A 54,102-nucleotide genomic window follows, 5' to 3' on the forward strand; every position below is an offset into this window, starting at 1 on the left:
TGGGTTCGTCGGCATCGGAGAGCCGGTCATTTCGGCGCCATCCGGATCGCGCCGTCGAGGCGGATCGTCTCACCATTGAGGTAGCCGTTCTCGACGATGTGCAGCGCGAGTGCGGCGTACTCGTCGGGACGGCCGAGGCGGGCCGGGTACGGCACCTGGTGCCCGAGCGACTCCTGCGCCGCCTCGGGCAGTCCGGCGAGCATGGGCGTCTCCATGATGCCGGGTGCGATCGTCACGACCCGGATCCCGAAGCGCGCCAGCTCGCGGGCGATCGGCAACGTCATCGAATGCACCGCCCCCTTGGACGCGGCGTAGGCGGGCTGGCCGATCTGTCCGTCGAAGGCTGCGACGGACGCGGTGTTGATGATGACGCCGCGGTCTCCGGCGCCGTCGACGGGATCGCCGTCCGGGTCGTTGTGCTGCATCGCGTCGGCGGTGAGCCGGATGACGTTGAAGGTGCCGAGGACGTTGACGCGCAGGACGCGTTCGAAGGTCCCGAGGTCCGCCGGGCCGTCGCGGCCGAGCACCTTCGCCGGTGGCGCGATGCCGGCACAGTTCACGACGACCCGCAGCGGTCCACGCGACACCGCCGCTTCGACCGCCGCCTGCACCTGCTCACCGTCGGTGACGTCGGCGGGCACGAAGGTCGCGAACCCGCCGAGCTCCTCGGCCCGCTCCGCCCCTGGTGAACCGGGGAGGTCGACGAGCACGACGCGCGCGCCGGCGCCGGCCAGCCGCGTCGCGGTCGCGAATCCGAGTCCCGAGGCGCCGCCGGTGACGATCGCCGAGCTGCCGGTCACATCCATGTCGTGGTTCCCTTCACCTGGTGGGCGCGCCCATCAGAGGCGCTCGATGATCGTCGCGTTGGCCATACCGCCGCCCTCGCACATCGTCTGCAGACCGTAGCGGCCGCCGGTCGCCTCGAGCTGGCCGAGGAGGGTGGCGAGGAGCTTCGTCCCGGAGGCGCCGAGCGGGTGCCCGAGGGCGATCGCCCCGCCACGCGGGTTGAGCCGGTCGTCGTCCACCCCGAACTCGCGTTGCCACGCGAGCGGGACGGAGGCGAACGCCTCGTTGACCTCGAACGCGTCGATGTCGTCGATGTCGAGCCCGCTGCGCTCCAGGATGCGGCGGGTCGCGGGGAGAATGCCGGTGAGCATCTCGATCGGGTCGCTCCCGACCGCGGCGAAGGAGACGAAACGCGCACGCGGCGTCAGCCCCAGCTCGAGCGCCCGTACCTCGCTCATGATGAGCGCGGCGGAGGCGCCGTCGGTGAGCGGTGAGGCGTTCCCCGGCGTGATCCGCCAGGCGATCTCGGGGAAGCGCGCCGCGAGCCGCTCGTCGCGGAAGACGGCAGGGAGTCCGGCGAGCGCCTCGGGGGTCGTCCCGGCACGGACCGTCTCGTCGGTCGTGACGACGGAACCGTCGGGGAGGGTGACGGCGACGACCTCGCCGGCGAACCCGCCGGACGCCCAGGTCGCGGCGGCGCGCTCATGGGAGCGGGCGGCGAAGGCGTCGAGCTCGTCGCGGCTGAGGTTCCAGCGGGCGGCGATGAGTTCGGCGGAGACGCCCTGGCCGACGAGGCCCTCGGGGAAGCGGGCTCGGAGGGCGGAGCCGAAGGGGTCTGCACCCTGCACGTTGGAGCCCATCGGCGCTCGACTCATCGATTCGACCCCGCAGGCGATGACGACGTCGTTGCCCGCCGACATGACGCTCTGTGCGGCGAAGGTGGTGGCCTGCTGGCTGGAGCCGCACTGCCGGTCGATGGTGGTGCCGGGCGTCTCCTGCGGGAGGCCTGCGGCGAGCGCCGCGTTCCGCGCGATGTTCTGCCCCTGCTCGCCGGACTGGGTGACGCAGCCGGCGTAGACGTCCTCGACGACCGCGGGATCGATGCCGGTCCGCTCCACGAGCGCGCGGATCGTGCCGGCGAGGAGGTCCGTCGGGTGCACGGCGTTCAGCGCACCGCCCGGTTTGCCCCGGCCGGACGGCGTCCGGATCGCGTCGACGATCACTGCAGTGCGCATAGCCATCTCCTTCGAGGTCTGCGTCCACCCTAGGCCTGGCACCTGCGCGGAAGGCGGCGGTTGTCGCCCTTCGACAAGCGAGGGGCCGGAACGTCCGTGTCCGCTGGACCGGCCCGACGATCCGCGGTCGGCGCCACGTACGATTGAGCGGTGGCCGACCCGAAGATCCTCCTCTACTACGCGTTCGCTCCCCTGGCGGACCCGGAGGCGATCCGGCTGTGGCAGCGCGACCTCTGCGAGTCGCTCGGTCTCCGTGGTCGCATCCTCATCTCGAAAGACGGCATCAACGGCACCGTCGGCGGCGAGCTCGACGCCTGCAAGCTCTACGTCCGGAAGACGAAGGAGCACCCCGCGTTCCGCGACCTCGATGTGAAGTGGAGCGACGGCTCCGGCTTCGACGAGGACGACCCCGTGCGCACGGCCAGGCACCGGCCCGCACCCTGGCGTCGGAGTAGCGACTTCCCGAAGCTCAGCGTGAAGGTGCGCGAGGAGATCGTGTCCTTCGGCGCACCCGGTGAGCTCGTGGTCGACGAGCACGGCGTCACCGGCGGCGGGGTGCATCTGCAGCCCACGGAACTGCATGAGCTCGTCGCGGAGCGCGGCGACGACGTCGTGTTCTTCGACGGCCGGAACGCGTTCGAGGCCGAGATCGGTCGGTTCGCCGGCGCGGTCGTCCCCGACGTCGCGACCACCCGGGACTTCGTCGCCGAGCTCGACAGCGGCAAGTACGACCACCTCAAGGACAAGCCGGTCGTCACCTACTGCACGGGCGGCATCCGCTGCGAGGTGCTCTCCGGACTCATGCGATCGCGAGGGTTCGGCGAGGTGTACCAGCTCGACGGCGGCATCGTCCGGTACGGCGAGCAGTTCGGCGACGACGGCCTGTGGGAGGGATCCCTGTACGTGTTCGACAAGCGTGGCTCGCTCGAGTTCAGCGATCACGCGGCCGTCATCGGGCACTGTGTCGTCTGCGACGCGTCGACCAAGCACCTGCAGAACTGCGCGGACCCCTCCTGCAAGACGCAGTTGGTCGTGTGCGAGGCGCACGCGGACGGGCCCGACGGCGGCCCGCGATGCGCCGTGCACGCAGGGTCCGACGCCTCCACCGATGCTCGCACCGGCCAGCCCGCCTGATCCGCCACCGTCATGACCGCCCACTTCCGCCTCCGCACCGAGCTCGACGGGACGATGCAGCAGGCCTTCGACCTCTCGCGGTCGATCGACGCCCACCTCGGCTCGATGGCGGACACCGGTGAACGGGCGGTCGGCGGCGTGACCTCCGGGCTGATCGGCCTCGGTGAGACCGTCACCTGGCGGGCGAGGCACTTCGGTGTGCCGTGGACGATGACGAGTCGGATCACCGCGTTCGAGGAACCCCACCGGTTCACCGACGACCAGGTGTCCGGTCCCTTCCGGACGTTCCGCCACGTCCACCTCTTCGAACCGCTGGAGCGACCGATGGGGACGGCGCGGACCATCATGCTCGACGACGTCACGTTCGCAGCGCCCTTCGGTCCGCTCGGGGTCGTGACCGAACACGTCGCGCTCACCCGGCACCTGCGACGACTCATCGAGTCGCGGAACCGGTGGTTGGCGGAGGCACTTCGACAGGCTCAGTGACCGAAAGGTGCGGCTCAGTGACCGGAGGGTGTGGCGGTCCGGTCCCTGAGCCTGTCGAAGGGCGGATACCTCGACATCGAGACAACCCGACACCCGTCGTGCCGCGCCCTGACCGCGCACATCCACCCCTGCCAAGATGGAGCCATGGGTGCTCGCACGAAGTCGAAACTGGCCATCATCGGGGCGGGGAGCGTCGGTTCGTCCCTCGCCTACGCCTCGCTCATCCGCGGCAGCGCCCGGCGGGTGGCGCTCTACGACATCGACGGCAAGCGCGCCTCGGCCGAGGTCCTCGACCTCGCCCACGGGACGCAGTTCACCGGGTCGAGCAGCATCACCGGCGGTGACGACATCTCGGTCGTGGCCGATGCGGACGTCGTCGTGATCACGGCCGGCGCGAAGCAGGAGCCCGGCCAGACCCGACTCGACCTCGCTGGAACGAACATCCGCATCCTCGAGCAGCTACTCCCGAAACTCGTCGAGCAGGCTCCGGACGCCGTCTACATGCTCGTCACGAACCCGTGCGACGTCCTCACCGTCGCCGCCCAGCAGATCACGGGGCTGCCGCGCGAACGCGTCTTCTCCTCCGGCACCGTCCTCGACACCTCCCGGCTGCGCTGGTTGCTCGCTGAGCACGCGGGTGTCGCGACCTCGGCGGTGCACGCACTCATCGTCGGCGAGCACGGCGACAGCGAACTGCCGCTGTGGTCGCAGGCGACCATCGGCCCCGTCCCGATCCTCGACTGGGAGCTGCCCGACGGATCGCGCTTCACGGAGCAGCAGCTCGACGAGATCGCGGTCGACGTCCGGACGGCCGCCTATCGCGTCATCGAGGGCAAGGGCGCGACGAACTACGCGATCGGGCTCTCCGGTGCACGCATCGTCGAGGCCATCCTCGGCGACGAGCACGCGATCCTGCCGGTGAGCACCGTGCTCGACGGGTACCACGGTGTCAGCGGGGTCGCCCTGTCGGTGCCGAGCATCGTCGACCGCTCGGGCGTGCGGTCGGTGGTCGAGGTCGCGATGTCGCCGCGCGAGGAACAGCAGTTCGCCGACTCGGCCGCCGCCGTCCGCGCGTCGCTCGACTCGCTCGGGCTGTAGCAGCCGACCTCGTCCTCGGCTCCGCCGTCCCTGTCTCAGGAAAGGTGCGGCGCGTCGCCCCGATGCGAGCCCGCCACGCCGGGCATCTCCTGAGACGGGCCACAGGCGCCTGCACCGGGATCTCCCCCGAGCGGCCGATGCGCAACCGGTCTCGGCCCCGATAGCGTTGCAGGACGAGGCGCGGATCCGGCCGCGCCCCTGGGGAGGTACCGGATGACCGCTGGCGTGACGATCGAGTTCGACGGACTCTCGAAATCCTTCGGGGCGGTGCAGGCGGTCGACGACCTGACGTTCCACGTGGAACCGGGCAAGGTCACCGGTTTCCTCGGCCCGAACGGCGCCGGGAAGACCACGACCTTGCGCATGCTGCTCGGCCTCGTGCAACCGACGTCCGGGAGCGCGACGTTCGGCGGCGTCCCCTACGCCAAGCTGCCGGTGCCTGCCGCGACCGTCGGCGCGGCTCTCGAGGCGGCGAGCTTCGTCCCCGGCCGCACCGCCCGCAACCACCTGCGCGTGCACGCCTCGGCAGCGCGTCTGCCGGCGAACCGGGTGGACGTCGTGCTCGCGCAGGTCGGGCTGCTCGACGTCGCGGACCGACGCGTCGCCGGGTACTCACTCGGCATGCGCCAACGGCTCGGCCTCGCGACCGCGCTCCTCGGCGACCCCGGTGTGCTCGTCCTCGACGAGCCGATCAACGGGCTCGACCCCGAGGGGATCAAGTGGATCCGCGGCTTCCTCACCGCGCTCGCGGCCGAGGGTCGGACCGTCCTCATCAGCTCGCACCTGCTCAGCGAGGTGCAGCAGTCCGTCGACGAGGTCGTGATCATCGCGAAGGGGCGGCTCGCGCACGTGGGCACGCTCGCGAGCCTCGACGCCGCCGACACCCTCCGCGTCGTCGTGAACTCCCCGGAGCACGAGCGGCTCGCCACGGCGCTGACCGCCGCGGGGTACACCTTCGACCAGGCCCGCTCGGGGCTCGTCGTGCACGATGTGGAGGCGATCGACATCGGCCGGGTCGCGCTCGCCGCCGGCATTCCGCTCAGTGCGTTGTCGCGGCATCGATCAGGGCTCGAGGATTCGTTCCTCGCGCTCGTCAGCGGTGGGGAGGACCACGCATGACCTCACTTCTGGCAGCCATCCGCTCCGAGTTCCTCAAGGTGTTCACCACCCGCGTGTGGTGGGGCCTCGCGCTCATCCTGTTCGTGTACGTCGGTTTCGCCGCGGCCGGGGCCGCTCTCCTCTTCGCCAACATCCCGGGTGCAGCCGAGTCCAGTGGCGCAGGGGCCCAGGCCACGAGCGAGATGCTCACCCAACCCGGTCTCATCTACGGCTTCGCGACGAGCATCGGGTACGTCTTCCCCGTCCTGCTCGGAGCGCTCGCCACGACCGGCGAGTTCCGGCATCAGAGCCTGACGCCGACGTTCCTCGCCAACCCGAACCGCGGTCACGTCCTCGTCGGCAAGGTCCTGGCGCTGACCGGGGTCGGCGCGCTGTACGGCGTGATCGCGCTTGTTGCGTCCGTCGGTCTCGGCGGCGGCGCCCTGGCGATCAGCGGCATCGACCCGATGCTGACCGACGCCGACACCTGGGCGCTCATCGGCCGTGCGGTGCTCGCGATGGCCCTGTGGGGTGCGATCGGTGTCGGTCTCGGGGCGGTGCTGCCGAGCCAGGTGGGCGCGATCATCGTCGTGCTGGCCTTCACCCAGTTCGTCGAGCCGCTGCTGCGCCTCGCCTCCTCGTTCTCGGAGGTCACCGCCTCCATCGGCCGGTTCCTGCCGGGCGCTGCGACGGACGCCCTCGTCGGACCGAGCTTCTACTCGATGATGTCGGCGCAGCAGGACGCGCTGGCCTGGTGGCAGGGCGGACTCGTCCTCCTCGGCATCGGAGTGATCGTCGCGCTCATCGGCTACGCCACGACCTGGCGCCGCGACGTCACCTAGGCACGGCGCGCGATGGCTCGCGCCAGGCGGCCCCTCGGCGGGGAGGCGTAGGCTCGACGGACAGCCACCGACCGGTCACCGCACCGGAGACAGGAGCACCATGGGCCGCGCATACCTCGTCGAGCAGGTCGAGCACGAGGGTGGCAAACCCACCCGGACGGTCGACCTCCGCGACCTCCCCGACGCCTCACTGCCCGACGCCGCCGTCACCGTCGACGTCGAGTACTCGAGCATCAACTACAAGGACGCCCTCGTCCTCACGGGGAAGCCGGGCGTCGTGCGGTCGTTCCCCATGGTCGCGGGCATCGACCTCGTCGGCGTCGTCGCGGCGTCGAGTGATCCCGCGTGGACGGCCGGCGACCGCGTGGCCCTGTTCGGCGACGGCCTGAGCGAGGCCCGGTACGGCGGGCTATCCGAGCGTGCGAAGGTGCGGTCCGACGCGCTCGTCCGCGTCCCCGACCACGTCTCGAGCGCACAGGCCGCCGCGATCGGCACAGCCGGGTACACCGCGGCCCTCGCCGTGCTCGCGCTCGAGCACGGCAGCGCGACCTCCGGCGCCGTCCGCGTCGGCGGGCTCCCCGTGCTCGTCACGGGAGCGGGTGGCGGCGTCGGAGGCATCGCGATCGCACTGCTGGCCGCCGCCGGCTTCGAGGTCACGGCCTCGACGGGGCGGGTCGACGAGCTGGGTGACGCCCTGCGGCGGCTCGGTGCGACGTCGATCGTCGACCGCGCCGAGTTCGCCGAGGCCGGTCGCCCGCTCGGCAGCCAGCGCTGGGCGGGAGCCGTCGACTCCGTCGGCGGTCAGACGCTCGCGACGGTCCTGTCGCAGGTCGAGTACGGCGGGACGGTCGCCGCCTGTGGTCTCGCCGGTGGGTCCGATCTCCCGACGTCGGTCATGCCGTTCATCCTCCGCGGAGTCACGCTCGCGGGCGTGAACTCCGTCGAGGCACCGCTCCCCCTGCGGCAGGCCGCCTGGGAGCGCGCTACCACCGCGCTCGACCTCGATGTCCTCGACACCCTGACCGAGACGGTCCCCCTCGCCGACGCGACGGATGCGGCGGAGCGGGTCCTCGCAGGCTCGGTCCACGGCCGGATCGTCGTCGACGTCCGCGCCTGATCGGGCCCAAGGAACAGGCCCGGCCGTCCCCAATTCAGGAGAGTTGCGGTGGGGCGCACACCCACCCGGGCGACACACCGGCCGACTCCTGAGACAGGGACACCGCGCAGCGCTCCAGGAACGCGACAGCGGCCGGTGCCCGAAGGCGACCGGCCGCTGCCGACGGGACTGCTGAGACTCAGTAGCCGGCGGTCGACATGACCGAGCCGAGCGCGACGGCGTAGAAGATACCGCCGATGATGCCGAGCACGACGAGGATGATGCCGATGATGACACCGATCTTGGCGAGCTGGTTCGGGTAGCCGGCGTCCTTCGACTGCTTCTGCGCGACGAGGCTGATGATCAGGCCGACGAGCGGCACGACGATCGCGAGGATGAGGCCGACGAGGCCGAGCGTCTTGCCCGGGTAGTCGGCGGGCAGAGCGCCGCCAGGCTGCTGCGGGGCGTTGTACTGGGGTGCGTTGGTCATGATGGTTCCTCTCGAGGATGGTAGATGCGCCACGGGCGCGAGCCAACAGTAGTGGGTTAGGTACCCGACAGGCGATGGGGACAACTCCCCAATCGCCCGGATGTCATCTGATTACGGGCAGGTGATGGTGGTCGTGCCGTCGGTGTGGACACCGCTCCCGAGGGACGCACACGCCTCGTTGAACGCCGCAGCTCCGATTGCGACGGCGGCGATCGTGATGATGATCGCCAGCACGATGAAGACGATCGACAGGATGAGGCCGACCTTCGCCAGCGTGTTCTTGACACCCGCGTTCTTCGACTGCACCAGTGCGACGATGCTGAGGATGAGGCCGATCGGCGGGGCGAGGAACGCGAGGATCAAGCCGACGATGCCGAGCGTCTTGCCGGCGGTCGCGTCGCCGGAGGGAGCTGCGCCGCCGGAGTACGCGGGAGCGGAGCCGTACTGATCCTTCGGGGGCTGCGGCGCCTGGGGAGCCTGCGGCGGCTGGCCGGGGTACTCACCGGGAGGAGGAGTCGACATGGCTGTGGTCCTTTCGAACAGGCGGATCTGCGGAGGTTCGAGCGCGCCCAGAATACCGGTCAGACGTCGTTTTGTGCCCTGTTCGAGGGAAATGGTTGCGAACGGCCCTGATCAGCGCCAGGATGCGCGGGCACCGCGCCCTGGCCCACGATCCGGGCCCGGCCGAGACCGCCGTACGTCCGGCAGCTCGTCCTAGTGCAGGTCGAGGGCCGCGATGAGCTCGGCGCTGCGACGGGTCGTGATGATGAGCCGCGAGTACTCCGCGTCTTCGAGATCGATGACGACCGACGGTTTGGTGCCTTTGATGACCAGGAAGTCCATGCCACCGTGGAACTTCCACTGGCCGATGGCGAGCGTCAACGGGATCGCGGTACCCGGCGCACGGATGCCCCGGACCCAGATCCACGGGTCGTCGGTGATGGTGGCGGAACGGATGCTCGACCGTGGCACGACGACGTTGCTCCGACGCAGCGAGAGCGCTTTGTCGTACGCGGACAGCTCGATCTCCAGTCGGTCGGGGTGCAGACGCAAGGAGGCCATGCCTCTAGTCTGCCAACCCCCACCGACGTTCGCGTTGCCGGAAGTTCACAAAGCGGTAACGCATGCCCTGTGCGACGTCCGACGTCGGCGGCGGGGCGACCGTCCGACTCAGCGGATGGCCGCCGCAGCCGCGCGGGCCGCCGCGGGCAGGGCGTCGACGATGCGCCCGATCGCTTCGTCGTCGTGCGCCGCGGAGACGAACCAGGCCTCGTACACGCTCGGCGGGAGCGACACCCCGGCGTCGAGCATGCGGTGGAAGAAGGCAGGGTACCGAAAGGCGTCCTGCCGCAGGACCGCGGCGTAATCGGTCGGTGCCGTCTCGCTGAAGGCGAAGGAGAACAGGTTCCCGGCGCGTTGCACGGTGTGCGCGACCCCGGCCTCCGTGAGTGCGTTCGAGGTCGCCTCGGACACGATCGCGGCCGCCGCATCGACCCGACGGTAGACGTTCTGGTCGGCGAGGCGCAACGTCTCGATGCCGGCGGCGAGGGCCACCGGGTTCCCCGAGAGCGTCCCGGCCTGGTAGACCGGGCCGGTCGGCGCCAGCAGGTCCATGAGCTCGGCGCGCCCACCCAGCGCGGCGAGGGGCATGCCGCCGCCGATGACCTTGCCGAACGTGAAGAGATCGGGCTGGTACACACCGACGGGGATGCTGATGGCGCCGGTCGAGTTGGCGACGGCGTGGTTGCCGGCCTCCCAGGCCTCGGCACCCGGGACGGGCTCCGTGCCCGGCGCGACGGCGGCGAGTCCGCGGTTGTCGAGTCCCCACCAACCGGCGGAGGAGACGCGGAACCCGGTGAGCACCTCGTCGATGATGACCAGCGCGCCGTACTCGTGCGCGAGCTTCACGACGCTCGCGTTGAACCCGGGAGCCGGCGGCACGACGCCCATGTTGGCGGAGGCCGCCTCCATGATGATCGCGGCGATGTCCTGGCCGCGCTCGGCGAAGACCTCGCGGAGTGCCGACCGGTCGTTGTACGGGACGACGATCGTCTGGGCGGCCGTCTCGGCGGTGACCCCGGCGGACCCCGGCAGGGCGAGGGTCGCGACGCCCGATCCCGCTTCGGCGAGCAGGCCGTCGGAGTGGCCGTGGTAGTGGCCGGCGAACTTCACGATGAGACTGCGACCCGTGGCACCGCGCGCGAGGCGGATGGCCGTCATAGTCGCCTCGGTGCCGGTGGAGACCATGCGCAGCTTCTCGATCGGCGCGACACCGGACGCCTGGACGCGCTCCTTGACGAGCTCCGCGAGCTCGGTCTCGGCCGGGGTGGACGCGCCGAAGGAGAGACCGCGGACCGCAGCGGCCTGCACGGCCTCGACGACCTGCGGGTGCGCGTGTCCCAGGAGTGCGGGGCCCCACGCGCTCACGAGGTCGACGTACTGCACGCCCTCGGAGTCGGTGATGTAGGGGCCGGTCGCGGACACCATGAACCGCGGCGTACCGCCGACGGAGCGGAAGGCTCGGACGGGCGAGTTCACCCCGCCGGGGATCGATCGCTGGGCTCTGACGAATGCTGCGTCGTTCATCGGGTTCCTCCTGCACGCAGGCCGCGCGCCTCATCCAACCAACCGGCGAGTTCGACGGCCCAGTAGCTCAGGACGACCTCGGCTCCGGCGCGCTTGATGGACAGCACCGACTCCTCGATCGCGCGTCGACGGTCGATCCAGCCCTGCTGGGCGGCGGCCTCGATCATGGCGTACTCACCGGACACCTGGTACGCCCAGACCGGGATCGAGACCGTGTCCGCCACGTCGGCCAGGACGTCGAGGAAGCTCCCCGCGGGCTTCACCATGACGATGTCGGCGCCCTCGGCCTCGTCGATGAGGGCCTCGCGCAGACCCTCACGACGGTTGGCGGGGTCGAGCTGGTACGTGCGGCGGTCGCCCTGCAGTTGCGAGTCGACGGCCTCGCGGAACGGCCCGTAGAGCGCGGATGCGAACTTCGCCGAGTAGGCGAGGATGATCGTGTCGTCGAACCCGGCGGCGTCGAGCGTCTCGCGGACGGCGGCGACCTGGCCGTCCATCATGCCCGAGAGCCCGAGGAGGGCCGAGCCCGACTCGGCCTGGGCCAGCGCCATGTCGCGGTAACGGTCGAGCGTGCGGTCGTTGTCGACGCGCCCGCGGTCGTCGAGGACGCCGCAGTGTCCGTGATCGGTGAACTCGTCGAGGCAGAGATCGGTCTGCACGACCAGGGCGTCGCCCACCTCGGCGACGAGCGCACGGGTGGCCACGTTGAGGATGCCGTCGGGGTCCGTCGCGCCGGAACCCACGGCGTCGCGCTCGGCCGGGACACCGAAGAGCATGACCCCACCGATGCCGGCCGCGGCCGCCTCGGCCGCGGCGCGCTTCGCGCTGTCGACGGTGTGCTGCCGGACGCCCGGCATCGAGGAGATCTCGACCGGCTCGGAGACGCCCTCCCGAACGAACATGGGGAGCACCAGCTCCGCCGGGTCGAGTCGCGTCTCGCTGACGAGGCGACGGATGGCCGGCTGCTGCCGGAGACGACGGGGACGGGTCTCGGGAATGCTCACCCGTCCAGCCTACGCGCCGCTACCGACCCGCCCTCCCGGTTCGCGCAGGGCGTGAAGCCGGTCAGCGGTTCCCGTCGCCGGCGTCCTCGTCGTGCTTCTGGCTGAGCGCCACGGACACGATCGCCTCGATCAGCGAGTCGACCGTCTGCTGCTCCGCCACGACGTCGACCCGGAGCCCGTAGCCTCGGGCGTCACGAGCCGTGCGGGGTCCGATCGCGGCGATGACGGTGCTCTCGGGGATCTCGGGGAACTGCGAACGGACCTGCTCCGCCACGCTGCCCGAGGTGACGAGGATGGCACGCACCCGGCCGCTGGCGACGTCGGCGACGATCTTCTCGGCGACCGGGACACCGACCGTGCGGTAGGCGACGACGGACTGGACGTCGTGCCCGGCCGCGATCAGGCCCTCCGTGAGGAGCGGCTTGGCGATGGCCGAGCGGAGCGTGAGGATGCGCTTCGGGTGCGGTTCGAGCGCCGTGAGCTCCTGCACCATGCCCTTGGCGGAGTTGTCCTTCGCCGGCACGAGGTCGACGCTGTAGCCGACGGCGGTGAGTGCGGCAGCGGTGGTCTCGCCGACGGCGGCGACCCTCGTCGTCTCGGGGATTCGGATCCGCTGCGAGGACAGCACGTCGACCGTGGTCGCGCTCGTCACGGTGAGCCAGTCGAACTCGCCCGCCTCGAGCGCCGCGAGCGCGGTCCCGAGGGTCTCCGGGTCGTCCGTGCTGGCGAAGTTGATCATCGGGGCGACGACGGGCGACCCACCCTTGCCACGGACCGTCCCGGCGACCGAGTCGCCCCACGGACCGCCGCGCGGCACGAGGACGCGCCACCCGCCGAGCGGCTTGGTGGCGGTGGGAACGGTGTTCGACTTCGTCCAGTCCTTCACGCAGCGCCTCCCAGCGGGGCGAGGTCGGCTGCGCCGGCCTCGATGAGCTCGTCCGCGAGCGAGACTCCCAGCGCGTCGGCCGCTTGCAGCAGCTCCCGCCCGTGTCCGTCGCCGGAGAACCCCTCCGCGCGGCTCTCCCGGTGGATCATCTCGGTGCCGTCGAGCGAGTAGACGGCGGCCTGCAGCACGAGGTCCTCGTCGTCGAGCCACGCTGCGGCGCCGACGGGAGCCGAGCAACCGGCCTCGAGTCGACGGAGCACGGCCCGTTCCGCCGTGGCCTGCCATCGGCTCGGCGCGTGGTCGAGCAGCGCGATGGAACCGGCGATGGACGATTCGTCGTCGTCGAGGCACTCGATCGCGAGCGCCCCCTGCCCCGGCGCGGTCGGCCAGGTGTCGAGGTCGAAGAGCCCGGTGACGGCGTCGAGCCGTCCGAGGCGGGTGAGACCTGCGGCCGCGAGGACGACGGCGTCGAGGTCGTCGTCGATGCGGCGCAGGCGGGTGTCGATGTTGCCGCGGATGTCGACGACCTCGAGGTCGGGCCGGATGCGCTTCAGCTGAGCGATCCGACGCGGTGAGCCGGTGCCGATCCTGGCCCCCTGCGGCAGGTCGTCGAGCGAGCGGTCGTCCGAGGCGCACAGGGCGTCGCGTGGATCCTCGCGCATCGGCATGGCGGCGATCGTGAAGCCCTCGGCCGGAGCCGTCGGGAGGTCCTTCAAGGAGTGCACGACGAGATCGCACGCGCCGTCGAGCAGGGCGTCGCGGAGCGCGTTGACGAACACGCCCGTCCCGCCGATGGTCGAGAGCGACTCACGACTCGTGTCGCCCTGCGTCGTGACGGTGACGATCTCGACGTCCTCACCGGTGGCCGCCGTGAGGGCGTCGGCCACATGACCGGTCTGCGCCAGCGCCAGGGCGCTGCCGCGGGTTCCGATACGAAGGGTCATGGGGCGATCCCCGAGAACGCCGGTTTGAAGCCCAGCCGGGCGTTCTCGCAGCACCCGGGGCGGCAGACGTCGTACCAGGGGCCGAGGTCGGTCATGTGCGGTCGTTCCTCGACGGGCGTGCCGTCGCGGCGCTCGAGGACGAGGTCGACGAGTCCCTTGACGTAGGCGGCGGCGGTGCCCGGCGTCGGGACGCGGACGGCGGCCAGGCCGTGTTCGCCGGCCGTCTCGATGGCCTCGTTGTCGAGGTCCCACATGACCTCCATGTGGTCGCTCACGAAGCCGAGCGGCACGATGACGATCGCCTTGCGGCCGGCGGCGGGCAGCTCGGCGATCGCGTCGTTGATGTCGGGCTCGAGCCACGGCATGCTGGGCGGGCCCGACCGGGACTGGTAGACGAGCTGCCACGGCACCGAGACACCGCTGCCGACCGCGCCACCGAGGACACCGGCCTCACGGAGCTGGTCGATGGCGTTCGCCATGACGACCTCGGCCACCGCGAGGTGCTGGGCCTCGTACGCCCCGTGGTCGCCGAAGCCGCGGAAGTCGGGGCCGGAGCGCGCGGCGTCGCCGGTGGGGATCGAGTGCGTCGCGAAGAGCACCTCGATCTCCGTCTCGGCGGAGAGCTCGGGCTGTTCGCGCAGGTACTCGGCGATCGCCTCACGGACACCGTCGATGAACGGGGTCACGAAGCCGGGGTGGTCGAAGAACTGACGCACCTTGTCGATCTGGATCTCGCCCTGGAGGTTCGTCTCGTCGACGGCGATCGCGAAGTCCTCCCGGTACTGCCGACAGCTCGAGTACGAGGAGTAGGCGCTCGTGGCGATCGCGATGAGCTTCGTGAAGCCGCGCTCGTGCGCCTCGGTCAGCGCGTCGCGCAGGTACGGATCCCAGTTGCGGTTGCCCCAGAGGACCGGGAGGTCGATGCCACGGGACGCGAGTTCGAGCTCCAGGGCCGCCTTGAGCGCACGGTTCTGGTCGTTGATGGGGCTGACGCCGCCGAAGTGGCGGTAGTGGTGCGCGACCTCTTCGAGACGCTCCTCGGGGATCCCGCGCCCGCGTGTGACGTTGCGGAGGAACGGGATGACGTCGTCCTGGCCCTCGGGCCCGCCGAAGCCGGCGAGGAGGATGGCGTCGTAGTCCGTCGGCTCGGAGACGTGCTCAGGACCGGCCGCTGCGGCGTCGGTCGCGCCGCGGACGATGCGCTCGGGGGCCTCGGCTCCGGTGCTCCCCAGGTTCATGGCTGCCATCAGCGCACCACCTCCAATGCCTCGGCGGGCGTGATACGGCGGCCCGTGAAGAACGGCACCTCTTCGCGCACGTGGCGGCGCGCTTCGGTGTTGCGCAGGTCGCGCATGAGGTCGACGAGTTCGACGACGTCGTCGGCCTCGAGCGGCAGGAGCCACTCGTAGTCGCCGAGGGCGAAGGAGGCGACGGTGTTGGCGAGCACACCCGTGAACGCCGCACCCTGACGGCCGTGCTCGGCGAGCATCTTGCGACGCTCCTCCTCCGGCAGGAGGTACCACTCGTAGCTGCGCACGAAGGGGTACAGGCAGAGCCAGCCCTTCGGCTCGATGCCGCGGAGGAACCCGGGGACGTGCTGCCGGTTGAACTCGGCGTCGCGGTGGACGCCCATGGCGTTCCAGGTGGGTGCCAGCGAACCGAGGATGGCGGTGCGGCGCAGCTCGCGGAGGCCGGCCTGCAGGCCCTCGGCGGTGTCGCCGTGGAGCCACAGCATGAGGTCGGCGTCGGCGCGGAGGCCGGAGACGTCGTAGATGCCGCGCAGGGTCACGCCCTGGGCTTCGACGAGTGCGATGGATGCTTCGAGTTCGGAGACATGCTCTTCGCCGAGCGGCAGCGCACTCGCCGGCTCGCGGCGCAGGACAGCCCAGAGGGTGAATCCTGAGGGGCCAGTCGGGGTGGCTGAGTCGGTCGGGTGGTGCGATGCCTCGGCAGAGGCCGGGTGAGTCATAGTCCTATCCTCACCCAGTTCGGTCGATTGGGCAAAAGGGGCAGGTCACGATTGACACCGAGCCCAGCCTCACCGGCGATACAGTCGGGTGATGACCAGCGAGCAGCCTCCCGTCCAGTACCACGTCGCCAGAGCGGCCGAGATGGATCCGGTGACGCTCTACCGTGTGCTGAAGATCCGCGTCGACGTCTTCGTCGTCGAGCAGACGGCGCTCTTCGCCGATCTCGACGGACGCGACATCGAGGACGGGACCCTCATCGCCTGGGCGCAGGAGGGCGACGAGGTGCTCGCGACGATCCGGATCCTGACCGAGGCCGAGCACTCGGAGATCGGACGGGTGGCCACGGCGTTCACCGCCCGCGGGCGAGGTCTCGCCGCGGAACTGATCCGCCGCGCGGTCGCCGACCACGGGCATCGGGAACTCCGCATGGGCGCCCAGAAACGCCTCGCCGACTGGTACGGCCGGTTCGGGTTCGAGATCAGCGGCCCCGACTATGTGGAGGACGACATCGTGCACGTCCCGATGACGCGCGTCGCCACGCCGAGCGACTGACCGGCGGCGGGACGCGTCAGCGCACGATGGCGCGGACGATGCCCCATACGGCCAGCCCCGCCGCACCGGCGAGGCCCGCGACACCGGCGTAGAAGACCGCCGGGCGTTCGACCTTGACGGTCGCGATCTGCACGATGGCTCGACGCTTGGCGCGGTGCACCTGCTTCGGGACGTTGAGCTTGTCCTCGATCGCGTTCAGTGTGGCGACGAGCTCGGCACGAGCCTGCTCGGGCGAGGGCGTCGCCCCCGGGAACTGGTCAACGGTCATACTCGCCGAGTCCCTTCACTGCCTTGATGTCTTCCTTCACGTTGTCCATCGGGCTCGGGTCCTCGTTGATCTTCTTGAAGTAGCGCAGCGCGATCAGTACGAGGACCGCAGCGACGAGGACGAAGAGCACGAAGACGCAGAGCGCCGCCAGCCACGAGGGCATGACGAGCGCGAGCGCGAGGATCAGCACTGCGACGAGCACGCCGACCGCGAAGAAGAGGAACACCGCGGCACCGGCGACGAAGGCCGCGCCGATACCCGCGTACTTGCCCTTGTGGGCGAGCTGCGTCTTGAGGTTGGCGATCTCGGCCTTGACCAGGTTCGAGACGACCCCGGGCAACTGGCCGACGAGGGTCAGGAGGGACTCGTCGCGCTTGTCGTAGCGCGGCTCCGAGCGGTTGCGGTCACTCATGAACGGCATCGTCGGTGCTACTCGCCGCTCTTGGGCTTCGGTGCCGTCGTCTTGGGCGCGGCAGGCTTCCGCACTGCGGGCTTCGAGGCCGACGACGTCGAGGTGCCGGAGGCCGTGCGGGCGTCCTTGACCGTCTCGGACACGTCCTGGACGGTGTCCTCGGTCTTCGAGATGGCCTTATCGAGCTTCTGGCCGGGCGTCGAACCCTGCTGGCTGACGACCTTCGCGACGGCGCTGACGCCGCTCCACAGAGCCGCGGGGACCTCACTGATGCGTGCCTTGGCGAAGTCCTCGACCTTGCCGCGCTGCGCGCGCACCGGCTTCGCGTTCCACAGCTTGACCCACTGCGTCTTGATCTGCTCGTAGCGTTCGCGTCCGGCGCGGGTACCGAGCACGTAGCCCGTGAGCCCACCGACGACGAACATGACCTTGCCCTTCATGGCGCCTCCGTCTGTTCGAGTGGTGCTGTGATGCTGCATCCAACGGGACCAGCGTAGTCGGGTGTCACTCCGACGCCACCATCCGGTCGGGGGTTGACAGGAAAAGATGCCGGGTCGGGCATATGGGCGCGTCTACCGCTGCAGCGCCTGATGGCGGAGTCGTGCCGCCGCCTCGTGGGCGTCGGGGACCACCGAGGCGAGCCCCGTGCCCGACAACCAGGCACCAGTGACCGCTAGGTCGGGCACCTCGGCCACCGCTTCCCGGATGGCCGTCGAGCGTTCACGCTGGCCGCGCGCGGCGGTCGGTTGCGTCCCTGTCCAGGAGATGCGGTGGAAGCCGCGGACGCTGCCCGGGTCGAGCTGGACGCCGAGCATCGCGGACGCGTCGTGCAATGCCGTCGAGAGCAGCTCCTCGTCGGTCAACGCGCTCGTCGCGTCGGCCTCGCCCTGACGGCCGAAGGACAGGCGGACGACGTGGCGGTGCTCGCCATGCTCCTTCGCGCGGTCGGCGAGCCAGGCCCATTTCGCCGTCGCGTGGGTGAGCGCCTTGGCGTGGAGCGTGGAGCCGGGTGCGACGAGCAGCCCGGAGCCGCGCGGTGCGGCGTCGAGTGCCGGTTCGTCGAGCACGATCGTCACGAGTTCGATCGGCGCGGGCAGGACCGGGTCGCCCGCATCGTCGCCGGCGGCGGGGAGATCGCGGAGCGCCGGCCCGACGTCGGCCAGCAGGTTGCGGGCCGGCTGCTCGGGCGTCGCGATGAGGACGAGATCGGCCTCGAGCACCCGACCGTCGGTCAGGGCGACGTACCAGGGGGCCTTCGACGCACCCGCGGCGGCGGGGCGCTCGCTCATCCGCGGGAGGCCGGCGTCGCCGAGGCCGACACCCGGTCCGTCCACGTCGATGTCGAACGGGTTCCGGGAGATCGCCGTGACGGCGACGCCGGTGATGAGCGTCGACCCCCACCGCTCGAGCTCCGCGGTCAATCCCTCGACGAGGACGGTCATGCCACCGTCGAGGCCGCCGACCGCGGCACCGGCGGGCGCGTTCTCCCGGAGGGCCGCGACGGCGAGGGACAGCGCCCCGGTGCGGGTCAGCGCGGCGTTCAGTCCAGGAGCCGCGCGGTCGACGTCGAGGTCGTCCGGAGCCGCCGAGTAGACGCCCGAGGTGACCGGTGCGACGAGGAGGTCGTGGACGGCCGCGCCCATGCGCTTCCTGACGAGCGCACCGAGGTTGTGCTCGGTGCCGATCGTGAGCGGCGGGCGGATGCAGTCGAGGTAGGCGCGCAGGGCACCTTTCCAACCGATGACCCGACGGACGTCGTCCGCGAGGGGGTTCGTCGGGATGCCCAGCAGTCCCGCCTTGGGGAGCGGGACACTCCGCTGCGGCTGTCCGGGCTTGGCGACGTGCAACCAAGCCCCCGCCCGGTTGGGACGCACGACGCGGTCGGTCAAGCCCAGCTGCTCGATGAGCTCGACGACCGAGCCACCGCGCGTCGCGAAGCTCTCGGCACCGACGTCGACGCGGAGACCCGCGACCTCGGCGGCCGCGAGCGCACCACCGAACGACTCCTGCGCATCGACGACCGTGACCGAGATGCCGACCTTGGCGCAGTCGACCGCGCCGACGAGTCCGGCCACACCACCGCCGATGACGACGAGACGCTTCGGCTCGAGACTCATGCGGGCTGCCAATCGTGGGCGAGGGCGACGATGCGGGTCAGGACGTCCGGGTCGGTGTCGGGCGGGACCCCGTGGCCGAGGTTGAGGACGTGCGACGGCGCCGCCGTCCCGCGCTGGAGGATGTCGAGGACGTGCGCCTCGAGGACCGGCCAGGGGGCGGCGAGCAGTGCCGGGTCGATGTTGCCCTGCACGGGGACGCCGCCACCGAGACGTCGGATGCCCTCGTCGAGCGCCAGCCGGTAGTCGACCCCGACCACGTCGGCGCCGACCCGGTGCATCGCGCCGAGCAGTTCACCGGTCCCGACGCCGAAGTGCACCTTCGGGACGGCGAGGTCGGCGACGTGCGCGAGCGCGGCCCGGGAGGCCGGGGCGACGTGACGCTCGTAGTCCTCGAGGGAGAGCGCCCCCGCCCACGAATCGAAGAGCTGCGCGGCCGACGCGCCGGCGAGCACCTGGGCGCGGAGGAAGCGACCGGTGACGTCCGCGCACCAGGCCATGAGCTTCGCCCACGAGTCCGGGTCGGCGTGCATGAGGGTGCGGGCGGCGAGGTGGTCCTTCGACGGCCCGCCCTCGACGAGGTAGGCGGCGAGCGTGAAGGGCGCGCCAGCGAAGCCGATGAGCGGCGTGCGGCCGTCGCCGATCCCCGCGAGCCCGGCGACGGTGAGCGCGACGCCTTCGCGGATGGGCGCCAGTGTGTCGTCGAGGACGGCGGGATCGAGCGCGACGAGCGCGTCGACCTCGGCGGCCGTCCGCACCGCCGACCCCATGACGGGACCACGGCCCGGCACGATCTCGACCGCGACGCCGGCCTGCTTCAACGGCACGACGATGTCACTGAAGAAGATGGCCGCGTCCGTCCCGTGCCGTCGGATGGGCTGGAGGGTGATCTCGCTCGCCATCGCCGGGTCGAGGCAGGCGTCGAGCATGGCCGTCCCGATCCGCAACTCGCGGTACTCGGGCAGCGACCGGCCGGCCTGCCGCATGAACCAGACGGGCGTCCGCTCGGGACGGGTGCCGCGGTACGCGGTGATGAGCGGCGACGACCGGGTCACGCCGGTGACGAGGGGGTGTTCGGGTGGGAGACTCACCCTTCCATCCTCCCATCTCCGCCCTGAGAGCGAGGGGCGTGCGTGCGATCGGGTGAGGGTCACCTGGGTGGCTTCCCGGAGAGGCCGACGTGCCCGCTCGGGTAGACTCATCGGGTGCTCATGTGTGTGACGGCGAGCCATAAGAACGCCACCTTCGACCTCCTCGAACGACTCTCAGTCGGTGCCGAGGGCGTTGCCGCGCGCCTGGTCGAGCACCACGAGTGCGTCTCGGGTGCCGTCGTCGTGGCCACCTGCAACCGGTTCGAGGCGTACATCGACCTCGACGAGCCCGTCACCGCCGCCGCATCCGTCGCCTTCGAGGCCGCTGCGGAGGCCGTCAGCGAGACCACAGGCATCCCCGCCGAGCAGCTGCGGGAGGTGTTCGACCTCAGCATCGGCACCGCAGCAGCCGAGCACCTCTTCGCCGTGTCGGCCGGACTCGAGTCCGTCGTCGTCGGCGAGGGCGAGATCGCCGGCCAGGTGCGGCGCTCCCTCGAGGCAGCTCGCGCCGGTGGCACCACCAGCTCCGAGCTCGAGCGTCTGTTCCAGCGCGCGTCTCAGACCTCCCGCGGCATCAAGAACCGCACGCCGCTCGGGCGCGCCGGGCGCTCCATCGTGCGTCTCGCCCTCGACCTCGCGGAGAGCCGTATCGACGACTGGGCCACGCAGCGAGTGTTGCTCGTCGGCACCGGCGCGTACGCCGGCGCGAGCCTCGCCGCCCTCCGCGACCGCGGCGTCACCGACGTCCTCGTGTACTCGCCGTCCGGCCGCGCCGAGAAGTTCGCGCGCTCGCACGAGATCGGTTGGATCGGACACGACGACCTCGCCCGCACCACCGGCGAGGTCGACATCATCGTGACCTGCACCACCGCCGAGGGCCACGTCGTCGACGCCGAACTGCTCCGCGCGGGTCGCACGGCCGTCGCCGCCGACCACCGCGCACGAGCCGCGGCCGCCACGGACGCACCGACGCTCTCACTGGTCACCCCGGCGGCACCCGAGCCCACCGGGGTCTCCGCACTCGTCCACGACGTCATCACCGAAGCCGCCGCCGAGTGCCCCGTGCCGCACGCCTCGGCCCAGCTCGTCATCGACCTCGGCCTGCCGCGTAACGTCGACCCCGACGTCGCCACGGTGTCCGGTGTCGTCCTGCTCGACCTCGAGACCATCCGCATCCACGCGCCGCTCGAGGAGCTGCAGGCCACCGAGGTCGCACGCTCCATCGTCAGCCGCGCCGCACAGAAGTTCGCCGCGGTCGGCGAGGAGCGCAGCCTCGAGCCCGCCGTCGTCGCCCTCCGCAGCCACGTGCACGCGCTCGTCGAGGCCGAGGTCGCCCGTGCGACCGCGCGTGGCGACGACGACGGCTCGACCGCCCGTGCACTGCGGCACCTCGCCGGCGTGCTGCTGCACGAACCGACGGTGCGGGCGCGGAACCTCGCCCGCAACGGCGAGCAGGCTGCGTACACGACGGCGCTGCAGACGCTCTTCGGTATCGAGGTCCCCCAGGCACCGGCGGTCATCGCTCCGGTCGCCGACACCGATTCGGCAGCTTCCGCCTCCTAGGTTTCCGGCCCCACTGAGCCGTCTGGTCCCTGAGCCTGTCGAAGGGCGCTCGAACGACGAACGGGCACCGGCGCGATGCCGATGCCCGTCATGATCCGCCTGCCGAGCAGGCCGTGGATCAGTAGTCGTAGTTGTAGCTGCTCGCGGTACCGATCGCGCCGGCGATGAGCAGGACGTAGAAGATGATGAAGATGACACCGACGAGCACCGAGACGCCACTCACGATCGTGCCGGCGAGGGCCAGGCCGCGGCCCTGCTCGCCGGTGCGCTTGATCTGACCGAGCGCGATGATGCCGAGCACGAGGCCGACGACGCCGAACCCGACGAACGGGGCGATGAGCGAGATGATCGCCATGACGTTCGTCTTCGGGCCGGTCGGCTGCGCGTAGCCGTACGGAGCCTGGGGCTGACCGTAGGGAGCGGCGGGCTGACCGTAGGGGTTCTGCTGCTGACCGTAGGGAGCGGCGGGCTGACCGTAGGGGTTCTGCTGCTCGCCGTACGGAGCCTGCGGCTGGCCGTACTTGGGCTGCTCGCCGTACTGCGGAGCCTGCTGGCCCGACTGCTCGCCGTAGGGCGAGGGCTGACCGTACTGCGGCGCCTGTTCCCCGTACTGCGGAGCCGGCGGAACCTGCGATTCGCCGTAGGCCGGCTGCTGGGGGTTCTGGCTCTGACCGTATGGGTCGTTCGGCTGGCCGGAGTTCGGATCAGTCATGAAGGTGCACCTCGCGCATAGGGGTTCGACGAACGGACTCATGCTTGCAGCGTGCCGTCGCCTTGTCAACACAGGGTAACCCGCGATCCCTGATGTTCACTGGGCTCGCGCGGCGCGCACCGGAGGCGGTGGCAAGATGGACGAGGGGGTGCGGATGGACGAGGAATCGGTGGCGGAAGCCGAGGACGTCTCGCTCGCCGACGCCCCGCCGGTCGCCGAGCGACCTGGCGCGCTGGCCATCGCCGGGATCGTCGCCGCCGACTGGGTCCACTCGGTCGTCTGGCACACGCGGGCCTTCTTCAGCGGGCGCATCCCGAAGGAGTACGCCCGTGGCGACGCGAGTCGACCGGTCGTCGTCCTCATCCCCGGCGTGTACGAGACCTGGGCGTTCCTGAAGCCGGTGGCCGACCGCCTGAACGCCGACGGCTACCGGATCCGCATCGCGCGCGGCCTCGGCTACAACCGCAAACCCATCCGCGACACGGCTGCCCGCTTCGCCCGTGCGCTCGGGCGGTTGCCGAAGCCCGCCGCAGGGTGCGTCATCGTCGCGCACAGCAAGGGAGGGCTCGTCGGGAAGGAGCTGCTCCTCACCGAACGCGAGCGGCTGGGCCTGCTCGGGGTCGTCGCGATCTGCTCGCCGTTCTCCGGATCGGTGCTCGCGAAGTACGTGGTCGACCCGAGCCTCCGTGCGTTCCTCCCGACGGACGAGACCATCGTCGCGCTCGGCGCCCCGCACGACGTCAACACCGACATCGTCTCGATCTACAGCACCTTCGACCCGCACGTGCCGTCCAGCAGCGTGCTGCCCGGAGCGACGAACGTGCTCCTCCCGGTTCCGGGTCACTTCGTGATCCTCAGCACGGACGAACTCAAGGACGCCGTGGAACTCGCCGTCGACGGGTTCGCCGACCGGTTGCGGCCCGCGCTGGAGCCCGAGAGCCCGGCCGACCGGTGAGCCGTGCACCCGCGGGCTCGGGCAGCCCGCTCCCCGACATCCTCGTGTCCGCGGTCGCGATCGTCCGCGGACGGCGGGTCCTCATGGTGACCGCTCGCGGTCGTGACGTCCTCTACATGCCCGGTGGGAAGATCGACGCGGGCGAGACGCCGGCCGAGGCCGCCATCCGGGAGGCACGCGAGGAGGTCGCGGTCGAGATCGATCCGGCGCGGGTCTCGCCGTTGTTCACGGTGGTCACGCAGGCGCACGGCGAGCCCGACGGCCGGCTCGTGCGGATGCACGTCTTCGCGGCAGAGACGGACGAGACACCGACGCCCTCCGCCGAGGTGAGTGCGGTCCACTGGGTGGGCACGGAGTCACTCGACCGCTGCCCGCCCGCGGGGCGTGAGGTGCTCGAACGCCTGGCGGCGGCGGGGCTCATCGACTGAGTGGAGGGTGGGGTCCGGCCCCTGAGCCTGTCGAAGGGTGAAAGCCTCAGCACCGGACTGCCCTTCGACAAGCTCAGGGACCAATGAGGTGAGCCCGTCGGCAAGCTCAGGGACCGGCGGAGGTGAGCCCTTCGACACGCTCAGGGACGGGGACGAGCGAGACCGGCTCAGTGCACGTACTCGAGGAGGTCCTGGCCGAGGATCCGGACGGCGTCGACCACCCCGAGGCGCGTGCCGAGCTCCGTGTCGTCGTAGCTCGTGCACACGGCGTAGCTCACGGCGCCGTTCGGGCCTCGGAGGATGCCCGCCTCGGCTCGCACACCGACCCCGGATCCGGTCTTGTTGAAGAGTTGGATGCCGTGGTCGGGCTCACGGTGGGCCAGCGGGTCGAGCCCGAAACCCGAGGCGACGAGCGAGAGGTCCGTGTTCAGCGACAACCAGGCCAGGACCCGGCGGCTCGTGGTGGCGTCGACGATCTCGCCCGTCGCGAGCGCCTGGAACAGCCAGGCGAGTTCGCGGGCGGAACCGACGGAGAGCTGCGGTGCGTTGTCGGGGCCGCGGTGGTCGCGGACGATGTCGAGGAGGGCCGTGCGCTTCAGCCCGATCTCCTCGGCACGGTGGCGGACGGCGTCGAGACCGATGTGGCGGAGCAGGACGTTCGTGGCGAGGTTGTCGCTCGTCGCGCCGACGAGGGCCGCGAGGTCGGCGACCGGGAGGGACGGCGCTTGGAGGTGCTGCCAGATCCCGGAGTCGGCGACCGCGTCGAGCGGCTCGCGGTCGAGGATGGTGAGGCCGCTGAAGTCGGCGTCGCCGAGGCGGGCCGCGACCTCGATGAGGAGGAGGACCTTGCCGATCGAGGCGGTGGGCACGACGACGTGGTCGTCGGCCGACATGAGCATCTCGCCGGTGGTGATGTCGTTGATCCGGAGGCTGACCTGCGCGCCCGACGCGGCCAGCTCACCGAGGGCGCTGAACCCGCGGGTGAAGGGTTCGATCTGGGCTGAGGCACGGTGGCGCCCTCGACGCGCATCGCGCGAACGGCGACGTTCCGACTCGTGCACTCGTGAAGCCACGGCTGACCGAACTCCTCTGCTCCAGATGGTGATCCCGACGATCCTGCGGCTGTGGACCTGCCCCGGTCAGCCCACTCGACGGCCCTCCGCCGACCCGCGCAGCGGGCCTCCGGATGTGCCGTCCACGGTATCGTAAGCGGCCTTCGCGCTGGCTGCGAATCCGGGCCTGGGAACGTCGTTCCCGGGCGCGTCGGTCCGACATCCGTCGCTTCACCACCCGTGAATCCGGCCGGTCCACCGCCCGGATCCCGTCAGGTCCAGAGCCTGATCAGACGCGAGCGCGGGCTGGGAACTGGGTCGCGAACTTGCCGCCACTGACGTCGATCAGCGCACCGGTGACGTAGCCCGCCTGGTCGCTCGCGAGGAACCGGACGACGTTCGCGACGTCCTCCGGTTCCTCCCAACGGCGCACCGAGAGTGTGTCGAGGAGTTCGTCCTGCTGCGCCGTCGGGAGGTCGGCGAAACCGTTCATCGCCGTCGGCACCATGCCGGGGGCGTAGGCGTTCACCGTGATGTCCCACGGTCCCAGCTCGCTCGCGAGGACCCTGGTGAGCTGCACCACCGCGGACTTCGACGCCGCGTAGGCCGCGCTGCCGACGCTCGGGATGACCGCGGCGAAGCTCGCGGCGTTGATGATGCGCCCGGAACGCTGTCCCTTCAGATACGGGATGACCGCCTTCGACACCCGGAACACGCCGCCGACGTTGACGTCGAAGCACCTGGTCCACGCGGCGTCGCTCGTCTCCTCGAGCAACGACTGCACGTTGATCCCGGCGTTGTTCACGAGGACGTCGATCCCTCCGAGCTCGGCGGCAGCCGCCGCGACCGCGCGCGACACGGAGTCCTCGGATCGCACGTCACACGTGATGGCGACGAGGCCACCGTGGTGGGTTGCCACGAGCGCGTCGAGGGAGGAGACGTCGAGGTCGAGCACCGCGACGCGGGACCCCTCGGCGAGGAAGGACTCCACGAGGGCGAGCCCGATCCCCCGAGCACCTCCGGTCACGATCACCCGTCGGTCCGTCAGGTCCAGCAGCATCGGTGTCTCCCGTCGTCCGAGCGCAACCCTCGACGCGTCGACCCGGTGCCGACGGCCGCGTACGCACCAGGCGAGTAAAACATACTTATGGCCGGTCGGTTCGCTACACTGGCGCCATGACGGATCGAGTGCTCTGGGTGACGGGTGGCGGCAGCGGTATGGGACAGGCCGTGGCGGTGTCGGCCGCGGAGGCGGGATGGCGCGTCGCCGTGACGGGGCGGCGGCGCGAGGCGCTCCTCGAGACGGTGGAAGCCGTCACCTCCGCCGGCGGTGTGGCCGTCGACGCGGAGGCCGACGCGACGGACCCCGCTTCGCTCGCCCGAGCCCATGAACGCATCGTCGCCGAGCTCGGCCCGGTCGACGACCTCGTCACCGCGGCGGGCCTGAACGCACCTCGGCGCCGGTGGGACGACCAGACGATGACGGAGTTCGCCGCGATCGTCGACACCAACCTCACCTCGGTCGCCCGCACGATCGACCTCGCGCTGCCCACCATCCGCGACGCGCAGGGACGGATCGTCGTCATCTCCTCCTTCGCCGGCTGGCGCTTCTCGACCAAGGGTGGCGTCGCCTACAGTGCGAGCAAGACCGCGCTCGCCTCGCTCTGCGCGACCCTCAACGAGGAGGAGGGACTCCACGGCGTCGGCGCCACCCACCTCTGCCCGGGCGACGTCGACACCCCGTTCCTCTCCATGCGGCCGCAGGTGCCGGACGCGTCGGCGCGCGAGACGATGCTGACGCCCGGGGACATCGGCCGCGCCGTGCGGTTCATCCTCGACGGCCCGCCGCACGTGCGGATCGACGAACTCGTGATCTCCCCCACCCGTCCGTCAGCACGGGCGTGAGTCGCGCACCGGGGACATCGGCCTTCGAACGCACGCTCGACCGGATCGGCACCGACATCGTCGACGGCGGACTGCCCGCCGGCACGGTGTGCACGGTGGACGAGCTGGTCGACCGCGCCGGGCACTCACGGTCGGTGGTCCGGGAGGCGACCCGTGTGCTCGCCGGCATGGGACTCCTCGCCAGCAAGGCCCACGTCGGTCACACCGTGCAGCCGTCGTCGAGCTGGGACTGGTTGCAGCCCCGGGTGCTCCGCTGGGCACTGGCGAGCGGGCGACGGGAGTCCACCCTCCTCGCGATCCGCGAGCTCCGTACGGCGACCGAGCCGGAGTCGGCACGGCTCGCGGCCGAGCGACGCGGCGACGGCGACGCCCGTGAGCTCCGCGAGACGAGCGAGGCACTCCGCGCGGCGGCGGCTCGCCAGGATCCGATCGCGTTCCTCGAGGCCGACCTCCTGCTGCATCGCCTCATCCGACGGGCGGCGGGGAACCCGATCCTCGACCGGGTCGGCGACGCCGTCGACGAGGCCCTCCGGGATCGTGTGGTCCAGCTGCCCGGTGACGGCATCGACCACCACGACGCGGCGTTGCACACGGACCTCGCGTCGGCGATCGAGGCGCAGGACGGCGAGCGGGCCGCCGCGACGATGCGCGTGATCATCCTCCGCACGGCTTGACGACGGCGGTGGCCGACCGCCATCCACACACACGGTTCTCGCAGCTTCGCGAAACACGTCCGTCACGCAGGTAACGACCGTGTTGCAGTGCTGGAAAATATTTGCAAGCTTCCTGTACTTATTGAATACTGTTTCCACACCCACTGAAAACAGCAGGGATCGACCGCGGTTTCCCGGTCATCACGGATCCCGGGCCAACGACGGCCCGGACTCCCGATCCCAGAATCGAGGAGCAGCACCATGCGCAAGCGCACCCTTCCGCTGGCCGTCCTCGCCACCGCGGCACTCGGCCTCACCGCCTGTGCCGGTGGCGGTTCCGGCTCAGGCGACGTCTCGGCAGACGGCCAGACGCTCACCGTCTGGATCATGCAGGGCACCAACCCCGACTCCGAGGCCTTCTTCAAGGAGGTCGGCTCGGCCTTCAAGAAGGAGACCGGCGCCACCCTCAAGGTCGAGTACGTGCAGTGGGCCGACGCCCACGACCGCTTCGTGACGTCGATCGCCGGGAACACCACCCCCGACGTCGCCGAGACGGGCACCACCTGGACGGCCGAGTTCGCCGATGCCGGCGCCCTCGCCCCCATCGGCGACTACGTCGACAAGGCCGGCCTGAAGGACGACCTCGTCAAGGGCCTCGCCGACTCCGGCACCTACGACGGCGAGCTCTACGGCATGCCGTGGTACGCCGGCGTCCGCTCGATCGTCTACCGCACCGACGTCTTCGAGGAGCTCGGCCTCAAGGCGCCGACCACCTGGCAGGAGATCATCGACGCCGGCACCGCGATCAAGGCCGCCAAGCCCGACATGATCCCGTTCCCCGTCCCCGGTGACGCCGAGTTCACGGCGTACCCCTGGGTCTGGGGCGCCGGCGGCGAGGTCTCCGAGCTCGACGGCGACACCTGGAAGTCGGGTCTCGCGAGCGACGACTCGCGCAAGGGCATCCAGTTCTGGACCGACCTGGCCACCAAGTACGACCTCTCCTCCTCGGGTGCCACCACCTGGAAGGAGACCGACGTCCTCGACAACTTCGTGCAGGACAAGGTCGCCATGGCGATCATGGGCTCCTGGACCCCGGCGACGATCGTCCAGAAGAACCCGGAGCTCGAGGGCAAGTTCGCCGCCATCCCGATCCCGGGTGAAGACGGCGGCATGTCGCCCTCCGTGCTCGGCGGTTCGCACCTCAGCATGTTCAACACCTCGAAGAACAAGGACCTCGCGTTCCAGTTCATCGAGATGATGACCACCGGCAAGTTCGCCTCCGAGTGGGCCGAGCAGACCGGGTACTTCCCCGGCCAGACCTCGCTCCTCAGCGACTCGACCGAGAGCGACGACCCGCTGGTGAAGCCCTTCGCCGAGCAGTTCGTCGACGGCGGCGCTTCCCTCCCCGTGACCCCGAAGTTCGGTGCGGTGCAGGCGAAGAAGACCACCAACGCGATGATCCAGGCCATCCTCTCCGGGAGCAAGTCGGTCGACCAGGCGACGACCGACGCCGCCAAGGAGATGGACGACATCATGAACGGCAAGTAGCCGATCGTGTCGACCCTCACCCCGCCCACGGTCACCCGCGAAGCCCCCGCTTCGCGGGTGGCCGGGGGCCCTTCCCCCAAGCGGCTGCGCCTCCTGATGCGCACCCGCCCCTGGCTGCTGCTCACGCCGGCGCTCCTCATCCTCGCCGTGCTCCTCCTCTGGCCGCTCATCCGCGTCGTCCTGTTCTCCCTGCAGGACTACGGCCTGCGCGAGATCGTCAGCGGCGACACCAACTTCAACGGCGGCGCGAACTACGCCGAGGTCTTCGCCGACCCGACCCTCTGGACCGTCGTCCTCCCGAACACCGTCCTCTTCGCCGCCGCGGCCGTCATCGGTACCGTCGTCCTGGGCACCCTCGTCGCCCTCCTCATGGCGAACCTCGGCTCCTTCTGGCGCACCATCGTCGGCAGCGCCATCATGGTCGCCTGGGCGATGCCCGCCGTCACCGGCACCTACGTCTGGGTCTGGATCTTCGACGCCGACCGCGGCATCGTCAACCAGACGCTCATGGGGCTCGGGCTCATGGACGAGCCCTTCAACTGGTTCACGAACCAGTTCACGTTCTACGGCATCGCGCTGCTGAACGTGATCCACCACGGCTTCCCCTTCGTGGCCATCACCGTCCTCGCCGGCCTGCTCGGCGTGTCCAAGGAGATGCTGGAAGCCGCCGAGATGGACGGGGCGGGCGCGTTCCGTCGCTTCTTCCAGATCACCTTCCCATCGCTGCGTCAGGTGTTCTCGGTCGTGATCATCCTGTCGACCATCTGGGACTTCAAGGTGTTCGCGCAGATCTACCTCATGCCGGGTGGTTCCGGCTCGAACCGCGAGGTGTTGAACCTCGGCGTGTGGTCGTACGTGGAGTCCTTCGGACAGAACCGCTACGGCTTCGGCTCCGCGATCGCGGTGCTGTTGACGCTCGTCCTGCTCGGCATCACGATCGTCTACATCCGCGCCCTCATGAAGGAGGACGAACTGTGACCACCCAGGCTCCGGCCCCCACCGCAGACCGTCGACCGGCTCAGAAGCCGGGCATCGACCGGTCCGCCACGCCGCAGGTCCCGATGCACCGGAAGGCGAGCGGTCGGAAGATCCGCTCGAACACCGTCAAGGCGATCCTCGTCACCCTGCTGCTCGTCTTCACGCTGTTCCCGGCGTACTGGATGCTGTCGAGCGCGTTCGACGCACAGGCGTCGAGCGGCGGGCAGTCGTTCTTCCCGAAGGAACTGTCGCTCACGAACTTCCAGTCGGTCCTGACCGACGGCGGCTTCGGCGTCTTCCTCCGCAACTCCGCGATCGTGGCAGCCGCCACCGTGCTCATCTCGGCGGCCGTCGCGCTCCTCGCCTCGGTCGCGGTCGCCCGCTTCCGGTTCAAATTCCGCACCGCGGTGCTGCTCATGATCCTCGTCGTGCAGATGGTGCCGCTCGAGGCGCTCGTGATCCCGCTGTTCGTGCAGATCCGCGACCTGCAGCTGCTCAACACCCTGCTCGGGCTCATCATCGTGTACGTCGCGCTCGCGCTGCCGTTCGGCATCTGGATGCTCCGCGGCTTCGTCGCGGCGGTGCCGGTGGAGCTCGAAGAGGCGGCCTTCCTCGACGGTGCCAGCTGGTGGCGCATGTTCCGCTCGATCATGCTCCCGCTCGTGGCCCCGGGCCTCGTCGCGACGAGCGTGTTCAGCTTCATCACGGCCTGGAACGAGTTCATCTTCGCGATGACCCTGCTCGGCGGCTCGACGGAGAACTACACGGTCGCCATCGGCCTCAAACAGTTCTTCGGCCTGAACTCCAACGACTGGGGTTCGGTCATGGCGGCGTCGACCATCATCACGATCCCGGTCATGATCTTCTTCATCCTCGTGCAGCGCCGCCTCTCCGGCGGACTGGTGTCCGGAGCGGTGAAGGGATGATCGACCCAGACGTCGCGCGGCTCGTCCGGGGCGTCCTCTGGCCGGGGTTCCTCGGCCGGACCGCCCCGGACTGGCTGCTGCGCGAACTGGACGGCGGCCTCGCGGGCGTCGTGTACTTCGGGCAGAACCTCTCCTCGGACCCGGCGGAGGTCGCGGCGCTGTCGGCCGAACTCCGCGTCCACCGGCCCGAGGTCCTCATCGGCGTCGACGAGGAGGGCGGCAACGTCTCCCGCCTGGAGGCGCAGACGGGTTCCACCCTGCCCGGGCATGCGCAGCTCGGTGCACTCGACGACGTCGAGACGACGCGCGCGGTGGGTGCTGCACTCGCCGAGCGGCTCCACGCGGCCGGGGCGAACGTCGCACTCGCGCCCGTCGCCGACGTGAACACCAACCCCGCGAACCCGGTCATCGGGGTGCGCTCGTTCGGACCCACCGCCGACCTCGTCTCCCGCCACGTCGCCGCGATGGTCGACGGATTGCAGACCGGCGGGGTCGCCGCGTGCGTCAAGCACTACCCCGGACACGGCGACACGGCGAGCGACTCGCACCTGGATCTGCCCCGCATCGACCTGGACCTGGCGGAGCTCGAAGCCGAGCATCTGCCACCGTTCGACGCGGCGATCGCCGCCGGCGTCGCGAGTGTCATGACCGCCCACATCGTCGTCCCGGCGTTCGGTGACGCCCCGGCGACACTCAACCCGATCCCCCTCCGCCGGCTGCGCGAGAGCGGCTTCGACGGTGTCATCATCTCCGATGCACTCGACATGGCCGCCATCCGTTCCACCACCGGCTCCGGACGCGGGGCGGTCCTCGCCCTCCAGGCCGGGGTCGATCTGCTCTGCATCGGCAACCCGTCCAACCTCGGGCCGAAGCAGGGCGCGACGACCGACGAGGACGACTACCTCGAGGTGTTCGAGGCGGTCTGCGCGGCGGTGGCCGACGGTGAGCTCGATCGAGCGATCGTCGAGCGCGCGGCCGCCCGGGTGGCGTGGCTCGCACGGTCCGTCAGCCCTTCGACAGGCTCAGGGACCGGGGAATCGGTCCCCGAGGAGTCCCCGGTCCCCGAGCGGTCACCGGTCCCTGAGCGGTCACCGGTCCCTGAGCTTGTCGAAGGGCGCTTCTCCGACGCCATCCGCCGGGTCGTGCGCGTCCGGGGCGACGTCGCCATCGCAGCGTCGGCGATCACCCTCGTCGACCTCCGCGACCGACCGACCTTCGCCGTCGCCTCGGCCCACGATCCGTTCGCCGAATCGCTCGCCGAACGGTTCGCCGTCGCCCGGCTCGCTGCCGGCCCGAGCCTCCGGACACCGGATCCGCAGGCCGAGGCACCCGCCTCCGATGAGCTGGCCCTCCTCATCGAGACGATCCCCGCCGACGACGGCGTCGTCCTCCTCGCAGACCGCCTCGGCGGCGACACCCCGCAGCGGCTCGCGGTGGACCGTGTCGCGCTGGTCCGGCCGGACGCCGTCGTCGTGAGCGTCGGACTACCGCTCTCCGAGGACGCCGTCCTCCCCCTGCCGGTGATCGACACGCTCGCGGCCTCCCGAGCGTCCGCCGACCGGGTCACCGAACTCCTCGCCGCGGCCTCCACCGCGGCACCGACGCACCATCTGCACGACCAGCACCACCGGAACGGATCATGAACCACCTCGCAGCACCCGTCCTCGCCATCGATCTCGGGAAGACCTCCTGTCGCGCCCGCATCACGAGCGGATCCGGCGACGACCTGACCATCCTCGCGGAGGCCCGCGGCCACGGTGCACCGGGCCTCGCCGACCACGAGGGTGCGGAGCTGTCCGCCCGCGCAGTCCTCGAGACGGTCGCGCACCTCCCGGCCGACCTCCTCACCGCGGTGCAGCACGTCGGGATCGGCGCCGCCGGGGTGGAGGCGGCCCCGCACGAGGTCGCCGCGTTCACCGCCGAACTGCGTCTGGCGCTCGGAGCGACGATCGCCGTCGTGAACGACGCCCTGGCAGCCCACGCCGGTGCGTTCGCCGGTGGTCCCGGCACGGTGCTCATCGCCGGCACCGGATCCGTCGTGTTCGACGTCGACGCCGACGGCTCCGTGAAGCAGATCGACGGTTGGGGTCCCTGGCTCGGAGACGAGGGCAGCGGTCGGTGGATCGGGCAGCAGGGCCTCGAGGCGTGCATGCGTGCCTTCGACGGCCGCGGCCCCGCCACCGCCATGCTCGCCGACGCCGAGGCGCTCATCGGGTCGATCCCCGCGCTCCCCCGCTGGGTCTCCAGCACCGGAGCACCGGCCCGCCAACTCGGCACCTTCGCGCCCGCGGTCATCACCCGAGCCGAGGAGGGCGACGCGGTCGCCGCGGACATCGTCGACGCCGCCTGCGCCCATCTGGCTGTCAGCGCCGCCGCTGCCCGCACGGGTGCCGTGTGCGTCGTCGGCGGGATCGCCTCCCACCCCTACGTCGCCGCACATCTCGCGACGGCCCTGCACGAGGTCGGCGTCGACCTCGTCGCACCCCGCGGTGACGCACTCGACGGAGCCAGACTCGTCGCACTCGACACCGCGATCTCCTACGACGGAAGGGTCGTGCGCGACGATGTCCACGCAGCCTGAGGACGCTTCGGCCGCCCACCGTTCGACAGGCCCAGGGACCGGTGAACGCGACATCATCCGCGCGGAGCTCGCCACGCTCTCGACGGAGCAGGTGAACGAACGACACCCCGACCTCGACGCCCTCTCCACCCGGGAACTCGTCTCCGCGATGAACGAGGACAACCGTTCCGTCCCCGACGCCATCGCGGCCGTGGAACCCGAGATCGCCGAGGCCGTCGAAGCGATCGTCGAGCGCCTCCGCCGGGGCGGACGACTCGTCTACCTGGGCGCCGGGACCGCCGGACGGATGGGCATCCTCGATGCGAGTGAGGCACCACCCACGTTCGGGACCGACCCCGGCCTCATCGTCGGACTCATCGCGGGTGGTCCGGGCGCCATCCAGCAGGCGGTGGAGAACGCCGAGGACCGCGACGACCTCGGTCGGGCGGATCTGGAGTCGCTGTCGATCACCGCGGACGACGCCGTCGTGGGGGTCTCCGCGTCCGGCCGCACGCCCTACGTCCTGGGCGCCCTCGAGTACGCGCGCTCGATCGGTGCGATCACGATCGGCCTGTCGTGCAACGCCGGCTCCCCGCTCGCCCGGGACGCGGACATCGGCATCGAGGCGGTCGTCGGTCCGGAGCTCCTCACGGGATCGACCCGGCTGAAGGCGGGGACGGCGCAGAAGCTCGTGCTGAACATGCTGTCGACGATCACGATGGTGCGGCTCGGGAAGACGTACCGGAACCTCATGGTCGACCTCCTCACCACGAACGAGAAGCTGCGGGCGCGAGCGGAACGCACGGTCATGTTGGCGACCGACGTCGACGCCGCCACGGCCGCGAAGACGCTCGCATCCGTGGACGGCTGGGTGAAGGCCGCTATCCTCGTCCTCGTGACCGGCATCGCCGCAGACGAAGCCGTCGCCCGCCTCCGTGGTGGCGACGGCTCCCTCAGCGCGGCCATCGCAGCGCACGCCGTCGAAGACCCGACGGGGGCCGCACCGGATGTCCACTGACGCGCTGCTCGTGCTCCGCCAGGCGATCCCTCGTCTGAGCGCCGCCGAGACGCGCGTCGCCGAGACCATCATCGGCACCCCCTCGCTCGTCGTCGAGCTGACCATCACCGAACTCGCGAAGGCGTGCGGCACCTCCCAGGCGACCGTCGCGCGGTTCTGCCAGACCATCGGGTACACCGGCTACCGGGAGTTCCGGGTCGCCGTCGCGACCTCCACGAGTCGCGAGCAGGCGGAGCGTGACCGGTTCGAGGTCGACGACGCCGACATCGACCCGGACGACTCGGTCGAGACGGTCGTCGCGAAGGTCGCCTACCAGGAGGTGCAGGCGATCGAGCTCACCGCCCGCTCACTCGACCGCGACGCCCTGGACGCGGTCGTCGACGCCCTCCTCGTCGCCCCACGGATCGACGTCATCGGCTTCGGGTCCTCGAACCTCACGGCGCAGGACCTCCACCAGAAGCTCTACCGGATCGGCATGCCGGCCAACACCTTCGTCGACGCCCACCTCGCACTGCCCTCGGCCGCCCTCCTCGGGCCCGGTGGGGTCGCCATCGGCATCTCGCACTCCGGGCTCACGGTCGAGACCGAGCAGGCGATGCAGCTCGCGCGGGCCGCCGGCGCGACGACCGTGTGCATCACCAACTTCCCCGACTCCCCCATCGCCAGCCGGTGCGACCTCGTCCTCGCGACGCAGGCGAGGGAGAGCCGTTACCGTTCGGGTGCGATGTCGTCGCGCATTGCCCAGCTCGCGCTCGTCGACCTGCTCTTCATCCGTGTCGCCCAACGTCGTTACGACGCCGCGGCCGAGTCCCTCCGCGTCACCTACGAGTCCATCCAGGACCACCGCATCGACACTTGAATCCGGCCCGGCCGGCGAGAGCGCAGTCGATGCTCTCGAATTCGCCCCGTGAGCGCGTGCACTACGCTCTCGTGGGAGTCACGGCAGCAGCGGCACGCCCGTGTGCTCGGCGAGCGCGAGCAGCAGCTCGTCCTGGAACGCCTCGTCTCGGACCGCGCGGTGCGGCTCCTCGCGTCGCTGGTGGTGCCAGTATCCGGAGGTGTCGGCGCCGCGCCCTTCGGCGAGCGCCACCTGGGTCCGGTGCCCGAGTTCCAGATCGTCGGGCGCGTTCGGCCCGCCCATCCGTGTCGGCACCCACCCCGGGTCGACCGCGTTGCTGAACACCCCGGGACGCACTCGCGCGATGGCCGCCGCGAGGACCGTCACGAGGAGTTTGCTGTCGGAGTAACTCGTCGTCCTCGTGGAGCCCGACCAGTCGAGACCGTCGAGCGTCGCGGTACCGCCGCGGTGCATGCTGCTGCTGAGGAACACGAGTCGCCGCGCGGGGACGAGGGCGGTGAGCAGGTAGGGCGCGACCACGTTGACCGGCAGGACGGCCGTTCCGTCGAGGACGCCGGCGTTGTGGATGATCGCGTCCACGGGACCGGCTGCGGCGACCTGCTCCGCGAGCTCATGGACGCCGTCGGGGGTGGTGAGGTCACCGGTGACGAGGTGCGCGGAGGGCTCGTCGAGCAGCCGGACACCGTCGGCGCGGGCGAGGCTCCGTGCGTGGACGAGCACCTCGTGCCCGTGGTCGACCAGCTCGGTCGCGGCGCCGAGCCCCAGGCCGACGGCAGCACCGGTCACCAGGATGCGCGCCATCAGCGACCCCCTGCCCGTCCGGCCTCGCTGGTGTCGGGCTCGTTCGTGACCGCCGCACCGTCACGCTGCGCAGCCTGCCGCTGGGACGCCGCCCAGTTCGCGAGCAACTGCAGTCGCTCGGCGGACGGCGAGCCGGGCTCCGCCGTGTAGACGAGCACGACGCGACCGGGGTCGGCCGTGATCGCGAGCTCCTCGTAGGCGAAGGTCATCTCGCCGACGATCGGGTGGTTGAACCGCTTCGTGCCCGTGCCGTGCGTGCGCACGTTGTGCGCTCCCCAGAGCGTGCGGAAGGCGTCGCTCCGGGTCGACAGCTCACCGACGAGGTCGTGCAGTCCTTTGTCGTGCGGGTCCCGGCCGGCCTCGGCACGCATGACCGACACGCACATCTCGGCGAAGACGTCCCAGTCGGGGTAGAAGTCACGGGAGGCCGGGTCGAGGAACTGGAACCGCGCGAGGTTCGGGGTGCGCCCGCCGTCGCCGATGACCGGTGAGTAGAACGCGCGCCCGAGCTCGTTGGTCGCGAGGAGGTCCTGGTGGGTGTTGCGGACGAAGGCGATGCCGTCGGTGATCGCATCGAGCATCCAGTGCAGGCTCGCCCGGGTCGCGGGGTTCTTGGCCACCCGGCGACGCGGTCGACCGGAGAGTGGGACGCCGTCGGCCGCGCGGGCGAGGTCGAACAAGTGGGTGCGTTCCGCCTCGTCGAGCTGGAGCGCCCGGGCGATGGCGTCGAGGACGGTCGAGGACGCTCCGGCGATGGCTCCGCGCTCCAGCTTCGCGTAGTACTCGACACTGACCCCGGCGAGCGCCGCCACCTCGGAACGCCGCAGCCCGGTCACCCGACGGTTGGGGCCCGCGGTGAGGCCGGCGAGTTCCGGGGTCAGCCGTGCCCGACGCGTCATGAGGAACTCGCGTACGTCTGCTCGATCGTCCATGCCTCCGACGATACGTCGTCGAGGCGACTCGACAGGTGCCCTCTCGGTACACCTCTCAGGCGGGACTCCCTCCCGCGGCGCCCGGGGCGTTGACTGGTCGCCTGCACCACCCGACAGAAGGAGCACACATGCGCGCAGTCGTCATGCACTCGCCCGGCGACGTCCGGGTCGAGGACCGTCCGGACCCCACCGTCATCGACCCGACCGACGCCGTCATCCGGCTCACGGCGACCTGCATCTGCGGCTCCGACCTGTGGCCGTACCGCGGGGTCGAGCCCGTCGACCACACGAACATGGGGCACGAGTACGTCGGTGTCGTCGAGCAGGTCGGCGAGGACGTTCGGACGATCGCCGTCGGCGACTTCGTGGTGGGCTCCTTCGTGACCTCCGACAACACCTGTGAGATCTGTCAGGCGGGGTACCAGTCGAAGTGCGTGCACGCCGAGTTCGTGTCGGTCGCCGCTGGCACGCAGGCGCAGCTCGCCCGTATCCCCCACGCCGACGGCACGCTCGTGGCGACGCCGGGGCAGCCGGACGCGGAGCTCATCCCCTCGCTGCTCGCCGCGTCCGACGTACTCGGGACGGGCTGGTTCGCCGCTGTCGCCGCCGAGGTGGGGCCGGGGAAGACGGTCGCGGTCGTCGGTGACGGGGCCGTCGGACTCATGGGCGTCCTCGCGGCCCGGGAGCTCGGGGCGGAACGCATCATCGCGATGTCCCGTCACGCCGACCGGCAGGCGCTCGCCCGCGAGTTCGGCGCGACCGACATCGTCGAGGAGCGCGGCGCCGAGGGTGTCGCACGGATCACGGAGCTGACCGGCGGTCTCGGCGCGCACAGCGTCATCGAGGCGGTCGGCACCGAGGAATCCATGCTGCAGGCGATCCGCTCCACCCGCGGGGGCGGCCACGTCGGCTTCGTCGGCGTCGCCCACGAGGGTGTCTCGCTGCCGCTCGACGAGCTCTTCTTCGCCGAGGTGCACCTCCACGGTGGGCCGGCGCCGGTGCGACGGTTCCTCCCCGAGCTCATCCGGATGATCTGGGAGCGGAGGATCGACCCGGGGAAGGTCTTCGACCTCACGCTGCCGCTCGAAGACGCCGCCGAGGGCTACCGGGCCATGGACGAGCGTCGTGCGATCAAGGTGCTGCTGACACTGTGAACCCCGCGGAACCGATCACCTCGACCCCGGACGCTCCGGCCGGGGCGTCGCCTCTCCCGACAGCCGGTGCGCCCACCCGGATGCCCTGGTTCGCGCTCGCGGCCCTCACCGCCATGGGGTTCGTCCTCGTGGCCTCGGAGACGATGCCGGCAGGGCTCCTCCCGGTCATCGCCCGAGATCTCGAGACGAGCGAGGGCCTGATCGGTCAGTTCATCAGTGTGTGGGCGCTCGGGACCGTCATCGTCACGATCCCGGCGCTCGCCATCACCCGTGGGCTGCGTCGCAAGCCGCTCCTCCTCGGCGCGATCGTCGGGCTCATCCTCGCGAACACCGTGACCGCGGTCGCGGGGGACGTCGTCGTCGCGCTGGTGTCGCGGTTCGTCGCCGGTGCGTTCTGCGGGGTGATCTGGGGCATGCTCGCCGCCTATGGGCGTCGCATCAGCCCGCCCGACCGTGGAGGCCTCGCACTGTCGATCGTGTCCGTCGGAGCGCCTGCCGGGCTGGCGCTCGGGACACCGCTCGGCGCCTGGCTGGGCACCGCGTTCGACTGGCGCTGGGCGTTCGGAGGACTCACGGCGCTCGCGCTCGTCGTGCTCGTGTCCATCGCGGTGGTGGTGCCCGACGCGCCCGGACAGCCTCGCTCGGCACGGCTCCCGCTTCGACGGGTGCTCGTCCTACCGGGTGTCGCTGTCGTCCTCGCGGTGATCGTCGTCTGGATGCTGGCGCACAACACGGTCTACACCTACATCTCGCCGTTCCTTCGGTCCTCGGGCACGGGACTCGGAGCCGATCTCGTGCTGCTGGTCTACGGTGTCGCGTCCATCGCGGGCATCGGTCTCACGGCGGCGCTCATCGACCGGGCTCCGCGTGCGCTGCTCCACGGGAGCGTCGCGATGTTCGTCACGGCGGGCGCGCTGCTCCTGATCGGCCACGCGTCGATGGTCGCCGTCCTCATTGCGACCGTCCTGTGGGGCCTGGCGTTCGGCGGCTCCTCGGCCCAGCTGCAGTCTGCGCTCACCCGATCGGGACGCGAGCACTCGGACGTCGCGAACTCCTTCCTGCCCGTCGCGTTCAACCTCGCGATCTTCGCCGGCGGTGTCCTCGGGGCGCTCCTCCTCGGCACCTTCGACGGCCTGATCCTCCCGGTGGTCATGATCGCCCTCGGGCTCGCTGCGCTGCTGCTCACGATCGCGGGACGCCGTGCGGCCTTCGCCGCGGGGTGACGCGGAGGCCGAGCCGGTGGCCCCGCTCGCGTGAGACCATCGGGCATGGCTTCCATGGATGATGCACCCCGGATCGGGGACCTCGAGGTCGAGAGCGACGCACTCATCGGCGCCGGCACGACGCTCTCGGAGCTGGCGGACGAACTGGCCTGTGGCGTCGACGACGCCACCACCGCCGAGGCCCCGTCGGTTGGTTGGCGGGTGCTCCGCCGGTTGGAGAGCGGTGCGGTGTATCTCGGTTCGCCGGTCGATGCGGACCACCGGATCTGGCGCCTGGCACAGCTCCACACGGGAGAGCAGCCTCCGGTGGTGCGCGTGCACCCGGACACGTCGGACGTGCGACCGAGCCGAGCAGAACGCCGACAGGGCTTGGTGCTGCGATGGCCGTCGTTCGTCGCCGAGCTGGCTGACCCCAGTGAGCTCGTCATCGACATCGTCAACGCGGGCACAGCGAGATGGATGCCCACCGATGAAAGGTTCTTCGCCATCGGCGCGCTCACCGTTCCAGGCGAGACCTCGTTCTCCTTCGGATGGATGGGTTCCGCGGCGGGCCGCGCCGTCCCGCTCGACCCCGAGGAGTGCGCCCGAGTCCCGGTGCAACTCCAGCTGCAGTCCGACCCCACCTCACTGGAGCCCGGCCCCTACGACCTGCACGTCGTGGTCGTCGAACTCGGGCTTCGTCTCGCCGAGCCGCTCCGGGTCGAGCTGACCGCTGAGCTGATCGCGCGTCAGGTCTCCAAGCAGAACCGCCACCGGGCCGACCCCGCGAGCGAGCGCCGAGCCTTCGATCGACAGATCGAAGCAGAGCAGCTGCGAGTCGGTGCCCGCCGGTCCTGGCCCGAGATCGCCGAGGTGGTCGGGAGCGCGGTGTCGGACGACGAGGCGTTGGAGCGCATCGCAGCCGTCCTGGACTGTGAGCCGGAGCAAGCGACGTCCGTGTACGACTCCTCACTGCGCGCGATGGTCAGGGCGGACGCCGACCGTCGTGACGAGCAACTGCAGGAACTCATCCGGCAACGCGACGCCCTCGGGTGACCCTTCACCCGAGCACCTGAGCCACCTAGACTCCCGCGCATGGGTTATGTCGGAAGCGATCTCTGGGAGCTGCGGCAGCTCGTGGGGCATCGGCTCCTCGCGCTCCCGGGTGCGCAGGTGATCGTGCTGGACAGCGAGGGGAACGCACTCTTCCAGCGGCGGGTCGACACCGGCCTGTGGGAGATCCCGGCCGGCAGCTGCGAGCCCGGAAGTAGCTTCGCGCAGACCGCAGTCATCGAACTGATCGAAGAGACCGGTCTGTCAGTGGACGAGCGCGACCTCGAACCGTTCGCCTGTCTCTCGGCCGCTGAGCACCACATCCTCGAGTACCCGAACGGCGACCGGGTCCACGCGTTCGCGATGTGCTTCGTGGTACACACGTGGACCGGTTCGCTCCGCGCCGAGGCGGACGAGGTCGTCGAATTCCGTTGGGCCCCGCTCATCGCCCCGCCTTCACCGACGCATGGTCCCACCCTCGAAGTCCTGCGCCTGTTCGACGCCTACGCCGCGTCGGGAAGGTTTCAGGCGGGGTGACGCCGCGCTCCACGAGAGCGCAGTAGATGTCGCCTCAGACGGCGGATGAGCGCCGCTTGTGCGATCTCGGCGAGCGGGCCAGTCGGGGGAGGAAGAGCGCGAGCCCGAGGAGGGCGACGCCGAGCCAGGGGGCCACGGCACGGATGGCGGGGACCACCGGGCCGTCCTCGTACCAAGCGAGCGGGAAGCTGAGATTGGTGTTGCCCGCGGCATGCAGCGCGGCGAAGTCGAACAGGACGACCCACTCCTGTGGACGCTGCACTCCATCGGTGTAGTAGGGTGCCATCGCGAGGACCGAGGGTTCGTCCGTGGTGACCGTCTCACCGGCAGCGGCGACCTCGCCCCGGTTGATCTGCGCATCGGTGTACTCGGGCAGCCCAGCGCTCAACGGAACGTACATGCGCCATTCGTCGGCCAGTGACGCTTCACGCTCGTTCGGGTCCTCCACGCCATCCCGCCCGCTCACCGTGGCGATGAACCGTGCAGGAAGGTCGTCGGACAGGATGAGCTCGGACGGCTCGACGATCGACACGCGGTCCGGGACACGGGAGCGGGTGTCGACGTCGATGAGCGTGAAGGTCCGATCATCACGCGAGTACGACCCGAAGCGACCGACCGGGCCCTGGAATCGTTCGAGCTCGACCTCGGTTCCGTCCGCGGTGGTCACGGTGATGCGGTCGGGCGCGCTGAACGCCGGCCCGTCCGCCGGCACGACCGGGAGGGTGAGCCCTGCCGCACTGGTGAACGCGAGCACCGCCAGCACGCCGCAGAGGACGCGGATGACGACGAGCTGATGGCGACGAAAGGTCTCCCGGCGGCCCCCGTCCGCCGCCGCGGCCTGTTTCTGAACCCGCTGGTCGCCCATAGATATCCCCGTCCCCGTCCGACACCCTAGCGAACCCCGGGCGGAGAGGGACCGTTCCGCCGGATCCCGAGGAGGGTCAGCGCTCGCGCTCGCTCAGCCGGGCCGGATACGCTGGCGAGCGGGGCGAGACGACCGCTCGACCGACGAGGGGATGCCGGATGCTGACTGACGCACTCACCATCGTGCTGGCGGTCGTGTCGGCGCTGCTCCTCGGGTTCGCCGCCCGACGGGTGCTCGACGCCCCGGTGGGTTGGCCACGCAGCATCCTGGTCGGGCTCGTCGTGTTCGTCACCGGCCCACCGTTCGTGAACTGGCTGCTGCAACAGACCGGCCTGGTCCAGCCCGGTGAGGCCGGGGACGCTCGGGCGGCCTTCGCGGCGATCGCCGTCGCCCTCCTCGCGATCGGCTGGATCTTCGCCCTCGGGCTCGGTGTCCTCGTCGCCATCGAGGTCATCATCCCGACCCGGCCGCTGATGAACCCGATCGACGTCGTCCGCTCCGCGATCAAACGACGGCGACGGACGAGGCGATACCTGCAGATCCTCGCCATCGCATCCCGACACGGCGCGGGCTGGCTCGTGCACGGCCGGTCCCGCGTCCAGCTCGAACTCACCACGAGCGAGCAGCGCGCCAACGCGATCATCGCGACGATCAACGACTCCGGCGTCACCTTCGTGAAGCTCGGACAAGTGCTCTCCACGAGACGGGACCTCGTGCCCGAGCCGTACCTCAGCGCCCTCGCGTCCCTGCAGTCCGAGGCGACCACCCTCCCCTGGCACGAGGTCCAGGTCGTCATCGAGACCGAGCTCGGCGCACCGATCGACACCGTGTTCGCGTCGATCGACTCCGAACCGCTCGCGGCCGCATCCGTCGCCCAGGTGCACACCGCCGAGATGCTCGACGGTACCCCCGTGGTCGTGAAGGTCCAGCGACCGGCCGCCCGCGTGCAGGTCGAGGCAGACGCCGACATCGTCGTCCGCCTCGCCGAGCGCGCCGAGACGCACACCAAGTTCGGGCAGGACCTCCGCCTCGCCTCCGTTGCGCGGGCCTTCACCTCGACCCTGCTCGAAGAACTCGACTACCGGATCGAAGCCCGCAACGTGGAGATGATCCGCAGCACCTTGAAGCGTCGCGATGAGCGCGACGAAGGCGTCCGGATCACGGTCCCACGCGTCTATCCGGCGGCCTCCGGTGCCCGCCTGCTCACCATGGACCTCGTCGACGGACTGCCACTCAGTCGAGCGCGGGACCGCATCGCGACCATCCCCAAGGAGGAACGCGAGACCCTCGCGACCGGCCTCATGGAGGTCGTGCTCGAACAGATCCTCGTGCACGGCGTCTTCCACGCCGACCTCCACCCGGGCAACGTCATCCTCCGCGAGGACGGATCGCTCGGACTGATCGACTTCGGGGCCGTCGGCGTCATCGAGCGCAGCCAGCGGCAGCGACTCACCGCGGTGATGCTCGCCACCGTCAGCGAGGACGACATCGCGGCGACCGACGCCCTCCTCCTCATCGTGGACCTGCCCGAGGACGCCGACCTCGACGCCCTGCGCCACGACGTGGGCATCGTCATCACGACCGAACGTCACCGCCCGGGTGGCGACGGCTCGATCTTCAGCCGACTCCTCGACGTCATCCGGCAGCACCACATCGCGCTCCCCGGCGACCTCGCCGCCGCGTTCCGCAGTTTCGCGACCCTCGAAGGGTGCCTCAAAGCGCTCGACCCCGACTTCGACATGTTCGAACAGGCCCTCCCGATGGTCCCGCGCCTGCTCCGCCGCTCGCAGTCCATCCGGCAGACGGCGGTCACCCTGCAGGCGCAGGCCGCCGTCACCGCCGCCTTGGCCCGCAACCTCCCGCGCCGACTCGACTCGCTGCTGTCCGGCCTCGAGGACGGGACGGTGGGCGTGACGCTGAAGGGCTTCGCCGATGAACCGGCGAAGGGGCTCGTGGAGGGTGTGACCGCGGAGATCGTGGGAACCCTGATCTCGATCGCCGCCCTCGTGATCGCCGTGGTCCTCGTCGTCACCGGTGCCGGCCCGGTCCTCCCCGGCGGCCTCCGGGTGTTCGACCTGATCGCGGCGTTCATCGGGTTCCTCGGCTTCCTGGGCCTGTTGCGCGTGCTGCGGCAGACCGTCGTCCGCCGAGGTCGGTGACCGGAGCACCCTGCTGTTCACCTGACGGCACTACCGTGATCGGGTGAGCGATCCCCGACTGCAGCGACGCCTGGGCACGAGCGCCGCGGTGTTCATCGGCCTGGGGTCGATGATGGGCGCCGGCGTCTTCGCGGTGTTCCAGCCGGCGGCGGAGGTCGCCGGCGCAGGACTCCTCATCGGGCTCATGATCGCCGCGGTCGTCGCCTGCTGCAACGCGATGTCCTCCGCGCAACTCGCCGCACAACTCCCCTCGGCCGGCGGCACCTACCTGTACGGCCGCGAACTCATCGGGCCGTGGTGGGGCTTCGCGGCCGGATGGAGCTTCGTGGTGGGCAAGACGGCGAGCGCCGCAGCCATGGCGGTCGCCTTCGCCGCGTACGCTGCACCGGCCGAGTGGAGTCGTCCGGTCGCCGCGCTCGCGGTCGCCCTCGTGGTCGTGACCAACTGCCTCGGGGTCACCCGCACCGCGACCGCGACCCGGGTGATCGTGGTGGCCGTCCTCCTGGTCCTCGCCGTGGTCGTCGGCTCAGGCCTCGTCGGACCGGACGCCGGTTCGACGGGGCTCGCGTCGCTCGGGTTCGACGCCGGCCCGCTCGCCGTGCTGCAGTCCGCGGGGTTGCTGTTCTTCGCTTTCGCCGGGTATGCGCGGATCGCGACCCTCGGCGAGGAGGTCCGCGACCCGGCCAAGACGATCCCGCGCGCCATCGGGATCGCGTTCGCCGTCGCGGTGATCGTCTACGCGGCCGTCGCGGTCGTGTCGCTGCTCACGCTCGGCGCAGACGGTCTCGCGTCCAGTGCGCGCCCCTTGGCCGCGGTGGTGGAGACGAACGGGTGGCCGTGGGCTGCGACGCTGGTGCGACTCGGTGCGGCGGCGGCCTGTCTGGGGGCGCTCCTCGCCGTGTTCGCAGGCATCGGACGGACCGCCTTCGCGATGGCGAGGACCGGCGACCTGCCCCGGGTGCTCGACGCGGTGCACCCGCGCTTCGCGACCCCCTACCGGGCGGAGCTCCTCGTCGGCGCGGTCGTCGTCGTCCTCGTCCTGCTCATCGACCTCCGGAGCGCGATCGGGTTCTCCTCGTTCGGCGTGCTGCTCTACTACGTGGTCGCCAACGTCGCGGCGTTCCGCCAGACGCGCGAGCACCGACGGTACCCTCGCGCGGTCAGTGTGTTCGGCGCCGTCGGTTGCGTCGTCCTCATGTTCACACTGCCGCCGACGTCGGTGCTCGTGGGCGGCGTCGTCGTCCTCGTCGGGTTCGCCGGGCGGGCGGTGGCACTTCGGCAGGCTCAGTGACCGGAATTCGGCTCAGTGACCGGATGCTGGTCCCTGCCCTTCGACAAGCTCAGGATCCGCCTGTCGGAGGGTGGCCGACGAAAGGGGGCTACAGCTGCGTGGAGAGGCGGAAGATGTTCTCGACCGCCAGTTCGGCGGCGATCGCGTCACCGGCCTCGACCGCCTCACGGAGCTCCGGATAGCCCTGCTCCTTGGCCGCCCAGTCCGTGTTCTCCTCGGTGCGGGTCGCGGAGGACCGGTAGGTGAGGCCGTCGATGATGTCCTTCGTCGCCGCGACGAGCGTGGCGTTCGGGCACGCGGCGATGAACGCGTCGAAGAGCTCCCAGCTGAGTCGCCCGTGCTCGGCCATGTCTCGCTGCTCGACGACCACGATCACCTGGTTGATCGCGCGGACGAGCGCCTTCTTCTGCGTCGCGCCGAGACCGGGCACGGTGACGCGGACGACACCGCCGAGCATCGCGCCCAGTGTCTGCATGACCTCGGTGCGCTGTGCCGGGTCGGGCAGGGCGACTCGGGTGTACCGCTGTGCGGCCATCTCGATGAGGCCGACGCGGGCGAGGTCGTTGAGGGCCTCGCGGATCGGCGTGCGGGAGATCCCGAGCCAGGACTGGAGTTCGCCGTCGTTGAGGTGCTCACCGGGCTCGAGGGTGCCGTCGAAGATGGCCGTGCGGATGCGTTCGACCGCGACCTCGCGGAGTGACCGACGCTCGACGGGCGGGTTGGCTGAGGGCACGGGCATGCGGGATCTCCTTCGTCGGCGAATGCTATGCCATCAGCGTACCGAATATCAGCGGATCCACCCGGGGTTGACGGGAGAGTCGACGACACCTGACGGGCGGGGTCACCGCGCGGTCACCGCAGGGTCGCCCGCCCGCAACCGCGCATTCATCCGGTCTCCGTACCGTGATCGGCTGCCGAGCGTTGCGATTCGCTCGGCGGTTCGGGCGATGCCTGCACCTCGGAAGAACACTGGAGATCTGCGTGAACGACATCACCGGCGCGACTGACACGCGCCACCGCTCGCGACACCGCGCGACGCGACTCGCCGGCGGCACCCTCGGAGCGCTCGTGCTCCTCGTGGGCGTCGGCACCACCGCCGCCGCACCGGCGCAGGCGGCCTCGTACCCCGACACCTTCCTCGACACCGCGTCGACCGTCTGGAGCTACTCCGACGACGCGAGCGACCCGGCCGCCGGTTCCGCCGATCGCCTGGTCTGGACGCAGGGCGGCTTCGACGACAGCGCATGGAAGACCGCGAACGGCAGCTTCGGCGCGAAGAACGGTCGCGCGACCGGCATCGGCCCGTACACCGCGAAGACCCTGCTCAACCAGTACATCGACGGCAGCGCGGCACCCGATGTGCCGACGTATCACTTCCGTTCGGACTTCGAGCTGACCGGTGAGCAGCTCGACGGACTCGACAGCCTCCAGGGCAGCATCGTGTACGACGACGCCGTGCAGGTCTTCGTGAACGGCACCAAGGTCGCCGGCTTCGTCGACGAGCAGGTCGAGGCGGCGCCGGAGGCGTCACGCAACCAGATGTACGCCGGCGCCAGCAACGGCGATCCGCTCACCTCCACGTTCACCGTTCCGGCGGGCGCACTCGTCGCCGGCGAGAACACCGTCGCGGTCGCGCTCTACCAGGACCGGGCCACGAGCTCGGACATCTACTTCGACCTGACCTCGCTCGCCCCGGTCGCAGCCGACGAACCCGTGTCGATCTCCGACGTCGTCCTCACGATCGGCGCCGATGAGAGCGAACGCGGCATCACCTGGTACAGCGACCGCGATGTCGCCCAGGTCGCTCAGGTCGCACCGGCGTCCGCGATGACCGGTGACGCCTTCCCCGAGGCGTCGGCGGTGAACGTGCCGGGTGTCGGCGGCGTCACGACGAGTGGTGAGTTCAACCGCTTCGCGACGATCACGGGACTCGCCGAGAGCACCGGTTACGTCTACCGGGTCGGCAGTGACGACAACGGATGGTCGGAGGTCTCGGCGTTCACGACCAAGTCCTTCTCCGGCGACTACGACTTCCTCTTCGTCGGGGACCCGCAGATCGGAGCCTCCGGGAACGTGGCGAACGACCAGGCCGGCTGGGCCGACACCCTGGACGTCGCACAGGCCGCCTACCCCGATGCGGAACTGCTGTTCTCAGCGGGTGACCAGGTCGAGCGCGCCGGCAACGAGGACCACTACAACGCCTTCCTCGCCCCCGAGCAGCTCCGCACCATGCCGCTCGTGCCCGTCAACGGCAACCACGACGTCGGCTCGAAGGCCTACGAGCAGCACTACAACGTGCCGAACCTGGACCCCACCGCCGGCGCGGCGACCTCCGGTACCTCCTCGGGCGGCGACTACTGGTTCTCCTACAAGGACGTCCTGTTCATGGTGATCAATTCGAACAGCAGCGACTACGACTCGCACGCCGCGTTCCTCGAACAGGTCGTCGCCGAGCAGGGTGCGTCCGCGAAGTGGAAGGTGCTCGCGTTCCACCACTCGATCTACTCGGTGGCGGCGCACACGAACGACACGCAGATCGTGGACATGCGGGCGAAGCTGCCGTCGATCATCTCCGACCTCGGCGTCGACCTCGTCCTCCAGGGACACGACCACAGCTACACGCGCAGCTACCTCATCAAGGACGGCGAGCTCGCGAACCCGGACGAGACCGCCGCACAGGGCACCGTCACCGCGGGCCCAGGCGAGGTTCTCTACGTCACCGCAAACTCCGCGAGCGGGTCGAAGTACTACGACGTCAAGGCGCCCGACGCCTGGTTCGCCTCGGTCATCAACCAGGAGTACACGCGCAACTACTCGAACATCCGGGTGACCGACGACTCCATCACGATCACGACGCTCCGGAGCGAGGCCAACTCTGCCGCCCGGGCGGCGGTGAACAGCGTCGTGGACGAGGTGACCCTGCAGCGCGAGGACACCGTCGCGCCGCAGCTCGTGCTGCCTGAGACCGAGACCACGGTGGAGCAGGGCGCTGCGTTCGACGCGCTCGCCGGCGTCACGGCGACGGATACGCGCGACGGCGACCTGACCGCGGCGATCACCGTCTCAGGATCGGTCGACACGATGACGCCGGGCACCTACGCCCTGAGCTACGCGGTGTCCGACGCCGCCGGCAACACAGCGACGGCAAGCCGCTCGGTCACGGTCACCGCTGCCCCCGCCGTTCCCGGCACACCGGGCGCCGGCAGCGGGACGGGTCCAGGTTCCCCGACGCCGGTCGCGTCCGGCTCCGACCCGCTCGCGAACACGGGTGCGGAGATCGGCGGGATCGTCGCGATCGCGTTCATGCTCCTGTTGGGTGGCGCGCTGACGCTGCTGCAGCGTCGGGCCCGCGCGCGTCGCGAGGGCTGACCTCGGGCGGGTGCCCCGTCGTCCATGGTCGTCCGCGATCCGACGGCGGGGCACCTCTGCTTCCGCGCCCGGCCCTGGTCGGTCATCTCGTCATCGCCTGCACGATCGGATCCCACATGTCGCCCACCCGCACGCGCCCATCGCGCGTCGCCCGCTTCCACTCCGCAGCCGTCTTCGCGCTCGCACTCGCACTGACCGGGTGCTCCGGAACCGGTGGAACCGAAGGGGTCCTGACAGCGCCGACCGGTCGGACCGACGCTGCGCCGTCGGTGCCGGGCGCGACGAGCACGCCCGAGCCCGCCTCATGGGCCGACGCCGTCGCACCGGAGGGGTTCACGGTCGCCGTCGTGACCGCAGTGCCCCAGGGCGCCGACCCCGAGATCGACGCCGCGGTGGACGCCATCGGCGCGCGAACCGGCGCGGCCGTCAGCAGGACGGTGGTGCCTCCCGGTGGCGCCGGCACGGGAGATCCCCTCACAGACGTGCTCGCCGGTTCCCCCGACCTCGTGGTCGTGCTCGGCCTGGAGCTGCTCGACGTCGCCGACCGCTCCTCGGCGTCAAATCTCGGGCAGCAGTTCCTCATCATCGGCGCACAATTGCCGGAGCCGACGGCGAACGTCACCGCGGTGGTCTGGCCGGGTGCGACCGCGCGACGTGCCGACGAGCCCCGAGCGGCGCCGAACGGCTTGCCGGGGGTCGCCGCGCATGCGGGCGACGCGCTCCAGGCGGGCCTCGCGGCGCTGATCGCCGACACGACGGGCGGGGTGCTCGTCCTGTCGTGAGCCAAAGTGGCAGTGGAGGGTGGCGCCCCTCGTGATACGAGAAACTCGATCCGAACATATCCTGCATATCAGACTGATATACTGATCCTTCATCGTGAGCTGAGCTCCGTTCGCCGGAAGTCCGTCCGCGCCGTGGCGAGAGCCATGGTCTTCGACCAGCTCCCCCATCGAAGGAATCTCATGACCCCTCCCTCACTCGTCCAACCCGACCCAGGCGTCGGTGCCGCTCCGCCGCGGAGACGGGCACCCGTACTCCGCTCCATCGCCGCGCTGGCGATCGGCGCCGTCGCGGCGATCGCCAATGCCACGCCAGCGCACGCCGCAGACGTCACGTTCGCCGATGGCAACCTCAACTACTGTGTCCAACAGGCGCTCGGGCTCCCATCCGGGACGCCCATCTCCGAGGAGCAGGCTGCGACGGTGACCACGCTCCGCTGCGGCACGACCGTCCAGTCGCTTGTCGGCATCGAGTCACTCACCAACCTCACGTCACTCTCGCTCACCCGTGCGCCGCTCTCCGCCGGCGTCGAGCCGCTCGCGTCCCTCGCTTCGATCACGAGCCTGTCGCTCACCGGGACATCGAGTCTCGACCTGTCGGTCATCGCCGGGATGACACAGCTCACATCGCTCAACATCCAGTCCGCGCCGCTGACCGACCTGTCGCCGCTCGCCTCGATGGTGAACCTCACGAGCCTCGGACTCAACGACGTCGGGGCCAGCGATCTGAGCCCCCTCAGCGGTCTCTCCGGCTTGGAAGCCCTCTCCGTCAAGGGCAACCGGCTGACCACGCTGGCGCCGCTGTCGACACTCACCGCGCTGCACTCGCTCGAGGCGGCGTCCAACCAGATCTCCGACGTCTCGCCGGTGGCGAGCTTGACGAGGCTGCAGCACCTGAACCTGCTCTCCAACCAGATCGAGGACGTCACGCCGATCCAAGGCCTCACGAACCTCCGCACCCTGAACCTGCAACTCAACCGCGTGTCCGACGCCGGCCCGTTGAGCACCCTGACGAGGTTGACCTCCCTGGCGCTCGACGACAACCGGATCACCGACCTCTCGCCCTTCATCCCGCTCACCGCGCTTCAGGTGCTCACGATCAACGACAACCTGATCGAGGACGTCACACCGCTCCGCGAACTGGTCCACATCGAGACCCTCGAGTTGTCCGGGAACCACATCTCCTCCATCGCACCGCTCGCCGGCCTGGTCGCGACGAACTACGTCCGCTTGGACCGCCAGGTGATCGCGCTCCCCGAGATCGCCGTCGGCGCACCACAGGAGAACCCGATCCGGTCGCTCGACGGAACCCCGGCGCCCGTCACCTCGGCCACCGCGCAGTACGACTCAGCGAGCAACACCTGGACGTTCGCAGCGGTCGGCAACAACTCCCTCGCATGGACGGTCCGCGACCTCGGCATCGGCTCGTACTCCGCGTTCTCGGGGCGGATCACTCAGCGCTCGATCGCGACGGTCGGGTCGCTCGAACTCGAGCAGTCCATGGCGCTCGAGGAGACCGGCACCCACCCCGCCCCCGGCGACACGGTGACGCACACGTACACCCTCCGGAACACCGGCACGGCGACGGTCTCCGACGTCTCGATCACCGACACCACTCCCGGCCTCTCCGGATTCAGCTTCGACTGGCCCGCGGCCGAGCGCGTCCTCGCGCCGGGACAGGTCGCGACGGCGACGGCGACGAGCACGCTGACGCAGACCGACATCGATGCCATGCGCCTCGACAGCTCTGCGACCGCCACTGGAGCCGCGGCGACCTCGCCGGTGGTCTCGAACGAAGCGGCAGCCACCCTCCCGATCGACGGACTGAACGAGATCAGCGTGACCATCACGGCGGACACCACGTCCGTCGGCGAACCGGCGGCGGTCGGCGACCCCATCGGCTACGCCATCATCGCGGCGAACACCGGCACGCGAACCCTCACCGGGACAACGGTCACCGCATCGCTCCCGGAGCTGTCCGAGTTCGTCATCGAGTGGCCGGGCGCGGCGGGCGTCCTCGCTCCCGGCGAGCAGGTCCGCGTCACGACCGGGTACCCCATCACGGCGACGGACATCGAGCTCGGGTCGGTCAGGAACGTGGCGACCGCGAGCGGAACCGGGCCCGACGGCGTCGGCGTCGACAGCAGCGCCTCGGTGTCAACCGATCTGAGCAGCTCGATCGTCACGCCGGACCCGGAACCGACCCCGGACCCGGATCCCACGCCGACCCCGGAGCCCTCCCGGTCGCCCGCTCCGGGAACGGTCGCCCCGGCACCCGGCGCGACCACCGGCGACCTGGCGAAGACCGGCGTCGACAGCGGCGCGCTCACCGGACTCACCCTCGGCGCACTGCTCCTGTTCGGCGTCGGCGCCGCGGTGCTCGCGGAAACGCGCCGACGGTCACGCGCCGCAGCAGGCGCTGAGCGGAACGCGTAGACGCATCACTGGTGCAGCGGAGGGCGGGTTGTCGACAACCCGCCCTCCGCTGTGTTCCCGGAGCGACCCCGCTCGTCGGCATGATCGCCGAACGGCCGCCCAAGCCCGAATCCCGATCAGGCCTTCGGATCAGGCCTTCGGGATGAGCGGGATGACGTCGCGGCTCGGCGGAACGACCTCGCCGCTCTTGCTGCCGCCGATGACCTTGCCCTCCGGGCGGTCGTAGACGAGGTCGAACTCGGTCTCATCAGTGCGCACCCAGGCGCCGATCCAGCCGGTCGCCGTCTCACCGGCCGGTGTCGCCTGCAGGAGTGGGTACCCGGCCGACGCCATCGGAGCCTTCAACTCTTCGGGCGTTCCGAGGCCGAGCGTCACGTACTCGAGGTTGACGGCACGGGTGGTGACGGAGACCCGGTGCGGGAAGACGCTGCCGCCGTACTCGTCGCCGGCTTCGAGTCGGACCTGGACGAGCATCGGACGCAGGCCGTCGGTGGTGCCTGCAGGCGCCGGGAAGTCGTCGACGATCGCGAGGGCGGTCACCGTGGTGCCGTCGACATCGTCGGTGAGGGTATGCTCCTGCAGCGGAGTGCTCGGTGGCTGCGACACGGACGGCGTCGGCGAGGCGGAGGATCGGCCCGCATCCGACGAGGAGCCGGTGGAGCAACCGGCGAGGGCGAGGGCGGCGACCGCGAATGCTGCGGCCAGGGTCGTTCGACGAGAACTGATGCGCATGACTCAATCCTGTCAGACACGCCCAGGTGCGATCCGTCGCCGGATGGTCGGGCGCGGGCGACGCGGGCGCACGGAACGGCCATGTGGCGTTGCAGTCCCGTGCGACCGCGATGCACGCGTTCGATCCAGCCCCTCAGACAGCGCCACCGAAATAGACCTCGACCTCCTGGACGGTTCCGTCCACGACACGAGTCGCTTCCAGGTTGCGATACGTCTTCCCTTGCACGACGTACTCGTAGCGGTGGAGGACGATGCCGTCGGTCTCGACGATCTGGAGCGTCACGCCCGGGGTGTCGAAATGGTCGGCGGTCGGGAAGCAACGCTCGAGCCAGGTCGCTCGGTCGAGGTGGTCGTCCTGCGGGCTGGTGAAGACGAAGTCCGCATGCATGAGCGCCTCGGCAGCATCCCGATCCTGCTCGCGGAACGCCCGCATGAACGCCAGAACCGTGTCGATCGCCGATGAACGCATGCGGTGATCCTACGCGCGGAGCTGGCGCGGCGGTTGGGGAAGATGTCCGCGTGGGCCCTTCGACACTTTCAGGGACCGGCTGCCGGCGTTTCGACCCCTGCGCCGGTCGCGGGGCCCGCTTGAACCTCCCGCAACGCTCTTCGATCGCCGAGGAGACTCGGTCCCTGAGCTTGTCGAAGGGCACCCTGAGCAAGCATCAACTGTGGGATAAATTCCCAGATCAGGAGCTGATTCTTTGTCCGTTCGAGTGTCAGTGGTCCGTGTTTGGATGGACCTATGACCAGCACCGCACCGAACCCGCTCACCGCCGCCGCGGCCGGGTTCGATGCGCTCTGGCAGAGCGCGCTCGACGCGATCCGTCCAGGCTCCGGTGTCGCGGAGCAGCTCGAGAACATGAACGACGAGGCGATCCTCCGTGTCCTCGACGAGCTCGGTGCCGTGCAGCATGCGGTCGAGGTCCTCGCCGCACGCGTCACCGGCGCGATCGCGTTGCGCCCGTCGCCTTCCCGCCGCGACGGCACCCTGGTGCGCGCCGCCGGTTACGCGAACCCGGGTGTCATGGTGTCCGAGCGGTGGCGGGTGGCGCGCACCCGAGGCGCGGCGATCGCGGAGGTCGGTGCCGCCATCACGCAGCCGCGCGGGTTGCTCGGCGAGCTGGAGGAATGTCCGTTCCCCGCAGTCGCGGCATCGCTCGAACCGGTTGCCGCCGATGACCCATCCGATCCCGACACAGGCCCGGACGACACCCACCCATCAAGCACTGCCGGCACACCCAGAGCACCCCTGAGCGTCGACGGGGCCGCGGCCATCGTCCGGGAGCTCCGCAACGCGGGCCGCATCTGCAGCAGAGGCGAACTCGAGGCGGCGTCGGTCATCGCCATCGAGCACGCCGCCCACGCGCCCCTGCAAGACGTCACCCGCATCGCCAAACTCGTCCGCACCCGCCTCGACCAAGACGGCCGCGAACCCCGCGACGAACTCCTCCGCCGAGCCGAACGCTGCACCATCCACGAACTCCCCACCGGCATGACCCTCCTCCGCGCCGAACTCGCCCCCGAAAGCGCCGCCTTCATC

The 54,102-nt window shown here is 70.5% G+C and carries 54 protein-coding genes; 29 read left to right on the forward strand and 25 right to left on the reverse strand.

Annotated features, from left to right (window positions below; all coding sequences use genetic code 11):
• Positions 1-26 precede the first annotated feature (26 nt).
• Complete coding sequence (locus tag A4X17_RS06725; protein ID WP_064294898.1) at positions 27-806, reverse strand: 3-hydroxyacyl-CoA dehydrogenase; 780 nt, start codon at positions 804-806, stop codon at positions 27-29.
• Between the two features lie 33 nt (positions 807-839).
• The gene (locus A4X17_RS06730; RefSeq protein WP_064294899.1) at positions 840-2,021 is read right to left on the reverse strand and encodes a thiolase family protein; all 1,182 of its coding nucleotides are present in this window, start codon (positions 2,019-2,021) and stop codon (positions 840-842) included.
• 150 nt (positions 2,022-2,171) lie between these two features.
• Between A4X17_RS06730 and A4X17_RS06735 the strand changes: the two genes are divergently transcribed.
• The 6 genes from A4X17_RS06735 (at position 2,172) to A4X17_RS06760 (ending at position 7,796) form a co-directional block, all read left to right on the forward strand.
• Positions 2,172-3,155: a rhodanese-related sulfurtransferase gene (locus tag A4X17_RS06735; RefSeq protein ID WP_082915982.1), complete on the forward strand. Its 984-nt coding sequence runs from the start codon at positions 2,172-2,174 to the stop codon at positions 3,153-3,155.
• Between the two features lie 12 nt (positions 3,156-3,167).
• Positions 3,168-3,641 carry an SRPBCC family protein gene (locus tag A4X17_RS06740; RefSeq protein ID WP_064294900.1) on the forward strand — a complete coding sequence of 158 codons (474 nt, stop codon included), beginning with the start codon at positions 3,168-3,170 and terminating at the stop codon, positions 3,639-3,641.
• Between the two features lie 144 nt (positions 3,642-3,785).
• Positions 3,786-4,739 (forward strand): L-lactate dehydrogenase, encoded by a 954-nt coding sequence (locus A4X17_RS06745; protein ID WP_064294901.1) that lies wholly within the window; start codon positions 3,786-3,788, stop codon positions 4,737-4,739.
• Between the two features lie 213 nt (positions 4,740-4,952).
• Positions 4,953-5,858, forward strand: coding sequence for an ATP-binding cassette domain-containing protein (locus tag A4X17_RS06750; protein ID WP_064294902.1), 906 nt, complete (start codon positions 4,953-4,955; stop codon positions 5,856-5,858).
• Positions 5,855-6,679, forward strand: a complete 825-nt coding sequence (locus tag A4X17_RS06755) for an ABC transporter permease subunit (protein WP_064294903.1) — start codon at positions 5,855-5,857, stop codon at positions 6,677-6,679. The genes A4X17_RS06750 and A4X17_RS06755 overlap by 4 nt, the downstream gene beginning before the upstream one ends.
• A 100-nt stretch (positions 6,680-6,779) precedes the next feature.
• Complete coding sequence (locus tag A4X17_RS06760) at positions 6,780-7,796, forward strand: MDR family oxidoreductase (RefSeq protein WP_064294904.1); 1,017 nt, start codon at positions 6,780-6,782, stop codon at positions 7,794-7,796.
• Positions 7,797-7,974: 178 nt separating this feature from the next.
• On the opposite strand, the gene A4X17_RS06765 is transcribed toward A4X17_RS06760, so the two are convergent.
• The 9 genes from A4X17_RS06765 to hemQ form a co-directional block, all read right to left on the reverse strand.
• Positions 7,975-8,265, reverse strand: a complete 291-nt coding sequence (locus A4X17_RS06765; protein WP_064294905.1) for a hypothetical protein — start codon at positions 8,263-8,265, stop codon at positions 7,975-7,977.
• A 111-nt stretch (positions 8,266-8,376) separates the two neighbouring features.
• Positions 8,377-8,787 (reverse strand): DUF4190 domain-containing protein, encoded by a 411-nt coding sequence (locus A4X17_RS06770; protein ID WP_064294906.1) that lies wholly within the window; start codon positions 8,785-8,787, stop codon positions 8,377-8,379.
• A 192-nt stretch (positions 8,788-8,979) separates the two neighbouring features.
• Positions 8,980-9,327, reverse strand: coding sequence for a hypothetical protein (locus tag A4X17_RS06775; RefSeq protein WP_064294907.1), 348 nt, complete (start codon positions 9,325-9,327; stop codon positions 8,980-8,982).
• Positions 9,328-9,435: 108 nt separating this feature from the next.
• Positions 9,436-10,851 carry a glutamate-1-semialdehyde 2,1-aminomutase gene (locus A4X17_RS06780; protein ID WP_064294908.1) on the reverse strand — a complete coding sequence of 472 codons (1,416 nt, stop codon included), beginning with the start codon at positions 10,849-10,851 and terminating at the stop codon, positions 9,436-9,438.
• Positions 10,848-11,855 (reverse strand): porphobilinogen synthase, encoded by a 1,008-nt coding sequence (gene hemB, locus A4X17_RS06785; protein WP_064294909.1) that lies wholly within the window; start codon positions 11,853-11,855, stop codon positions 10,848-10,850. The genes A4X17_RS06780 and hemB overlap by 4 nt, the downstream gene beginning before the upstream one ends.
• A gap of 61 nt (positions 11,856-11,916) precedes the next feature.
• Positions 11,917-12,741: a uroporphyrinogen-III synthase gene (locus A4X17_RS06790; protein WP_064294910.1), complete on the reverse strand. Its 825-nt coding sequence runs from the start codon at positions 12,739-12,741 to the stop codon at positions 11,917-11,919.
• Entirely contained in the window at positions 12,738-13,685 is a 948-nt protein-coding gene (gene hemC / locus A4X17_RS06795; RefSeq protein ID WP_064294911.1) for a hydroxymethylbilane synthase, read from the reverse strand. The genes A4X17_RS06790 and hemC overlap by 4 nt, the downstream gene beginning before the upstream one ends.
• Entirely contained in the window at positions 13,682-14,932 is a 1,251-nt protein-coding gene (locus A4X17_RS06800; RefSeq protein ID WP_064294912.1) for a ferrochelatase, read from the reverse strand. Before A4X17_RS06800 ends, hemC begins: the two co-directional genes overlap by 4 nt.
• Complete coding sequence (hemQ, locus tag A4X17_RS06805; protein ID WP_064294913.1) at positions 14,932-15,654, reverse strand: hydrogen peroxide-dependent heme synthase; 723 nt, start codon at positions 15,652-15,654, stop codon at positions 14,932-14,934. Before hemQ ends, A4X17_RS06800 begins: the two co-directional genes overlap by 1 nt.
• A gap of 91 nt (positions 15,655-15,745) precedes the next feature.
• Between hemQ and A4X17_RS06810 the strand changes: the two genes are divergently transcribed.
• Positions 15,746-16,207, forward strand: a complete 462-nt coding sequence (locus A4X17_RS06810; protein ID WP_064294914.1) for a GNAT family N-acetyltransferase — start codon at positions 15,746-15,748, stop codon at positions 16,205-16,207.
• A gap of 16 nt (positions 16,208-16,223) precedes the next feature.
• Here the strand turns inward: A4X17_RS06810 and A4X17_RS06815 are convergent, their stop codons facing one another.
• From A4X17_RS06815 to hemE, 5 genes are all read right to left on the reverse strand, one after another.
• On the reverse strand, positions 16,224-16,475 hold the full coding sequence (locus A4X17_RS06815) for a DUF3618 domain-containing protein (protein WP_064294915.1): 252 nt from the start codon (positions 16,473-16,475) through the stop codon (positions 16,224-16,226).
• The gene (locus A4X17_RS06820; protein ID WP_064294953.1) at positions 16,465-16,887 is read right to left on the reverse strand and encodes a phage holin family protein; all 423 of its coding nucleotides are present in this window, start codon (positions 16,885-16,887) and stop codon (positions 16,465-16,467) included. Before A4X17_RS06820 ends, A4X17_RS06815 begins: the two co-directional genes overlap by 11 nt.
• Before the next feature lie 17 nt (positions 16,888-16,904).
• Entirely contained in the window at positions 16,905-17,327 is a 423-nt protein-coding gene (locus tag A4X17_RS06825; RefSeq protein WP_064294916.1) for a hypothetical protein, read from the reverse strand.
• A gap of 132 nt (positions 17,328-17,459) precedes the next feature.
• A complete protein-coding gene (locus A4X17_RS06830; protein ID WP_064294917.1) occupies positions 17,460-19,004 on the reverse strand; it encodes an NAD(P)/FAD-dependent oxidoreductase in 1,545 nt (514 codons plus the stop codon).
• The gene (gene hemE, locus A4X17_RS06835; RefSeq protein WP_064294918.1) at positions 19,001-20,092 is read right to left on the reverse strand and encodes a uroporphyrinogen decarboxylase; all 1,092 of its coding nucleotides are present in this window, start codon (positions 20,090-20,092) and stop codon (positions 19,001-19,003) included. The genes A4X17_RS06830 and hemE overlap by 4 nt, the downstream gene beginning before the upstream one ends.
• A 114-nt stretch (positions 20,093-20,206) precedes the next feature.
• Between hemE and A4X17_RS06840 the strand changes: the two genes are divergently transcribed.
• Entirely contained in the window at positions 20,207-21,655 is a 1,449-nt protein-coding gene (locus A4X17_RS06840) for a glutamyl-tRNA reductase (RefSeq protein WP_064294919.1), read from the forward strand.
• 118 nt (positions 21,656-21,773) lie between these two features.
• Here the strand turns inward: A4X17_RS06840 and A4X17_RS06845 are convergent, their stop codons facing one another.
• A complete protein-coding gene (locus A4X17_RS06845; RefSeq protein WP_064294920.1) occupies positions 21,774-22,367 on the reverse strand; it encodes a DUF4190 domain-containing protein in 594 nt (197 codons plus the stop codon).
• Positions 22,368-22,521: 154 nt separating this feature from the next.
• Here A4X17_RS06845 and A4X17_RS06850 point away from each other — a divergent pair, with 154 nt between their 5' ends.
• Positions 22,522-23,322 carry a triacylglycerol lipase gene (locus A4X17_RS06850; protein WP_157583366.1) on the forward strand — a complete coding sequence of 267 codons (801 nt, stop codon included), beginning with the start codon at positions 22,522-22,524 and terminating at the stop codon, positions 23,320-23,322.
• Positions 23,319-23,750, forward strand: a complete 432-nt coding sequence (locus A4X17_RS06855; RefSeq protein ID WP_064294921.1) for an NUDIX domain-containing protein — start codon at positions 23,319-23,321, stop codon at positions 23,748-23,750. The genes A4X17_RS06850 and A4X17_RS06855 overlap by 4 nt, the downstream gene beginning before the upstream one ends.
• Before the next feature lie 167 nt (positions 23,751-23,917).
• On the opposite strand, the gene A4X17_RS06860 is transcribed toward A4X17_RS06855, so the two are convergent.
• Positions 23,918-24,823 carry a serine hydrolase gene (locus tag A4X17_RS06860; RefSeq protein WP_064294922.1) on the reverse strand — a complete coding sequence of 302 codons (906 nt, stop codon included), beginning with the start codon at positions 24,821-24,823 and terminating at the stop codon, positions 23,918-23,920.
• 268 nt (positions 24,824-25,091) lie between these two features.
• Positions 25,092-25,862, reverse strand: a complete 771-nt coding sequence (locus A4X17_RS06865; RefSeq protein ID WP_064294923.1) for an SDR family NAD(P)-dependent oxidoreductase — start codon at positions 25,860-25,862, stop codon at positions 25,092-25,094.
• 116 nt (positions 25,863-25,978) lie between these two features.
• On the opposite strand from A4X17_RS06865, the gene A4X17_RS06870 reads away from it, so the two are divergent.
• The 9 genes from A4X17_RS06870 to A4X17_RS06910 all read left to right on the forward strand — a co-directional run bounded on the left by A4X17_RS06870 (position 25,979) and on the right by A4X17_RS06910 (position 35,249).
• Positions 25,979-26,707, forward strand: a complete 729-nt coding sequence (locus tag A4X17_RS06870; protein ID WP_064294924.1) for an SDR family oxidoreductase — start codon at positions 25,979-25,981, stop codon at positions 26,705-26,707.
• Positions 26,704-27,381, forward strand: a complete 678-nt coding sequence (locus A4X17_RS06875; RefSeq protein WP_064294925.1) for a FadR/GntR family transcriptional regulator — start codon at positions 26,704-26,706, stop codon at positions 27,379-27,381. Before A4X17_RS06870 ends, A4X17_RS06875 begins: the two co-directional genes overlap by 4 nt.
• Positions 27,382-27,621: 240 nt before the next feature.
• The gene (locus tag A4X17_RS06880) at positions 27,622-28,908 is read left to right on the forward strand and encodes a sugar ABC transporter substrate-binding protein (protein ID WP_064294926.1); all 1,287 of its coding nucleotides are present in this window, start codon (positions 27,622-27,624) and stop codon (positions 28,906-28,908) included.
• A 6-nt stretch (positions 28,909-28,914) separates the two neighbouring features.
• Complete coding sequence (locus tag A4X17_RS06885; protein WP_369808448.1) at positions 28,915-29,886, forward strand: carbohydrate ABC transporter permease; 972 nt, start codon at positions 28,915-28,917, stop codon at positions 29,884-29,886.
• Between the two features lie 83 nt (positions 29,887-29,969).
• Positions 29,970-30,812, forward strand: coding sequence for a carbohydrate ABC transporter permease (locus tag A4X17_RS06890; RefSeq protein WP_064294955.1), 843 nt, complete (start codon positions 29,970-29,972; stop codon positions 30,810-30,812).
• Positions 30,809-32,455, forward strand: coding sequence for a glycoside hydrolase family 3 protein (locus A4X17_RS19425; RefSeq protein WP_064294928.1), 1,647 nt, complete (start codon positions 30,809-30,811; stop codon positions 32,453-32,455). Before A4X17_RS06890 ends, A4X17_RS19425 begins: the two co-directional genes overlap by 4 nt.
• A complete protein-coding gene (locus A4X17_RS06900) occupies positions 32,452-33,393 on the forward strand; it encodes an N-acetylglucosamine kinase (protein WP_064294929.1) in 942 nt (313 codons plus the stop codon). Before A4X17_RS19425 ends, A4X17_RS06900 begins: the two co-directional genes overlap by 4 nt.
• A complete protein-coding gene (gene murQ / locus A4X17_RS06905) occupies positions 33,377-34,390 on the forward strand; it encodes an N-acetylmuramic acid 6-phosphate etherase (RefSeq protein WP_082915984.1) in 1,014 nt (337 codons plus the stop codon). Before A4X17_RS06900 ends, murQ begins: the two co-directional genes overlap by 17 nt.
• Complete coding sequence (locus A4X17_RS06910; RefSeq protein ID WP_064294930.1) at positions 34,380-35,249, forward strand: MurR/RpiR family transcriptional regulator; 870 nt, start codon at positions 34,380-34,382, stop codon at positions 35,247-35,249. The genes murQ and A4X17_RS06910 overlap by 11 nt, the downstream gene beginning before the upstream one ends.
• Before the next feature lie 78 nt (positions 35,250-35,327).
• On the opposite strand, the gene A4X17_RS06915 is transcribed toward A4X17_RS06910, so the two are convergent.
• The gene (locus A4X17_RS06915) at positions 35,328-36,050 is read right to left on the reverse strand and encodes an SDR family NAD(P)-dependent oxidoreductase (RefSeq protein ID WP_064294931.1); all 723 of its coding nucleotides are present in this window, start codon (positions 36,048-36,050) and stop codon (positions 35,328-35,330) included.
• Positions 36,050-36,982, reverse strand: coding sequence for a helix-turn-helix transcriptional regulator (locus A4X17_RS06920; protein ID WP_064294932.1), 933 nt, complete (start codon positions 36,980-36,982; stop codon positions 36,050-36,052). Before A4X17_RS06920 ends, A4X17_RS06915 begins: the two co-directional genes overlap by 1 nt.
• Positions 36,983-37,110: 128 nt before the next feature.
• Here A4X17_RS06920 and A4X17_RS06925 point away from each other — a divergent pair, with 128 nt between their 5' ends.
• Genes A4X17_RS06925 through A4X17_RS06940 form a run of 4 tightly spaced genes read left to right on the forward strand, consistent with a single transcriptional unit; the run spans position 37,111 to position 40,928 of the window.
• Positions 37,111-38,136 (forward strand): zinc-dependent alcohol dehydrogenase family protein, encoded by a 1,026-nt coding sequence (locus A4X17_RS06925; RefSeq protein WP_064294933.1) that lies wholly within the window; start codon positions 37,111-37,113, stop codon positions 38,134-38,136.
• Entirely contained in the window at positions 38,133-39,359 is a 1,227-nt protein-coding gene (locus A4X17_RS06930) for an MFS transporter (RefSeq protein ID WP_231884315.1), read from the forward strand. Before A4X17_RS06925 ends, A4X17_RS06930 begins: the two co-directional genes overlap by 4 nt.
• A gap of 54 nt (positions 39,360-39,413) precedes the next feature.
• On the forward strand, positions 39,414-40,394 hold the full coding sequence (locus tag A4X17_RS06935) for a hypothetical protein (RefSeq protein WP_157583368.1): 981 nt from the start codon (positions 39,414-39,416) through the stop codon (positions 40,392-40,394).
• Between the two features lie 39 nt (positions 40,395-40,433).
• Entirely contained in the window at positions 40,434-40,928 is a 495-nt protein-coding gene (locus tag A4X17_RS06940; protein WP_064294934.1) for an NUDIX domain-containing protein, read from the forward strand.
• 34 nt (positions 40,929-40,962) lie between these two features.
• Here the strand turns inward: A4X17_RS06940 and A4X17_RS06945 are convergent, their stop codons facing one another.
• On the reverse strand, positions 40,963-41,793 hold the full coding sequence (locus tag A4X17_RS06945; protein WP_064294935.1) for a hypothetical protein: 831 nt from the start codon (positions 41,791-41,793) through the stop codon (positions 40,963-40,965).
• Between the two features lie 158 nt (positions 41,794-41,951).
• Between A4X17_RS06945 and A4X17_RS06950 the strand changes: the two genes are divergently transcribed.
• A complete protein-coding gene (locus A4X17_RS06950) occupies positions 41,952-43,952 on the forward strand; it encodes an AarF/ABC1/UbiB kinase family protein (RefSeq protein WP_064294936.1) in 2,001 nt (666 codons plus the stop codon).
• A gap of 43 nt (positions 43,953-43,995) precedes the next feature.
• On the forward strand, positions 43,996-45,243 hold the full coding sequence (locus A4X17_RS06955; protein WP_064294937.1) for an APC family permease: 1,248 nt from the start codon (positions 43,996-43,998) through the stop codon (positions 45,241-45,243).
• A gap of 88 nt (positions 45,244-45,331) precedes the next feature.
• On the opposite strand, the gene A4X17_RS06960 is transcribed toward A4X17_RS06955, so the two are convergent.
• Positions 45,332-45,982, reverse strand: a complete 651-nt coding sequence (locus tag A4X17_RS06960; RefSeq protein WP_064294938.1) for a GntR family transcriptional regulator — start codon at positions 45,980-45,982, stop codon at positions 45,332-45,334.
• 242 nt (positions 45,983-46,224) lie between these two features.
• Between A4X17_RS06960 and A4X17_RS06965 the strand changes: the two genes are divergently transcribed.
• The 3 genes from A4X17_RS06965 to A4X17_RS06975 all read left to right on the forward strand — a co-directional run bounded on the left by A4X17_RS06965 (position 46,225) and on the right by A4X17_RS06975 (position 51,827).
• Positions 46,225-48,612, forward strand: a complete 2,388-nt coding sequence (locus tag A4X17_RS06965; protein WP_064294939.1) for an immunoglobulin-like domain-containing protein — start codon at positions 46,225-46,227, stop codon at positions 48,610-48,612.
• 116 nt (positions 48,613-48,728) lie between these two features.
• Positions 48,729-49,394, forward strand: coding sequence for a hypothetical protein (locus A4X17_RS06970; protein WP_064294940.1), 666 nt, complete (start codon positions 48,729-48,731; stop codon positions 49,392-49,394).
• Positions 49,395-49,574: 180 nt separating this feature from the next.
• Positions 49,575-51,827: a leucine-rich repeat domain-containing protein gene (locus tag A4X17_RS06975; RefSeq protein ID WP_064294941.1), complete on the forward strand. Its 2,253-nt coding sequence runs from the start codon at positions 49,575-49,577 to the stop codon at positions 51,825-51,827.
• A 129-nt stretch (positions 51,828-51,956) separates the two neighbouring features.
• Here the strand turns inward: A4X17_RS06975 and A4X17_RS06980 are convergent, their stop codons facing one another.
• Together A4X17_RS06980 and A4X17_RS06985 are read right to left on the reverse strand one after the other, a co-directional pair.
• Entirely contained in the window at positions 51,957-52,559 is a 603-nt protein-coding gene (locus A4X17_RS06980; protein ID WP_064294942.1) for a hypothetical protein, read from the reverse strand.
• A gap of 133 nt (positions 52,560-52,692) precedes the next feature.
• Positions 52,693-53,028 (reverse strand): nuclear transport factor 2 family protein, encoded by a 336-nt coding sequence (locus tag A4X17_RS06985; RefSeq protein WP_064294943.1) that lies wholly within the window; start codon positions 53,026-53,028, stop codon positions 52,693-52,695.
• Between the two features lie 276 nt (positions 53,029-53,304).
• Between A4X17_RS06985 and A4X17_RS06990 the strand changes: the two genes are divergently transcribed.
• Positions 53,305-54,102: hypothetical protein (locus A4X17_RS06990; RefSeq protein ID WP_157583370.1), on the forward strand; the 798-nt coding region annotated here is incomplete at its 3' end.

Origin of the sequence: Plantibacter sp. H53 (assembly GCF_001650455.1) — a bacterium.
Lineage (GTDB): Bacteria > Actinomycetota > Actinomycetes > Actinomycetales > Microbacteriaceae > Plantibacter > Plantibacter flavus_A.

What these genes read in the sequence shown, in the direction of transcription:
- A4X17_RS06725 (WP_064294898.1), bottom strand. Translation starts at nt 806, where the DNA reads ATGGATGTGACCGGCAGCTCGGCGATCGTCACCGGCGGCGCCTCGGGA.
- A4X17_RS06730 (WP_064294899.1), bottom strand. Translation starts at nt 2,021, where the DNA reads ATGCGCACTGCAGTGATCGTCGACGCGATCCGGACGCCGTCCGGCCGG.
- A4X17_RS06740 (WP_064294900.1), top strand. Translation starts at nt 3,168, where the DNA reads ATGACCGCCCACTTCCGCCTCCGCACCGAGCTCGACGGGACGATGCAG.
- A4X17_RS06745 (WP_064294901.1), top strand. Translation starts at nt 3,786, where the DNA reads ATGGGTGCTCGCACGAAGTCGAAACTGGCCATCATCGGGGCGGGGAGC.
- A4X17_RS06750 (WP_064294902.1), top strand. Translation starts at nt 4,953, where the DNA reads ATGACCGCTGGCGTGACGATCGAGTTCGACGGACTCTCGAAATCCTTC.
- A4X17_RS06755 (WP_064294903.1), top strand. Translation starts at nt 5,855, where the DNA reads ATGACCTCACTTCTGGCAGCCATCCGCTCCGAGTTCCTCAAGGTGTTC.
- A4X17_RS06760 (WP_064294904.1), top strand. Translation starts at nt 6,780, where the DNA reads ATGGGCCGCGCATACCTCGTCGAGCAGGTCGAGCACGAGGGTGGCAAA.
- A4X17_RS06765 (WP_064294905.1), bottom strand. Translation starts at nt 8,265, where the DNA reads ATGACCAACGCACCCCAGTACAACGCCCCGCAGCAGCCTGGCGGCGCT.
- A4X17_RS06770 (WP_064294906.1), bottom strand. Translation starts at nt 8,787, where the DNA reads ATGTCGACTCCTCCTCCCGGTGAGTACCCCGGCCAGCCGCCGCAGGCT.
- A4X17_RS06775 (WP_064294907.1), bottom strand. Translation starts at nt 9,327, where the DNA reads ATGGCCTCCTTGCGTCTGCACCCCGACCGACTGGAGATCGAGCTGTCC.
- A4X17_RS06780 (WP_064294908.1), bottom strand. Translation starts at nt 10,851, where the DNA reads ATGAACGACGCAGCATTCGTCAGAGCCCAGCGATCGATCCCCGGCGGG.
- hemC (WP_064294911.1), bottom strand. Translation starts at nt 13,685, where the DNA reads ATGACCCTTCGTATCGGAACCCGCGGCAGCGCCCTGGCGCTGGCGCAG.
- A4X17_RS06800 (WP_064294912.1), bottom strand. Translation starts at nt 14,932, where the DNA reads ATGGCAGCCATGAACCTGGGGAGCACCGGAGCCGAGGCCCCCGAGCGC.
- hemQ (WP_064294913.1), bottom strand. Translation starts at nt 15,654, where the DNA reads ATGACTCACCCGGCCTCTGCCGAGGCATCGCACCACCCGACCGACTCA.
- A4X17_RS06810 (WP_064294914.1), top strand. Translation starts at nt 15,746, where the DNA reads ATGACCAGCGAGCAGCCTCCCGTCCAGTACCACGTCGCCAGAGCGGCC.
- A4X17_RS06815 (WP_064294915.1), bottom strand. Translation starts at nt 16,475, where the DNA reads ATGACCGTTGACCAGTTCCCGGGGGCGACGCCCTCGCCCGAGCAGGCT.
- A4X17_RS06820 (WP_064294953.1), bottom strand. Translation starts at nt 16,887, where the DNA reads ATGAGTGACCGCAACCGCTCGGAGCCGCGCTACGACAAGCGCGACGAG.
- A4X17_RS06825 (WP_064294916.1), bottom strand. Translation starts at nt 17,327, where the DNA reads ATGAAGGGCAAGGTCATGTTCGTCGTCGGTGGGCTCACGGGCTACGTG.
- A4X17_RS06830 (WP_064294917.1), bottom strand. Translation starts at nt 19,004, where the DNA reads ATGAGTCTCGAGCCGAAGCGTCTCGTCGTCATCGGCGGTGGTGTGGCC.
- A4X17_RS06845 (WP_064294920.1), bottom strand. Translation starts at nt 22,367, where the DNA reads ATGACTGATCCGAACTCCGGCCAGCCGAACGACCCATACGGTCAGAGC.
- A4X17_RS06850 (WP_157583366.1), top strand. Translation starts at nt 22,522, where the DNA reads ATGGACGAGGAATCGGTGGCGGAAGCCGAGGACGTCTCGCTCGCCGAC.
- A4X17_RS06865 (WP_064294923.1), bottom strand. Translation starts at nt 25,862, where the DNA reads ATGCTGCTGGACCTGACGGACCGACGGGTGATCGTGACCGGAGGTGCT.
- A4X17_RS06870 (WP_064294924.1), top strand. Translation starts at nt 25,979, where the DNA reads ATGACGGATCGAGTGCTCTGGGTGACGGGTGGCGGCAGCGGTATGGGA.
- A4X17_RS06880 (WP_064294926.1), top strand. Translation starts at nt 27,622, where the DNA reads ATGCGCAAGCGCACCCTTCCGCTGGCCGTCCTCGCCACCGCGGCACTC.
- A4X17_RS06890 (WP_064294955.1), top strand. Translation starts at nt 29,970, where the DNA reads ATGCACCGGAAGGCGAGCGGTCGGAAGATCCGCTCGAACACCGTCAAG.
- A4X17_RS19425 (WP_064294928.1), top strand. Translation starts at nt 30,809, where the DNA reads ATGATCGACCCAGACGTCGCGCGGCTCGTCCGGGGCGTCCTCTGGCCG.
- A4X17_RS06900 (WP_064294929.1), top strand. Translation starts at nt 32,452, where the DNA reads ATGAACCACCTCGCAGCACCCGTCCTCGCCATCGATCTCGGGAAGACC.
- murQ (WP_082915984.1), top strand. Translation starts at nt 33,377, where the DNA reads ATGTCCACGCAGCCTGAGGACGCTTCGGCCGCCCACCGTTCGACAGGC.
- A4X17_RS06910 (WP_064294930.1), top strand. Translation starts at nt 34,380, where the DNA reads ATGTCCACTGACGCGCTGCTCGTGCTCCGCCAGGCGATCCCTCGTCTG.
- A4X17_RS06915 (WP_064294931.1), bottom strand. Translation starts at nt 36,050, where the DNA reads ATGGCGCGCATCCTGGTGACCGGTGCTGCCGTCGGCCTGGGGCTCGGC.
- A4X17_RS06920 (WP_064294932.1), bottom strand. Translation starts at nt 36,982, where the DNA reads ATGGACGATCGAGCAGACGTACGCGAGTTCCTCATGACGCGTCGGGCA.
- A4X17_RS06925 (WP_064294933.1), top strand. Translation starts at nt 37,111, where the DNA reads ATGCGCGCAGTCGTCATGCACTCGCCCGGCGACGTCCGGGTCGAGGAC.
- A4X17_RS06935 (WP_157583368.1), top strand. Translation starts at nt 39,414, where the DNA reads ATGGATGATGCACCCCGGATCGGGGACCTCGAGGTCGAGAGCGACGCA.
- A4X17_RS06940 (WP_064294934.1), top strand. Translation starts at nt 40,434, where the DNA reads ATGGGTTATGTCGGAAGCGATCTCTGGGAGCTGCGGCAGCTCGTGGGG.
- A4X17_RS06945 (WP_064294935.1), bottom strand. Translation starts at nt 41,793, where the DNA reads ATGGGCGACCAGCGGGTTCAGAAACAGGCCGCGGCGGCGGACGGGGGC.
- A4X17_RS06950 (WP_064294936.1), top strand. Translation starts at nt 41,952, where the DNA reads ATGCTGACTGACGCACTCACCATCGTGCTGGCGGTCGTGTCGGCGCTG.
- A4X17_RS06960 (WP_064294938.1), bottom strand. Translation starts at nt 45,982, where the DNA reads ATGCCCGTGCCCTCAGCCAACCCGCCCGTCGAGCGTCGGTCACTCCGC.
- A4X17_RS06970 (WP_064294940.1), top strand. Translation starts at nt 48,729, where the DNA reads ATGTCGCCCACCCGCACGCGCCCATCGCGCGTCGCCCGCTTCCACTCC.
- A4X17_RS06975 (WP_064294941.1), top strand. Translation starts at nt 49,575, where the DNA reads ATGACCCCTCCCTCACTCGTCCAACCCGACCCAGGCGTCGGTGCCGCT.
- A4X17_RS06980 (WP_064294942.1), bottom strand. Translation starts at nt 52,559, where the DNA reads ATGCGCATCAGTTCTCGTCGAACGACCCTGGCCGCAGCATTCGCGGTC.
- A4X17_RS06985 (WP_064294943.1), bottom strand. Translation starts at nt 53,028, where the DNA reads ATGCGTTCATCGGCGATCGACACGGTTCTGGCGTTCATGCGGGCGTTC.